General features: G+C 34.3%; 51 protein-coding genes (1 of these 51 only partly in view). 7 read left to right on the top strand and 44 right to left on the bottom strand.

Annotated elements, in window-relative coordinates; all coding sequences use genetic code 11:
- Positions 1 to 9: 9 nt before the first annotated feature.
- Positions 10 to 864: a patatin-like phospholipase family protein gene (locus BMY18_RS14360; RefSeq protein WP_330385998.1), complete on the top strand. Its 855-nt coding sequence runs from the start codon at positions 10 to 12 to the stop codon at positions 862 to 864.
- A gap of 26 nt (positions 865 to 890) precedes the next feature.
- Here BMY18_RS14360 and BMY18_RS14355 read toward each other — a convergent pair whose 3' ends face one another.
- Positions 891 to 1,637, bottom strand: a complete 747-nt coding sequence (locus tag BMY18_RS14355; RefSeq protein WP_092455246.1) for a YdcF family protein — start codon at positions 1,635 to 1,637, stop codon at positions 891 to 893.
- A 201-nt stretch (positions 1,638 to 1,838) separates the two neighbouring features.
- Positions 1,839 to 2,354: a hypothetical protein gene (locus BMY18_RS14350; RefSeq protein ID WP_092455244.1), complete on the bottom strand. Its 516-nt coding sequence runs from the start codon at positions 2,352 to 2,354 to the stop codon at positions 1,839 to 1,841.
- 183 nt (positions 2,355 to 2,537) lie between these two features.
- On the opposite strand from BMY18_RS14350, the gene BMY18_RS14345 reads away from it, so the two are divergent.
- Complete coding sequence (locus BMY18_RS14345; RefSeq protein WP_092455242.1) at positions 2,538 to 2,861, top strand: cupin domain-containing protein; 324 nt, start codon at positions 2,538 to 2,540, stop codon at positions 2,859 to 2,861.
- Between the two features lie 247 nt (positions 2,862 to 3,108).
- Here BMY18_RS14345 and BMY18_RS14340 read toward each other — a convergent pair whose 3' ends face one another.
- From BMY18_RS14340 to BMY18_RS14260, 17 genes are all read right to left on the bottom strand, one after another.
- Positions 3,109 to 3,435 carry a putative quinol monooxygenase gene (locus BMY18_RS14340; protein ID WP_092455241.1) on the bottom strand — a complete coding sequence of 109 codons (327 nt, stop codon included), beginning with the start codon at positions 3,433 to 3,435 and terminating at the stop codon, positions 3,109 to 3,111.
- Positions 3,436 to 3,476: 41 nt separating this feature from the next.
- Entirely contained in the window at positions 3,477 to 4,751 is a 1,275-nt protein-coding gene (purD, locus tag BMY18_RS14335; protein ID WP_092455239.1) for a phosphoribosylamine--glycine ligase, read from the bottom strand.
- Positions 4,751 to 5,344, bottom strand: coding sequence for a phosphoribosylglycinamide formyltransferase (purN, locus tag BMY18_RS14330; protein WP_092455237.1), 594 nt, complete (start codon positions 5,342 to 5,344; stop codon positions 4,751 to 4,753). Before purN ends, purD begins: the two co-directional genes overlap by 1 nt.
- Positions 5,338 to 6,363: a phosphoribosylformylglycinamidine cyclo-ligase gene (gene purM / locus BMY18_RS14325; RefSeq protein WP_092455235.1), complete on the bottom strand. Its 1,026-nt coding sequence runs from the start codon at positions 6,361 to 6,363 to the stop codon at positions 5,338 to 5,340. Before purM ends, purN begins: the two co-directional genes overlap by 7 nt.
- Positions 6,364 to 6,918: 555 nt before the next feature.
- The gene (gene purE / locus BMY18_RS14320) at positions 6,919 to 7,419 is read right to left on the bottom strand and encodes a 5-(carboxyamino)imidazole ribonucleotide mutase (protein WP_092455233.1); all 501 of its coding nucleotides are present in this window, start codon (positions 7,417 to 7,419) and stop codon (positions 6,919 to 6,921) included.
- A gap of 212 nt (positions 7,420 to 7,631) precedes the next feature.
- On the bottom strand, positions 7,632 to 9,719 hold the full coding sequence (locus tag BMY18_RS14315) for an aminopeptidase (RefSeq protein ID WP_092455231.1): 2,088 nt from the start codon (positions 9,717 to 9,719) through the stop codon (positions 7,632 to 7,634).
- 372 nt (positions 9,720 to 10,091) lie between these two features.
- On the bottom strand, positions 10,092 to 10,406 hold the full coding sequence (locus BMY18_RS14310) for a DUF6142 family protein (protein WP_092455229.1): 315 nt from the start codon (positions 10,404 to 10,406) through the stop codon (positions 10,092 to 10,094).
- Entirely contained in the window at positions 10,403 to 10,867 is a 465-nt protein-coding gene (locus BMY18_RS14305) for a VanZ family protein (protein ID WP_092455227.1), read from the bottom strand. The genes BMY18_RS14310 and BMY18_RS14305 overlap by 4 nt, the downstream gene beginning before the upstream one ends.
- 41 nt (positions 10,868 to 10,908) lie before the next feature.
- Positions 10,909 to 11,142 (bottom strand): hypothetical protein, encoded by a 234-nt coding sequence (locus tag BMY18_RS14300; protein ID WP_092455225.1) that lies wholly within the window; start codon positions 11,140 to 11,142, stop codon positions 10,909 to 10,911.
- A gap of 80 nt (positions 11,143 to 11,222) precedes the next feature.
- The gene (pyrE, locus tag BMY18_RS14295; RefSeq protein WP_092455223.1) at positions 11,223 to 11,897 is read right to left on the bottom strand and encodes an orotate phosphoribosyltransferase; all 675 of its coding nucleotides are present in this window, start codon (positions 11,895 to 11,897) and stop codon (positions 11,223 to 11,225) included.
- A gap of 284 nt (positions 11,898 to 12,181) precedes the next feature.
- The gene (locus tag BMY18_RS14290; RefSeq protein ID WP_092455221.1) at positions 12,182 to 13,033 is read right to left on the bottom strand and encodes an alpha/beta hydrolase; all 852 of its coding nucleotides are present in this window, start codon (positions 13,031 to 13,033) and stop codon (positions 12,182 to 12,184) included.
- Positions 13,034 to 13,248: 215 nt separating this feature from the next.
- A complete protein-coding gene (locus tag BMY18_RS14285) occupies positions 13,249 to 14,151 on the bottom strand; it encodes a dihydroorotate dehydrogenase (RefSeq protein ID WP_092455219.1) in 903 nt (300 codons plus the stop codon).
- Positions 14,151 to 14,912, bottom strand: coding sequence for a dihydroorotate dehydrogenase electron transfer subunit (locus tag BMY18_RS14280; RefSeq protein WP_092455217.1), 762 nt, complete (start codon positions 14,910 to 14,912; stop codon positions 14,151 to 14,153). Before BMY18_RS14280 ends, BMY18_RS14285 begins: the two co-directional genes overlap by 1 nt.
- 398 nt (positions 14,913 to 15,310) lie before the next feature.
- The gene (pyrF, locus tag BMY18_RS14275; RefSeq protein ID WP_092455215.1) at positions 15,311 to 16,234 is read right to left on the bottom strand and encodes an orotidine-5'-phosphate decarboxylase; all 924 of its coding nucleotides are present in this window, start codon (positions 16,232 to 16,234) and stop codon (positions 15,311 to 15,313) included.
- Between the two features lie 32 nt (positions 16,235 to 16,266).
- A complete protein-coding gene (locus tag BMY18_RS14270; RefSeq protein ID WP_092455306.1) occupies positions 16,267 to 17,550 on the bottom strand; it encodes a dihydroorotase in 1,284 nt (427 codons plus the stop codon).
- Between the two features lie 65 nt (positions 17,551 to 17,615).
- Positions 17,616 to 18,497: an Hsp33 family molecular chaperone HslO gene (hslO, locus tag BMY18_RS14265; protein ID WP_092455213.1), complete on the bottom strand. Its 882-nt coding sequence runs from the start codon at positions 18,495 to 18,497 to the stop codon at positions 17,616 to 17,618.
- A 58-nt stretch (positions 18,498 to 18,555) separates the two neighbouring features.
- The gene (locus BMY18_RS14260; protein ID WP_330385997.1) at positions 18,556 to 19,431 is read right to left on the bottom strand and encodes a class I SAM-dependent DNA methyltransferase; all 876 of its coding nucleotides are present in this window, start codon (positions 19,429 to 19,431) and stop codon (positions 18,556 to 18,558) included.
- Between the two features lie 133 nt (positions 19,432 to 19,564).
- Between BMY18_RS14260 and BMY18_RS14255 the strand changes: the two genes are divergently transcribed.
- Positions 19,565 to 20,575 (top strand): DUF6709 family protein, encoded by a 1,011-nt coding sequence (locus BMY18_RS14255; protein ID WP_092455208.1) that lies wholly within the window; start codon positions 19,565 to 19,567, stop codon positions 20,573 to 20,575.
- A 100-nt stretch (positions 20,576 to 20,675) separates the two neighbouring features.
- On the opposite strand, the gene BMY18_RS14250 is transcribed toward BMY18_RS14255, so the two are convergent.
- From BMY18_RS14250 to BMY18_RS14240, 3 genes are all read right to left on the bottom strand, one after another.
- On the bottom strand, positions 20,676 to 21,182 hold the full coding sequence (locus BMY18_RS14250; protein ID WP_092455206.1) for an SEC-C metal-binding domain-containing protein: 507 nt from the start codon (positions 21,180 to 21,182) through the stop codon (positions 20,676 to 20,678).
- Positions 21,183 to 21,397: 215 nt separating this feature from the next.
- Positions 21,398 to 22,414: an ABC transporter substrate-binding protein gene (locus BMY18_RS14245; RefSeq protein ID WP_092455203.1), complete on the bottom strand. Its 1,017-nt coding sequence runs from the start codon at positions 22,412 to 22,414 to the stop codon at positions 21,398 to 21,400.
- 181 nt (positions 22,415 to 22,595) lie between these two features.
- A complete protein-coding gene (locus tag BMY18_RS14240) occupies positions 22,596 to 24,956 on the bottom strand; it encodes a hypothetical protein (protein WP_092455201.1) in 2,361 nt (786 codons plus the stop codon).
- A gap of 387 nt (positions 24,957 to 25,343) precedes the next feature.
- Between BMY18_RS14240 and nrdD the strand changes: the two genes are divergently transcribed.
- The 3 genes from nrdD to dut all read left to right on the top strand — a co-directional run bounded on the left by nrdD (position 25,344) and on the right by dut (position 28,863).
- Positions 25,344 to 27,470: an anaerobic ribonucleoside-triphosphate reductase gene (gene nrdD, locus BMY18_RS14235; protein WP_092455199.1), complete on the top strand. Its 2,127-nt coding sequence runs from the start codon at positions 25,344 to 25,346 to the stop codon at positions 27,468 to 27,470.
- 363 nt (positions 27,471 to 27,833) lie between these two features.
- Entirely contained in the window at positions 27,834 to 28,367 is a 534-nt protein-coding gene (gene nrdG, locus BMY18_RS14230; RefSeq protein WP_092455197.1) for an anaerobic ribonucleoside-triphosphate reductase activating protein, read from the top strand.
- 52 nt (positions 28,368 to 28,419) lie between these two features.
- Complete coding sequence (gene dut, locus BMY18_RS14225; RefSeq protein ID WP_092455196.1) at positions 28,420 to 28,863, top strand: dUTP diphosphatase; 444 nt, start codon at positions 28,420 to 28,422, stop codon at positions 28,861 to 28,863.
- 134 nt (positions 28,864 to 28,997) lie between these two features.
- Here the strand turns inward: dut and BMY18_RS14220 are convergent, their stop codons facing one another.
- The 5 genes from BMY18_RS14220 to BMY18_RS14200 form a co-directional block, all read right to left on the bottom strand.
- The gene (locus BMY18_RS14220) at positions 28,998 to 30,038 is read right to left on the bottom strand and encodes an FKBP-type peptidyl-prolyl cis-trans isomerase (protein WP_092455194.1); all 1,041 of its coding nucleotides are present in this window, start codon (positions 30,036 to 30,038) and stop codon (positions 28,998 to 29,000) included.
- 257 nt (positions 30,039 to 30,295) lie between these two features.
- On the bottom strand, positions 30,296 to 30,655 hold the full coding sequence (gene rplT / locus BMY18_RS14215) for a 50S ribosomal protein L20 (protein WP_092455192.1): 360 nt from the start codon (positions 30,653 to 30,655) through the stop codon (positions 30,296 to 30,298).
- 31 nt (positions 30,656 to 30,686) lie between these two features.
- Positions 30,687 to 30,884: a 50S ribosomal protein L35 gene (rpmI, locus tag BMY18_RS14210; RefSeq protein WP_092455189.1), complete on the bottom strand. Its 198-nt coding sequence runs from the start codon at positions 30,882 to 30,884 to the stop codon at positions 30,687 to 30,689.
- Between the two features lie 34 nt (positions 30,885 to 30,918).
- Positions 30,919 to 31,413, bottom strand: coding sequence for a translation initiation factor IF-3 (infC, locus tag BMY18_RS14205; RefSeq protein WP_092455187.1), 495 nt, complete (start codon positions 31,411 to 31,413; stop codon positions 30,919 to 30,921).
- A gap of 261 nt (positions 31,414 to 31,674) precedes the next feature.
- Positions 31,675 to 33,339: a glycoside hydrolase family 25 protein gene (locus tag BMY18_RS14200; RefSeq protein WP_092455185.1), complete on the bottom strand. Its 1,665-nt coding sequence runs from the start codon at positions 33,337 to 33,339 to the stop codon at positions 31,675 to 31,677.
- A 296-nt stretch (positions 33,340 to 33,635) separates the two neighbouring features.
- Here BMY18_RS14200 and BMY18_RS14195 point away from each other — a divergent pair, with 296 nt between their 5' ends.
- Entirely contained in the window at positions 33,636 to 34,502 is an 867-nt protein-coding gene (locus tag BMY18_RS14195) for a DegV family protein (RefSeq protein ID WP_092455183.1), read from the top strand.
- A 499-nt stretch (positions 34,503 to 35,001) separates the two neighbouring features.
- Here the strand turns inward: BMY18_RS14195 and BMY18_RS14190 are convergent, their stop codons facing one another.
- The 17 genes from BMY18_RS14190 to BMY18_RS14105 form a co-directional block, all read right to left on the bottom strand.
- Positions 35,002 to 38,754: a phosphoribosylformylglycinamidine synthase gene (locus BMY18_RS14190; protein ID WP_092455181.1), complete on the bottom strand. Its 3,753-nt coding sequence runs from the start codon at positions 38,752 to 38,754 to the stop codon at positions 35,002 to 35,004.
- A gap of 97 nt (positions 38,755 to 38,851) precedes the next feature.
- Positions 38,852 to 39,787, bottom strand: coding sequence for a M14 family metallopeptidase (locus tag BMY18_RS14185; RefSeq protein ID WP_092455180.1), 936 nt, complete (start codon positions 39,785 to 39,787; stop codon positions 38,852 to 38,854).
- A 61-nt stretch (positions 39,788 to 39,848) separates the two neighbouring features.
- On the bottom strand, positions 39,849 to 40,784 hold the full coding sequence (locus BMY18_RS14180; protein WP_092455178.1) for a M14 family metallopeptidase: 936 nt from the start codon (positions 40,782 to 40,784) through the stop codon (positions 39,849 to 39,851).
- Positions 40,785 to 40,915: 131 nt separating this feature from the next.
- Positions 40,916 to 43,381 (bottom strand): ATP-dependent DNA helicase, encoded by a 2,466-nt coding sequence (locus BMY18_RS14175; protein ID WP_092455176.1) that lies wholly within the window; start codon positions 43,379 to 43,381, stop codon positions 40,916 to 40,918.
- 289 nt (positions 43,382 to 43,670) lie between these two features.
- Positions 43,671 to 44,126, bottom strand: coding sequence for a chemotaxis protein CheW (locus BMY18_RS14170; protein WP_170841417.1), 456 nt, complete (start codon positions 44,124 to 44,126; stop codon positions 43,671 to 43,673).
- A 33-nt stretch (positions 44,127 to 44,159) separates the two neighbouring features.
- Positions 44,160 to 45,176: a PocR ligand-binding domain-containing protein gene (locus tag BMY18_RS14165; protein ID WP_242941048.1), complete on the bottom strand. Its 1,017-nt coding sequence runs from the start codon at positions 45,174 to 45,176 to the stop codon at positions 44,160 to 44,162.
- A 101-nt stretch (positions 45,177 to 45,277) separates the two neighbouring features.
- Positions 45,278 to 45,733 (bottom strand): chemotaxis protein CheW, encoded by a 456-nt coding sequence (locus BMY18_RS14160; RefSeq protein WP_092455172.1) that lies wholly within the window; start codon positions 45,731 to 45,733, stop codon positions 45,278 to 45,280.
- Positions 45,734 to 46,519: 786 nt separating this feature from the next.
- Positions 46,520 to 47,266 (bottom strand): TIGR03915 family putative DNA repair protein, encoded by a 747-nt coding sequence (locus tag BMY18_RS14155; protein ID WP_092455170.1) that lies wholly within the window; start codon positions 47,264 to 47,266, stop codon positions 46,520 to 46,522.
- Between the two features lie 121 nt (positions 47,267 to 47,387).
- Positions 47,388 to 48,857 (bottom strand): putative DNA modification/repair radical SAM protein, encoded by a 1,470-nt coding sequence (locus BMY18_RS14150; protein WP_092455168.1) that lies wholly within the window; start codon positions 48,855 to 48,857, stop codon positions 47,388 to 47,390.
- Positions 48,858 to 49,056: 199 nt separating this feature from the next.
- Positions 49,057 to 49,776 carry a GTP pyrophosphokinase gene (locus BMY18_RS14145; RefSeq protein ID WP_092455166.1) on the bottom strand — a complete coding sequence of 240 codons (720 nt, stop codon included), beginning with the start codon at positions 49,774 to 49,776 and terminating at the stop codon, positions 49,057 to 49,059.
- 340 nt (positions 49,777 to 50,116) lie between these two features.
- Positions 50,117 to 51,811 (bottom strand): phosphoenolpyruvate--protein phosphotransferase, encoded by a 1,695-nt coding sequence (ptsP, locus tag BMY18_RS14140; RefSeq protein ID WP_092455164.1) that lies wholly within the window; start codon positions 51,809 to 51,811, stop codon positions 50,117 to 50,119.
- Between the two features lie 153 nt (positions 51,812 to 51,964).
- Positions 51,965 to 52,231, bottom strand: coding sequence for an HPr family phosphocarrier protein (locus BMY18_RS14135; protein WP_092455162.1), 267 nt, complete (start codon positions 52,229 to 52,231; stop codon positions 51,965 to 51,967).
- 164 nt (positions 52,232 to 52,395) lie between these two features.
- Positions 52,396 to 54,327 (bottom strand): PTS fructose transporter subunit IIABC, encoded by a 1,932-nt coding sequence (locus BMY18_RS14130; protein ID WP_092455160.1) that lies wholly within the window; start codon positions 54,325 to 54,327, stop codon positions 52,396 to 52,398.
- Positions 54,328 to 54,375: 48 nt separating this feature from the next.
- Positions 54,376 to 55,278: a 1-phosphofructokinase gene (pfkB, locus tag BMY18_RS14125; RefSeq protein WP_092455158.1), complete on the bottom strand. Its 903-nt coding sequence runs from the start codon at positions 55,276 to 55,278 to the stop codon at positions 54,376 to 54,378.
- Positions 55,275 to 56,027, bottom strand: coding sequence for a DeoR/GlpR family DNA-binding transcription regulator (locus BMY18_RS14120; RefSeq protein WP_092455156.1), 753 nt, complete (start codon positions 56,025 to 56,027; stop codon positions 55,275 to 55,277). Before BMY18_RS14120 ends, pfkB begins: the two co-directional genes overlap by 4 nt.
- 670 nt (positions 56,028 to 56,697) lie before the next feature.
- On the bottom strand, positions 56,698 to 57,462 hold the full coding sequence (locus BMY18_RS14110) for an ABC transporter permease (RefSeq protein ID WP_092455152.1): 765 nt from the start codon (positions 57,460 to 57,462) through the stop codon (positions 56,698 to 56,700).
- Positions 57,463 to 57,671 carry the end of an ABC transporter ATP-binding protein gene (locus tag BMY18_RS14105; protein WP_092455150.1) on the bottom strand. 709 nt of this gene lie beyond the right edge of the window, so only the last 209 of its 918 coding nucleotides appear in the window; its start codon lies off the right edge, out of view; it ends in the stop codon at positions 57,463 to 57,465.

The following is a 57,671-nucleotide window of genomic DNA, read 5'->3' as shown; positions in this document are numbered from 1 at the left end:
AGAGGTGTTATGATGAAAACAGGAATCGTTTTTGAGGGTGGAGCATTCCGTACTGTATTTTCATGTGGTGTTATGGATTCTTTTTTAGATGAAAATATAATGTCAGATTATATTATAGGTGTTTCGGCAGGTGCCGCATACGGTACTTCATATGCCGCCAAACAAAGAGGTCGTGACCTTAGCATTATTATGAAATATTCCCATGACAAAAGGTATATGGGCTTTCGAAATCTAATTAATCCTAAGAACCGAAGTTATTATGGTTTAGACTTTGCATATAATTCAGTACCGAATGAACTTGTTCCTTTTGACTATGAAGAATACTCACGATTTAAAGGAGAGTTTAAAGTTGTAGTAACCAATGTATTAACTGGCAATCCAGAATATTTACCACTTGACGTTAATGATAATAAATTTAAATTATTGCAAGCGACATGTGCATTACCTTTGCTATTTCCATTTATCTACATTAATGATATTCCATATCTTGATGGTGGACTAAGCGACTCCATTCCATATGAAAAAGCATTTGAAGATGGATGTGACAAAGTCGTTGTTGTTCTTACCAGACAACCTGGTTACAAAAAGATTACCAGTCGTTCTACCAAAAGGATTACATATTTGTACAGAAAGTATCCAGAGCTAGTGAAGGATCTTTTGCTTAGAGCAAAACGTTATAATGCTAGCCTTGACCGGCTGCTAGAATTAGAGAATGAGGGAAAAGTAATTGTAATTCGCCCAACTATAACTGATGGATTTGGCCGACTAGAAAAGGACTTTGAGAAAATACAGGCACTTTATGATGATGGAATCAAAAAAGGAATCGATATTTCTAATGAGGTAAAAAACTTTTTTAACCAATAGGAAATACAAAAGATGCAGTTACGGGATTAATAATTCCTCATAACTGCATCTTTTGTGATTCCTATACTTTCACGCACTATATAGTTTAAAAATAATATACTATCACATGGGCTAGCAATGCCGCTTACATTTGTAAGCCCTTGTGCTTTTGCAAGTTTAATTGACCGATAAATATGAAAGTTACTAGATACGATTCCAACGCTTGCATTCTTATCATCAATAAATGCTACACTGTACTTCATATTTTCATTTGTATTATAAGAACGATTTTCCATCATAATCTTACTACTTTCAATTCCTCTTGCTGCAAGATATTCCTTCATGGCGCTTGCCTCCGTAATATCTTCTCCTTCTCCTTGACCACCTGATACGATGATTTTAGTTTCGGGATTCAAGATAATATAATCATAAGCTGTATCTAGGCGCTCTCTAAGTGAATTAGTTACTTTAGTACCTTTTATCTGCGCCCCAAGGACAATGATATAATCGCATTTTACCTTAGGTACCGCAGTCATCTTACTTATTATCAAGCCTTCTAATACTATAAATAAAACAACACCAGTAGCAACTATTCCAGTAAACATTATGTTGATCCACAAGGGTACAACAATATCATTTATTTTTATCATTCTAAAAACAATAAATATCCCCATAAATGTGATTGCAGCAACTAACCACATAAAAACAAATGCTGCACCAAATCCAGCATAGTTTACACACACAATATAATATATCAAACATAAAATCGATATTACTAACCAGATAAAATACATTTTACAATTCCATTTCTATTACTTATTTATATTACATTTTCCACTACTTATTTATATTACATTTTCTACTACTTATTTCTATTACATTTTTTACTACTTATTTGTGTCACATTTTCTACTACTTATTTCTATCACATTTTTTTCTACTTATTTCTATCACTTAATTCTATAACATTTCTTATGACTTTTTTACAGCTTTCTTTAAATTCCTACATCTACATTCATTCCTGCAATAGCAGCATAGTGTGCTGATTTTTGATTACTTCCATACGGATTATCCTCACTATACTTTATTGTTGTATTCGTAACACCACCTGATACATAACTACGCCCACACTCTGGACAAGTTGCAGATTTCAGTGTGACTGATGCAGAAACTACTTGTCCACCACCCTTTGCTGCCTTAGTATATGCATTAGATACATGCTCCTGCTCATGCGCCATTACCTTCGCGCCAGATGAAGATGGATCAATGTGTGATGCAGACTTATATGAAACATTCTCATCAGAGCCATCCTGATATGTCCTGCTTGCACAGGTTGCACACTCTACAGCCCCAGTACGTTTCAATGCCATTAATTCAGACTGACTTGACTGTGCACCTTCTACTGAAGCTGGCGCATTTGCATTATTTGCACTTGTACTATTTGCACTTGTACCACTAAAATGATACGCTCCATGATTATAATTTGCTGAATCACCAATGCTATTAATCATATAGGAATCCCCTTCCTTTAAAATCACTACGCTCACTTGCCACTTATGTATTCTAATAATATTATATTTTAGGTATTCATTTATGTCAACAACGTGTTTTGATAAAGAAAAGTTAATTTGATTTTATTCAAATTATGCTATATATTGTATATTGAAACAATTAACCAATTAGGAGGTTTAAATATGTTTACTTATAATCAAGACGTTACTGCTACTGACTGTGAACCAGGTGTTACTAGAAAGATACTATCTTATTCCGACGAACTTATGATGGTTGAAGTCTCATTTAAAAAAGGTGCGAAAGGAAATTTCCATTCTCACGAGCATTTGCAAATATCATATGTTGCAGAAGGAAGTTTTCAATTTACAATAGATGGACAAACTAAAATAGTAACCCAAGGTGACAGTACCTATATGCCATCCAATTCCGTACATGGCGTACTTGCCTTAGAGGATTCAATCCTTGTTGATGTATTCAATCCCAAGCGGGACGATTTTTTGAAATAGATTTTGGTTGACGGACGAAAACCCCAATATATTTCCTCTTGTTCGCTATTGCCTCTACAGCCATAGGATATTGTCTTCATTCGGTTCGACACCAAAAAGCGTGGTGTCAACCGCTTGAAGACAATATCGTATGGCTGTAACGGCAAATGCGGACAGTTGAGGAAATATATTGGGGTTTTCTGGCTGTACAAGTTGCGAAAATTTATTTCAAGGGAGAATCGTCTGCGTTATTGCTGCGACGGTAGGATTATAGTGGCGTGCCTATGAATTTTTCGAATTTTACATTGAGGATGTATTTTTTCTTTAATTCTTGAAGTTCTTGGAAATGAGGAGTTTGAGAGTGGATTTGTTGTGATGTGGCATCGGTCCAACTCTCAAGGAGTAAAATGTCGTTAGCATTATCTACTGGAAAATAGTAATCATATTTTAGATTTCCTTCTTCATTTCTAGACTTTTTGATGATTTCCTTATCACAAAGCTGATTATAGAATTCGTCTCTTTTACCATCCTTAACGGTATATGTCACATTTATAAGGAACATCTCTTTCCCATTACCAGATTCTGAATCAATCATAATCTTCCTCCACTCGTATATTTAATGAGGGTTTTCTGCCCCTATGCTTCATCAATCGCTTTCCCAATGTCATTACGCATATATTTATTGTCAAAATGGATTAACTTCGTAGCTTCATAAGCATTTGCACGTGCTTCTTTCAGGTTAGCTCCTTTTGCTGTTACACCAAGTACACGGCCACCATTTGTTACAATTTTGCCTTCTTCATCAAACTTAGAGCCAGCATGGAATACATAATAGCCTTCTTTGTTCTTAAAGTTTTCAAAGCCTGTAATTTCAAAGCCTTTTTCATAGTGTTCTGGATAACCATCTGATGCTAGCACTACGCAAACAGCTGCATTATCTTCAAATTCAAGTTCGATGTCAGCTAGCTTTCCATCAATACAAGCTTCAAATACATCAACGATGTCATTTATCATTCTAGGAAGAACTACCTGTGTTTCAGGGTCACCAAATCTCGCATTATATTCAAGCACTTTAGGGCCTTCCGATGTAAGCATAAGTCCAAAGAAAATAATCCCTTTAAATGTTCTACCTTCTGATTTCATCGCATCCACTGATGCCTGATATACGTATTTGTTGCAGAACGCATCCACTTCTTCCGTATAAAATGGACTTGGTGAAAATGTTCCCATTCCGCCAGTGTTAAGTCCCTGATCTCCATCTTTTGCACGTTTGTGATCCTGTGCTGAAGTCATGATTTTGATTGTGTCGCCATCAACAAATGAAAGCACTGAAACTTCACGGCCCGTCATAAACTCTTCAACAACAAGTGTATTTCCAGCCGAACCAAACTGTTTATCAAGCATGATGGATTTAACGCCGTCCATTGCCTCTTGCTTTGTATTGCAGATAAGAACGCCTTTTCCAAGCGCAAGTCCATCCGCCTTTAGAACTGTTGGATATTTTGAAGTTTCAAGGAATTTCATTGCTTCCTCTGCAGATGTAAATGTCTCATAACCTGCTGATGGAATATTATATTTTTTCATGAGATCCTTTGAAAATGCCTTTGATCCCTCAAGGATTGCCGCATTTCTTCTAGGTCCAAATACTCTTAATCCTTCGGCCTCAAATACATCAACAATACCACCAACAAGTGGATCATCCATACCAATTATCGTTAAATCAATTGAATTATCTTTTGCAAATGCCAGTAATTTATCAAATTCCATTGCTCCAATATTTACACATTCTGCATATTCTGCAATGCCTGCATTACCTGGTGCACAATAGATTTTATCTACTCTTTTACTCTGAGCAACTTTCCAAGCAATTGCATGCTCACGTCCGCCACCACCAACGATTAATACCTTCATTAGTTGTTCTCCTTTGCAATCATATTTATGGCTTTGGGGAGAATCACCCATTCTGCCTGCTCCATAACACGCTTTTGAAGTATTTGCGCAGTATCACCATCTTCTATCATAACTGGCTGCTGTAAGATGATTTCGCCAGTATCCATTCCTTCATCCACAAAATGAACCGTAGCACCCGTAACCTTAACACCCTTTTCTAGTACTGCTTCATGAACCCTAAGTCCATAAAATCCTACTCCACAAAAAGCTGGAATAAGCGATGGATGAATATTAATAATTCTATGCGAATACTGATGAACCATAGCTTCTGGAATCTTAACCAAAAATCCAGCTAAAACAATTAAGTCTACGTTATATAGATTAATTGTTTCAAGTAGCGCCTGATTAAATGCTTCTCTTGATAGAAATTCTTTAGGTGATACACATCTTGCATCAATTCTGTTTTCTTTGGCTCTTGTAAGCGCATAAGCACCTGAATTATTGCTAATAACTACTGATATTTCTGTATTTATAATTGTATTATTATTAATTCCGTCAATGATAGCTTGAAGGTTTGTTCCACCTCCAGATGCTAATACGGCTATTTTTAGCATAGTGTAACTCCCTTTTCGCCAGCTTCAACAAACCCTAATACGAAGCCTTCTTCGCCAGCTAGTTTAACTGCTTCAAGCACTGTCTCTACATCCTTTGGATCAACAGCTAGAACCATACCGACTCCCATATTAAATGTGTTATACATCATATCTTCTGCAATATCACCATCTTTTGCAAGCATTTTGAAGATTTCAGGGATTTCATAACTATCTTTTTTGATAACCGCTTTTACGCCATCGTGAAGCATTCTAGGAATATTTTCATAGAACCCACCACCCGTAACATGACTACAGCCTTTAATACGAACGCCTGCATTTTTAATTTCTTTCAGTGTCTTAACATAGATTTTAGTAGGGGTGATCAGTGCTTCACCTAGCGTTTTCCCAAGTCTTTCGTAGTATGTATTAAGTGATTCCTCACTAATTTTAAACACACTTCTGACAAGTGAAAAACCATTACTATGAACACCAGATGATGCAATACCAATTAATATATCTCCATCTGCTATTTCTTTTCCTGTTATAAGATCTTTTTCATCTACAACACCAACCGCAAAGCCAGCAAGATCATATTCATCTTCAGGATAGAAACCTGGCATTTCTGCTGTTTCACCACCAATCAAAGCACAGCCAGACTGAATACAGCCTTCCGCTACGCCTTTTACGATTGTTGCGATTTTTTCAGGTTCATTCTTTCCACAAGCAATATAATCAAGGAAGAAAAGGGGTTCCCCACCTGCACATGCAATGTCATTTACGCACATAGCTACACAGTCAATTCCAACGGTATCATTCTTGTCCATAATAAAAGCCAATTTCAACTTCGTACCAACTCCATCTGTTCCTGAAACCAAAGTCGGTTTTTCCATATCCTTAAAAGCACCCATTGAAAAAGCACCCGAAAATCCGCCAATATTTGTTAAAACCTCAGATCTCATTGTTTTCTTAACATGTTCTTTCATTAACTCAACTGATTTGTATCCAGCCTCAATATCAACGCCAGCATTTTTATAATCCATAGTAATCTCCTTCTTTGTGCTAAATTAGTTACTTTATTGTTTGTTCTATTATTTAATTTATTTATTTATTTATTTATTTATTTATTTGTTTGTTTGTTTGTTTGTTTGTTTGTTTGTTTGTTTGTTTGTTTGTTTGTTTGTTTGTTTGTTTGTTTGTTTGTTTGTTTGTTTGTTTGTTTGTTTGTTTGTTTGTTTGTTTCGTTTCGTTTCGTTTCGTTTCGTTTCGTTTCGTTTCGTTGTTTCGTTGCTTGTTGCTTGTTGCTTGTTGCTTGTTGCTTTTCAACGCCTAACTTAATTACAATTGAATTTGAATTTCAAACGATTTAAAAGCGCCCGGTGAATATGAATTTATCATTATGCATTTACCGCAGACCGGCTGAAAGTAGCGCTAATATTTTTTCCAAGACTCAGATGAAAATCGAACGCAGTGAGACTTTTCATCATCTCTGAGGCTTGCAAAAAAATATGCTACTTGAAGGAAAGGCAAGGCAAATGCATAATGATAAATTCATATTCACCTCACCACCTAACTCTTTGTTTCAAACCCAATCCTAATTAATACTCCTTATAGCCTACTTCTTGAAGTCTTGCATCCTTCTTCTGAACGCTTTCTTTCAAAGATTTGGTATAAGCTTTCAATTTATCTAAAAGTTCTTTATCTGAAGTAGCCAAAATCTTAGCGGCGAGAATTCCTGCATTCGCTCCCCCATTAATTGCAACGGTTGCGACTGGGATTCCTGATGGCATTTGTACGATAGAATATAATGAATCTACCCCGCCAAGTGAAGTTGTATGCATTGGAATACCAATTACTGGCATTGGAAATATTGCTGCACACATGCCTGGCAAATGAGCTGCCATTCCTGCTCCTGCAATAATAACCTTAAATCCTTTTTCCTCTGCGGAATTTGCATATTCGAAAAATACATCTGGTTCTCTGTGAGCTGAAATAATAGTGATCTCGTATGAAATCCCTAATTCTTCCAAAATATCAGCTGCTTTTGCCATAATAGGCATATCTGAGTCACTACCCATAACGATTCCAACCTTTGCCATATTTTACATTCTCCTTCGTTGTTTGATTTCTTTCAAAAGTTTTTAACTTTATTTAACGTCTTATGATTATTCCATAACTCTTTATTTAATATTAATCCATAACTTTATATTTAATATTAATCCATAACTTTTTAAATTGTACTAGTTTATGCATGTGTAGTCAACCAAAATATGACCATTCATAGATAATCTATAGCCATCTATAATTAATTTTATAATTGTTCATCAAATGGCTCGTTCAATTCCATCGCACCCTCAAGGACAAATCTTCCTTCTTTAATTAGAGTAATCCTAGTTCCATCAGCCTTTACTGCCACAATCTCGCCAATCTCATCATATGGAATTGTGATATCTGTATGACAATTATAATATGCCTTTTCTGGTTCCGTTTTTCTTAAGATTGAAACTTCATTATCTCTTGAAATAATCTCTTTCCCATTTGGATTAAATACTGCTACATCTTCTGACCATGTATAACAGGTATCTCCAACTGCAAAATGCGGTCCCATTTTCTCTACTATTAGAATTGGAAGCTTATATACAATGTCGTATTTGTTAGCCATTACATACGCCAAGGTATTAGTGCCAATCGCAAATTCGCCAATCGGAAGCGTATCGTGATTATACAAAAGATTTTCTCTTATAAATGTTTTATTTTTTTCTTCACTATCAAAATTATCACAGCTATAATCTACAACCATTCCGTCCTCAAACTTGACTGTGAGATTCTTATATTTCAATTCATGTAAATATACTTCACTTACATTTAAAATGCCGCTTGTTCCTTTTAGAACTGGAGAGGTGAATACTTCTCCAAGTGGAATGTTGACATCAGCCAAACAATTTTCAAATACCGTCTGCTTCTGAGGGTTTTCAATTTTCATAAGGCTGACTTTCATATCTGTCTTATTTTTATTTTGTCCTTTGATTTCAACATGCCCTGAGCCGTCAAGTGCATCAATTATTGACTGTTGGATTACTTTGTATTTATCATAATCGAGTGTATTTATTTTTACAATTTCAGTAAATATTTCTTCAAAATTATCGCCAATCTCTGGAATCGGATACGCAATTATTGTATAGCTTCGTTCCTCACCCTTGATATATTCATTGACGATGTGACTCGCTTCACTATCATATTTTACACATAATTTCTGCTGTCTTTCATCCAATGAATACGATTCTTTCTTGTTTTCTGGTTCAAATGGATTCTCACCAAATATTTCCATAACCGCTGGACCTGCAAATGTATTCGCTGCCTCCTTGCAATTCTCATATGCAAGTCTTAATGCACCTAATTTTCGTTCAACAAAGGCACTGTCCATATATAAAGTGTTATCAAATCTATGATCATATTCCATTTGCTTATTAGGGCTAGTTGAATAGTATCCAACTTTAAAATTCATTTTTTTATTAATTGTATTTACAGCAGCTCTATATACGGTCGACTTCAGTCCGATTTTTTCAAATAGCTTGATTTCTTCTCTAACTATTCTCTCAAATCCAACGCAATATCTAATATTAACAATCTTCTTCTTTGACAAATCTTTATTTCCAAGAACAAATCCTATACGAAATCCCTCAGTAAATGTTTTTGCCATAGCTTCAATTTCTTCCTGTGGAAGTGAATTAAGATAATCTGCTGTTTTTATTTCGTTATCGGTAATATTCTCGCCATACTTGTACAAATATCTCAAATCATTTAAATCAGAATCCATAATGATATCCATTGCAAATGAAATGTTTGTATCAAGCATTTCGCGTATTCTGTATTCTACAGTAACATCGCTGTAATCACTTACAAACCAATACAGCGCCTCATATAATTCCTTATACTTCGGTTTGGTATCATCCTCAAATATGCAGTATATTTCAATGAACGCTTCTGCGATTATTGTCATATCAAACAAACGTTTTTCATATGCGTACACTATCATCGACCTTATTTCAACATATAAAAATGACAAAAGCCTGCCATACAACTCGTCCATTTTCAAAACGGCATAAGCAGGATTAGCAAAGCTTGTATTATAATTATCACCTCTTATATCTTTAAAAAGTTCTGCATTGGTTTGGGATAATTCTTCTATTGATTTATTATTTAGCTCACCACTATTTACTTGCTGTGACAAACTGTCCATACTCAAAATAAATTGTGCAGTTTTTGCAAAATACGTTATAAACTCAACGCCTATTTTGCATCTCCCACTTTGTGAACTTTCTATACCACAATCGTTAGCAATCTCTTTTATTCTATCAATTGCTAACTCATATCTTTCCTCTAAATTATCATTATACATAAAACTCCAATCTGTCCGCCCCGCGGACCTTAAAATCTGGATTTTTTTTAAATATATATCTTTATTTACATTACCTCTAAATACTCTACTCTTTTTTTGCTTTTAACCGCCAATATAACAAGAATGAAATAATCCCTTTTCAACCGTTCCCGGTGAATGTTCTTTTATCCTTATTCATTTTACCGCCGACCGGCTGAAAGCAGTGCTCATGTTCTGTCAAGACTCAGATAAAAAATGAGCGTAAGCGAGTCTTTTTATCATCCCTGAGGCTTGTAAAGAACATACTGCTTGAAGGAAAGGCAAGGTAAAACGAATAAGGATAAAAGAACATTCACCTCAACACCACCTGAGTGGCCATATTTCTTTTCGCCGTTATATTCCCATCAGTAATACAGATAACATGAATACAGAAAGAATTCCACACAACATAGAGCCAATTTTCGAAAGCAAATAAAACTTATCTTCTTCTTTGAAACTTATTAATCCTATGACGCATCCAAATATTGCTAACATTGCGCTACTAAGCCCAATACTGCCAAGTGAAACTCCAGCGTTCCCATTTGCTCTAAATGATATCGATACACCATATATGAGAAGGCACAATGATATTATGCCCAAAATTGTAGAAATGGTACCACCAAGTGTTTCATTTTTATCAGAAAATTTATACTTTCTAAATGGTCTCATGATTTGGCTTTTTTCCTTTCTTTTACTGATTTCCATACAAAAAACATCAGGTAACCTATTATCCCACCTAATGTATTAAGAATTATATCATCCACATCAAATATTCCAACCCTGGACATAAGTTGTATTAACTCAATCGACAAAGTAAGTGCAAATGTGGATATAGTAACTTGGCAAATTTTAAGCCTATTATTGGTTAAGATTGGAAGGAATATTCCAAACGGTATAAACGCTACTACGTTTCCAATTAAATTTGTAAACACGGAAGCTACTCCCAAGTGTCCAGAATAGACTATAAATCTTTGGATTTCTTTGAAAGGTGTAAGATTATATCTATAATTAGTCGCACTTGATGTTCTACCAAACATATCTGCGAAGAACAGAAAATATACCAATATACTAATATAGAGTAAAAATGCTCCTAACTTCATCCACTTACGGATTTTATCATTAATTTTCATATACCCCTCTTATTTAAGGTTCATTAAATTCGTTTAAATGGTTAAAACAAAGTATCAGATTTATGTGAAAGAAGTCTTGCACCATTTACCACCAGCATCACTCCAACCGCAATACTAAATACAATTATTATTATTCCCATTACAAGAACAAGAAGTTTTCCGCCGCTTACAATCAGCATTACTCCAGAAGCAATACCAAATACGATCATTATTATTCCCAATACAAGATTCAGTGTTCCTGATAATTTAATTTTTTTATATAATTTTTCAGTCATAATTCAGATCCAACCTTTCACATTGTTTTTAATATATTAATATTGCTTGTCTAAGACAAGATTACTACACTAATCTTCTTTTACTTTATGCCATACTTCTCATAATATTCATCAATCGCTGCTTTGATTGTATCATCAATTATCACTTTACCTTTATATGGCTTGTTATAAAGATGTTCAATCACTTCACCCATCGTTACAATCGCTGTTGTTTCTATACCATATAATTCTTTAATTTCTTCAAGTGCACTTTTTTCGCCTTTTCCTCGTTCCATACGATTAACAGAAACTACAAGACCAAGTACCTCAACATTTCCTTGTGCTTTTACGATTGGATATGTTTCTTCTATTGATTTTCCAGAAGTAGTAACATCTTCAACAATTATAATTCTGTCGCCATCATTAATTGGACTTCCCAAAAGTATTCCTGTATCGCCATGATCTTTAACTTCTTTTCGATTCGAACAATATCTAATATCCTTATTGTAAAATTCACTAATTGCCATTGCGGTTGCTACTGACAAAGGAATTCCTTTGTATGCTGGTCCAAATAACACATCAAAATCCATTCCAAATTTATCATCAATTGCTTTTGCATAATATTCACCAAGTTTTCTTAACTGCGATCCTGTTCTATAAAATCCTGTATTAATAAAAAAGGGTGTCTTACGACCGCTTTTTGTAACGAAATCTCCAAATTTCAGGACTCCACAATCTACCATAAATTCTATAAATTCTAGTTTATACTTCTGCATATTATCCTTTTCCTCCTAAATTATACGATTTTTCGATTAATCGTTTATATAAATTATTATTTAATAATTACATATATCTTTATAGCTATTATTCCTCACGAAAATCGAAAAGGACTATCTGATATTAACTTCTATACTAATATAGCATATCAGACAGTTCTTTTCAATTATTCAATAAATAATATTTCATTCCATTCTGATACTTCTGCCCTTTATTTCAAACACCATAAATGATTGATTCACCTTGTTTTTCTTCAAAATCACTGTATCTATCAACGTTACAATCAGCAAAATGTCGATTGTATAAAACAATCCATGATTTCCATAACTTCCGGTTTCCAAAATGGATCCCCAAAATGTACTGCCCCTGGTATTTTTATCATTTCAACCCGCTTACCTGCATTGCTCAAAGCCTCATATAGCATATCACTCTGGCTAATATCCACAGTTGTATCACAGGTCCCATGTATAATCAAATATGGCACTCTTGTTTTCTCTTTGTTTATATAGATAATAGGATTCGCTTGTTGAACAAGATTAGGAATTTCCAAAATATTTTTTCCGCCAAAGAACATTCCTGCCGTAGAATCCGCTGACATATTGTCTCTAGGCACCTGTGGTGTATTCATTTTACTGATATCAGTAGGTCCAAACAAATCAATCACAGCCTTAATAGGTAAATCCCCTATTTCAAGGTTTTCGTCACTAAATTCTTGCAAATCTTTAGTCATTTCTGTCATGACAGCTGTATGTGCCCCAGATGAATCACCTGCAATTACCATTTTGTCAATGTCTGCATTATATTCCTTAGAATGTTCCATCATAAACCTAATTGCAGTCTTCATATCTTTAATCTGAGCTGGAAAAGGTGCGATTTCTGAATATCGATACTCAACAATCGCAATCACATATCCCTTCTTCGAAAATTCCATTAAGTATGGCATGCTCTTTACCATTTTCTGCTTTCGCCATCCAGATCCTTGTACATACATTACTAAGGGATATAAAACGCCTTCACTATTATCAGGTGGAATGATAATATTCATATGTAATGGGTATTGATCTTTAACTGCATACTGAATATTGTGTGCTGTGCAGAATATGTTCTTTAAATCAACATTTAGAATCCTAATCATAATTATTCTCCTATTGTAAATGCATTAATCCAATCATTTCTTGCCAAAAATTAGTATATAACATTTTTTTGACCATTACAAGGTTTTGTCTTCAAATATCTTAAGACCTGCAATGCATCCTTGTATAGGTTATACCTTTGCTGCGCCCATGATTGGGGCAATAAAAAATGGGCCTCATGATCAGAGGTCCATTATATATATTTGCATTTTTACACTTATCTTACTGCCCCAATCAAATCATTAATATCATCGACGCCGTACTTCTTCATGTAAGCTTGAATTCCTTCAATAACTTCTATTGTTGCATATGGATTTGCAAAATTGGCTGTTCCAACTGATACAGCTGTCGCTCCTGCCAAAATAAATTCTATTGCATCTTCCGCTGTTGTTATTCCACCCATACCTATAATTGGTAATTTCACAGCATTTGCTACTTGATACACCATTCTTACCGCGATTGGCTTAATGGCTGGTCCCGAAAGTCCGCCTGTTTTGTTAGCAACTGCAAACTGTCTTTTATCGATATCAATCTTCATACCTGTAATCGTATTAATAAGAGAAAGTGCATCTGCTCCACCAGCTTCTGCTGCCCTTGCCATTTCTGTAATATCCGTCACATTAGGACTTAACTTCATTATAATTGGTTGCTTTGCATGTTTTTTGACTGCTGCAGTTATTTGTTCAATAGCCTTGGGGTCTTGTCCAAAAGCGATTCCACCCTCTTTTACATTTGGGCAAGATATATTGATTTCTAGCAAATCTACTGGTTGATCAGACAGTCTTTCCACAACATCTATATAATCTTCTTCTGTTTTTCCACATACATTTACAATGATTTTCGTTTTGTAAGTTTGAAGAAAAGGCATATCTCTTTCAATAAACACTTCCATTCCAGGGTTTTGCAGTCCTATCGCGTTAAGCATTCCGCCATATGTTTCTGCAATTCTTGGCGTTGGATTTCCTGCCCAAGGGATGTTTGCAACACCTTTTGTTACGATTGCACCAAGTCTATTCAAATCAACAAATTCACTGTATTCTATTCCTGATCCAAATGTTCCCGACGCTGTCATTACTGGATTTCTTAATTCAACTCCGGCCAAATTCACTTTCATATTCATTATATTTCGACCTCCTTTGAGTTAAATACAGGACCTTCTTTGCACACACGCTTATTATACACACGTGAATGATCATCAATTTCAGTCGATTGACATACGCATCCAAGACAAGCACCTACTCCACACGCCATCTTTTCTTCCATTGATATATAAGCTTCAATATTATTTTCCTGTGCATATACTTTGATCGCACGAAGCATTGGTTTGGGTCCGCATGCATAAATAACATCGCCCGTAATACTATGCTCTTTCATCGCATCTAATACATTTCCTTTTGTTCCGACGCTACCATCTTCTGTAGCAATCGTAACTTTTCCATATTGAGCAAATTCTTCATCCAAAAAAAGTTCATCTCTATATCCGAGTACAATCTCTTTCTCGCAATTTAGCTGTTTTGCTAATTCAAGCATCGGAGGAATTCCAATTCCCCCTCCCAATAATATAGCCTTTTTATCAAAAAGAGTATACCCATTTCCCAGGGGTCCCTGAATATCAATCACTTCATCACTTTTAAATGTTGAAAACTCCTTCGTTCCCTTGCCCACTACTCTATACACAATTCGAAGCTTACTTCCATCTATTTCACAAATACTAATAGGCCTTGGCAACAATCTCGAGCCATCTTTTGAAAACACAGTAATAAATTGTCCAGCCTTTGCATTCTTCGCAATATCCTCCGTCTGAATCCACATACTATAAACATCAGATGCTATTTTCTCCTGTTTAACCACAACAGTCTTTTCCTTAAACCCACTAGTCATCCTAATTCCCTCACCTTAAATTTTTTCATCTCATCCAACCACATCTTTATTTCATATCTTATATTTTTGTCTTTTATATTTTGTCTTTTGTCTTTTATCTTTTATCTTTTGTCTTTTGTCTTTTATCTTTTATCTTTTATCTTTATCTTTTGGCTTTTATCTTTTATCTTTTATCTTTTATCTCCGCCCTAGGTTTTAAAAAGTACCCAGTGAATACGGATTTATTATGATGCATTTTGCGCTGACCGGCTGAAAGCAGTGCCCATGTTTTTTCCAAGACTCAGATGAAAATCGAACGAAGTGAGCATTTTCATCATCCCTGAGGCTTGCAAAAAACATACTGCTTGAAGGAAAGGCAAGCAAAATACATCATAATAAATCCGTATTCACCTCACCACCTACTTTTTCAAAACCCCTCTTATCTCCTCCACCATATCAATGACAGCCTGCCTTGATGCATCAGCATAATTCAAAGCTCCAAATGATGCATATTTTTCTTGTTTATAAGCCGCTATAATTCCGCGTGAGCTATTCACAATAGCACCAAGCCCGTCCTCATTAAAGTAAGGTGCTAAGTCTTTTGCTGTACCACCTTGTGCACCATATCCTGGTACAAGAATGTATGTCTTTGGCATTAATTTACGAAGGATTTTACCCATTTCTGGATAAGTAGCGCCTACCACAGCTCCAACGTAGCTGTAATCATTGCCCATATGAGTTTCGCCCCACTTAGCAACTTGCTCTCCAACTAGCTCATAAAGTGGTCTACCATTCACTAACTGATCCTGAAACTCTCCACTAGAAGGATTAGAAGTCTTCACCAAGATGAAAATTCCTTTGTTCTCCTCCTTACATACATCAATAAATGGATTGATTCCGTCAGAGCCAAGATACGGATTAACTGTTGCAAAATCTTCATTAAAAACGCTGATTTTTTTAGTTCCTACTTGAACCTTGCCTAGATGAGCAATCGCATAAGCCTGAGAAGTAGAGCCAATATCGCCTCTCTTTACATCACCAATCACTACTAAATCTTTTGATTTACAGTAATCAACCGTTTTCTGGAAAGCTTTGAGTCCTTCAATTCCAAACTGCTCATACATTGCGATTTGCGGCTTGACGGCCGGAATAATATCATAAGTTGCATCAACAATACCTTTGTTGTACTGCCAAATAGCTTCTGCCGCTCCTTCTAATGTTTCTCCATACTCGGCAAATGCTGCCTTTGTAATATGTTCTGGAATATAATTCATCATAGGATCTAATCCAACGACGATAGGTGCATCCACTTTTTTGATTTTATCAACTAATTTATTAATCATATTTTACCCAAATCCTTTCCAATTTTCATTTTCTACTTTGCTTCTGCTGAATATATTACCTCGCCTGCTACGATTGTAGCCATAACTTTACCTTTAACTTTCTTGCCGTTAAATGGTGTATTCTTTCCTAATGATACGAATGTGCTGCTATCAATTATATATTCTATATCTGGATTAATAATTGTTATATCTGCAATCTTACCTGGTAACAGTGTTCCTTTATCAAGTCCAATGATTTTAGCTGGATTGTAACTCATCTTCTCCGCTATCTGCATTGGTGTAATATAGCCTGTATCCACAAGTGCTGTAATTGTAAGTGATACTGCAGTTTCAAGACCTGTAATTCCAAATGGTGCTTCATCTAAAGGTACGTTTTTTTCCGATACGTGATGTGGCGCATGATCTGTTGCGATTACATCCATAATATCATTCTTCAGACCTAATCTCAAAGCTTCCATATCTTTTCTACTTCTAAGTGGGGGATTCATCTTAAAATTTGCATCATCGCTTGTAATATCGTCTTCTGACATTGCAAAATGATGCGGACACACTTCTGCGGTTACTGGAAGTCCCTCTTTCTTTGCAAGTGCTACCATCTTAACACTGTCCTGCGTTGAGCAATGGCACAAATGCAATTGTGCTCCAGTATTTTTTGCTATCAGAATATCTCTTGCAACAATAGAATCTTCAACAATATTCATAATCCCATATACGCCAAGTTCTTTTGCTTTATCTCCTGCATTCAAAACGCCTCTAGCAGCAAGGTCCTTGTCTTCACAATGTGCAAATACAGGAACACCAACTTCTGCCGCAAGTCTCATAGCTTGTCTACATACTCTGGCATTCATTACTGATTTACCATCTTCGCTAATTGCAACTGCTCCATTTTTAAACAGTTTTTCAATATCTGTCAAAAATTCACCTTCTTGTCCTGCTGTAATAGCAGCGATTGGAAGAACGTTCACCTTCGTTACTTCTTTTGCTTTATCAATCACAAATTTCAAAGTGTCTAAGTTATCTACTACTGGTCTTGTGTTCGGCATTGCACACACTGTTGTAAATCCGCCCTTTGCTGCTGCTCGAGCACCGGTACGAATTGTTTCTTTGTGCTCAAATCCTGGTTCTCTAAAATGAACATGCAAATCAATCAATCCTGGCATAACGAAACAACCAGTGGCATCAATTATATTATCTACTTCAACGATCAGATTTTGTTCAACCTCTTTAATTATTCCATCCTCAATTAACACATCATAAATACCATCTTTTTTAGTTGCTGGATCTAAAACTCTGCCATTTTTAATTAAAGTCTTCATTTGCATACCTCTATCTTCCATAATACTTATTATATTTTAACATAAATTCACTATATTTTCTATGATTAGTTTGTCGCATATTCTAGCATATCTTTCAGTACATCAACACCAAATAAGTAATTCTTGCCACAGAAATGGCAGTTCACCTCTATAGGCTTACCCTCGTCAATGATTTCTTGTAGTTCTTTCTTACCTATACTAACAATCGCTTTTGAAACACGATGTTGTGTACAATTACAGTGAAATTGCGTTGGAATTTTACTGAGGATTTTCAAATCAAATTCTCCCAGTATTTCTTCTAGAATCATCTCTGGTGTCATTCCTCGTTCCAGCATTGATGTCACAGACTTTATTTCATTGATTTTCTTTTCCAACTTATCAATTATTTCTTCTTCTGCATCTGGTAACAACTGAATAATAAATCCACCAGCCTGTAGCACTGTATTCTCTTTTGACATCAAAACGCCCAATGCAACAGATGATGGGACCTGTTCACTGGTTGCATAGTAATATGTCAGATCTTCAGCTATTTCGCTAGTAATAAGAATTGTCTGACCCAAGTATGGTTCTTTTAATCCAATATCTTTGATTACGCTTAAAACGCCAATTCCCAACGCTGCTGCAACATCTAACTTACCATCTTTATTAGCAGGAATAATAACTTCTGGATTCTTAACATAGCCTTTTACATTTGCTTTCGCGTCAGCCGTTACTGTAAGTCCTCCGATTGGTCCGTCGCCTTCTATTTGAAGTGTAAGTACATCACTGTCGTTTTTCATCATGCTTCCCATCATAGAACCCGCTGTTAATAATCTGCCCAAAGCCGCTGTTGCCACTGGACTAGTATTATGAATCGCTCTAGCTTCTTCTACCAAATCTTTCGTCGTTGCTGCAAATGCTCTTATCTGATTATTTGCTGCTGTTGCTCTAATAATATAATCACTCATGTATTTTCCTCTTTCCTTAATTTAGGTTGTCAATTCCTTTGATAGTTATTTTTACCTTTTAATTATTTATTTTTTCCTTAACCACAAAATATATTCTTTCACTATTATCCGTAGGTGGATTTTGAGTAAATGCATCATATATATTCAATATCTCTAACCCAGCCGTGGCTAATGATTGCTTAACTTCCTCTATAGTGTAACCTCGCTGAACATGGGTTTCTTCGTATTTTCTAAAAAGTCCATTTTCTTCCTCAATAAATATTGTCATTTCATATTCATTGAGTGACTCATCTTCATAATAGTAGTTGTCCCAAATAAATGCTGCGTTTTCACGATTTTCAGCGATTGTATTTTCACCTAAAACATCTCTAAAAAAATGTTGTGTCTTCATATCAAATATAAAAACACCATTCTCCTCCAGTGCTTTTTTTACACATTTAAAAACTTCTAAAAGTTCATCTTCTTCTATAATATAGTTCATAGAATCACATACACTTACAACTGCCGAAACTGGAGCCGGAACTGCAAAATCTCGCATATCTTGTAGCGTATATATTATGGAATCTGAATTTTCTAATTCTTCTGACTCATCACATTCTTCTAATTCTTCACATTTTTCTGACTCATCACATTCTTCTGACTCATCACAGTCTTCTGACTCATAAATGTTTCTATATTTTTTACTACTTGCGATCATCAACATTTCTTGTGAATTGTCTATGCCAATCATGTTGAAGCCAGCATTACTTAATATTTCAGTAAATGTTCCGGTTCCGCATCCCAAATCAACGATTGAACAATTCCTATCCTCAGCATTAACGCCATTATCTTTTAATAGTCTAATCACATATTGAGCCCATTGCTCATATGGAATGTTATCCATAAATATATCGTAAACTTCTGCAAATCCAGTATAAGCCTCCATAATTACCATACCTTTCTTATGTTATACTAACAAGTTTTTTTACCAAAAGCAAGCTTGATTATTTATAGTCAATACACTATACTATAATTATTATTTTTAAATTCAGTATCTTACTAAAGTAGTAATAGGAACGAGGAAAACCATGAACTCAAGTAAATTAAAGCAAAGCATTCAAGGAGTCAATTTATTTCGAATGATATTTCCAATATTATTTTTATTCCTTTTACTCATTGTCACTTTACAATTCCCACTAGTTAATTGCCTGTTTCCAACGAACATAGATTCATCAAAATCGCCAACTGAATTATACAATTCCAAATCTATTTATGTTAAAACAAATACTGGGAAACTATATTATACAGGTTATGATTATCTAAAGGGGTCTTCGGTAAAAGGACACTACTTCTATTCACTAGAAAATGGAAAATGTACTATTTATTTATTTTCTAAAATTTATTTTAAAGATGGCGTACCAAGCACTCTCGACAATGTTGAAATCAAAGCAATGTTAATTCATAATCGTTCTAATCTTGAGCAGTTGCTAACACTAATGGCAAAAGATATGAATTGGACATATGACGGACTTGCTTCTTGCACAGACACTGTAATCATAAGCCAAATGAATTATGCAGTTATCCCCTCTGTATTAATTGGAATTTTCATCTTTTTTGCCTTTTCATTTTCACTTGCACATATTTTCATTTTGTTATTCAATATATTTATGCCTCAATATGCATATACATTTGTTGTACTGGGACATCATGGCGCTCGTAAGAAAATCATTATAGACGCCGCTAACGAATTGGAATACAAAATATATTTCAAAGCAGAAAATATGTATTTAACAAAACATTACTTTATCTATGCCAGTAAATTCAATATTGCAATTATTCCACTCGCCAATATGGCATGGGCCTACAAATACAGTCGCCTTCACAGATATTTTATTTTTGGTCATATGAATTACACGATAAAAATCTACACAAAAAACAAATTTCAATATATATTTAGCGGAAAAACAAAAGAATCTGCTGATAATTTTTTAGCTTATCTCAAAGAACAAAACGAAAACATGCTCATTGGCTATATTCATGAAAACCGATTGAATTCAAAAGATATTATGCATTCTATATTATCATTTTTATTCAAATAATTATCACTAAAAATGTACCCTACCAGATTGAGATTTTCTATCCTCAAGCTTGTAGGGTACATTTTTTGTATAATATACTTACTATATAGAATACGAAGTCCTATACGTTAGCGCCACAACATTTTTTATATTTCTTACCACTACCGCATGGACAGGGATCATTTCTACTAACTTTACTTTCTTTAACAACTGTGCTAGAACGCTTCTGTTCTTTGTAAAGCTGTTTTCTTTTTTCTTCAGAAAGTAATGAGTCCCATTGTTTAAGTTCATATAACCAATCCGCTTTTGCTCCTACCATATTGTAGTAAAGCTTTTCTTTATCAAAATCAAGGCTAACTTTCGTATCTTCTTCCAACGTTTCAATTGGATTTGCTACTTTCAAGCTTTCATTGATTCCATCAAGGAAACCGGCCATAATCACTGGTTCGACTTTAAACTTTTTAGCTAATTCTTTTACTGTTCCTGTAACAGGCGTATCCACTGTCTCAAGGATTTTCTCATAAATACCTTGTTCAAGGTTAAAATAACCTCCCCAAAATTCAGACGCTTGCTTCTCATTCATTTCTGTTTCGTATGCTAAATTTCTCCATGTTTCAAGTAATGTCATATTTTTTACCTCTCTGTTTTTCATTTTATCTAATTAACCAAAAACAGATGTTATATTGCTATAACATCTGTTAATTGCATATTGATCATTACTGTAATTCTTTAAAAACTGCTAAATAAAGATCCAGTATATTTATAATTATAATTCCCTGTACTAAAAAAGGATGTTGGTCACCAATATATTATATCACAAACAAGCGTAAAAACAACCCGAATTTATTTGTAGAAATCATCTGCTGGCATTACTCCGCCAATTGACGCTGGATTCTGATCAAAAATTACCTTCAAATATGTTGATACCTTAGTTTTCATTTCACTACCATCAATAAATGTTATATTGCAGTATGGTATTGCTCTTTTTGCAACTGTAGCCTTAAATATGTCAAAATCCTCTACTAGCTGAGCTGCACTATCTACATTTGCATTTACATACAATACCGACTCTTTGTACTCTTTAATAAATTGTTGTACTGCCTGCGGATTCTTGTCTGCAAAATCCGAATTCACAGCAACAACGCCTGTCACAACTGTGCTATTCTTTCCTGCATATTTTTCCCACTGTTCTGTCACATCTAATGCTATCTTAATGTTCTGATTCTGCATCATTACAGTTGTCGCATATGGTTGTGGTAACATTGCAATTGCATTTGGCGAAGTTGCAAGCATTGCCGCAACTTCAGTCGCTTCCGACTTAAATTCAATTGTTACATCTTTTTCTGGATTAAGTCCAGCTGATTTAAGCAAATAATCCAACGTATACTCTGGCGTTGTTCCCTTTCCTGTTGTATATATAGTCTTACCCTTTAAGTCCTGTATTGATTTAATTGAATCTCCTGTTTGAAGAATATAGAGCACACCTAATGTATTAATACCAATTATTTTCACTTTCCCGGCACTCTTGTTGTAAAGATTCGCTGCAAGATTACACGGAATTGCGGCAATCTGCACATCTCCTTTAATTAAATCTGTTGTAAATTCATCTGCAGTTCCTGCAATTGTAAATTCATAATCATTAAGTGCCGTTCCCGCTTTCGCATTCTTCATGATTTGAACCATACCAATTGCTGTTGGCCCTTTTAGTGCTGCAACATTAATGGCGATTTTATTTGTTGTAGCCGATTCATCTTCCGTCGATGCGTTATTAGTACTATTTGAATTGCTGTCATTTTGGCAGCCTGTAATAAATGACATACAAAGTACTAACATTAATATTACTGATACTATCTTTTTCATGATTTTTTTCTTCTCCTCAATATTCAATATGCAAATTAAAATTACACATATATTTACATCTCAACTATTTTTTACATTGTTATTATGTTTATATATATTAACACTAATTTGGTTGCTTTATCAAGTACCCAAAATAATAAGGCCAAAAAACGGATATCATTTTTGGGCCTTATTATTTTGACTAAAATTCTATATTATTATCCGAAATTGCTTTGTAGTATGTAATCAGTGGAATAAATCCTTGTGCAAATGCTTTTGTACCACCACCAGCACTAATTATTGCATCCTCAAATATCTCCTTTTTACCACCCACATTTCCAACTTGTAGCTTTACCGAATTATTAAAGGTCTTAATTCCTGGATTTAAATATTTTGTTTCACCTGTAAGCTCATATGCAATCGCAAGTGCTTCAAGCAACAGGGTATTATTTCCAAGACGGTTCAGACTTGGAAGTTCTTTATAATAGAATAGACCATTATCCAAAAGGCAATTTTCTATCAAATCATCCACAGCACGAATTATCATCTGTTTTATTTCATCATTTGGAAATGCTCTATGATAACGCATTAGGCTTCCCACGGCTACTGATATCATAAATCCTACTCGAATTGTAGTATTATCTGTATAGGGTGCTAACCAGTGGCCATAATCTTGTTCCCATATTTTAAAATTCTCTACTATCCAATCACATTTTTTAACCCATTTTTTATCATGCGTTTCAACATATAGCGCAGTTAGTGTCCTAAGCGCCCATCCAGTTTCCCTAGCATTTGCCTCACCTGTATGTGCAAACATTGGCGTATCTAATAGTTTTAATACATTTTCACCAATACCAATTGCTGTTTCAAATCCTCTTTCATCTCCCGACAAATGATAGTAATCAAAAAGGCCCTCCACCCACTCATGTGAGCAAACCATTATTCCATTTTTGACATGTCCGTTTGTATGTTCCCACTGGCCACCTATACGAAGTGGATCATCACTAAAATGACATACATCAACATCCATCCAATGACTGCAGGCAACAAATGTATAATCAAGGAATCTTCTTATCCCTGTTCTAGCATACATAAGTGCACAAGCATGTGGGAAATCATATTCATTATTAGTCCATACCTGTTCACCATTACCACGTCCTTGGGTTGTATATCCCGGATCTGGTGCATCTCCCCAGTTTAACATTCCAAAGCTCCTAGAATGAGTGTCACCCTTATTAATCAATGCGATTTCCACTTCTTGATTTAATTTCTCTGGAAATACATCAAGCATAACATCAGCCTCTTTAAAAACCTTCGGTGAAATAAATGGCCTATCCGGCATTTGATAAATGAGACTTCTATTGTCTATTTCTTTCAGTGGTTCATTCGCACTATGGAAATGCAGTAAGAATCTTTGCTCTCTTGACATTCCTGACTGCATAACAACATTTCCTATGTTTTCTGGAACCAGCATAAGTGCAATTCCATCCTTATCCGCTTTTACTGCTTTGGGATAATTTTGATGGGCCTGAAATATAGTTGCACAAACACCACCATTTGAATCCGTTCTATCTGTAAAAAAAGTACCATAAACAACTTCTGCAAAATGTTCATTTGCCTCTTTTAACAAATATTGATCATCTATATACCTGTTAACTTCTTGTCCATTCATTCCAATTGAAAACTCTGTCTTATAATTTGAGTTTCCGACACATGTTCTGACATCACAAACAGGCGCTTTTTGTTGAATACTATCTAATTCGCCAACTCCTCTTGTGTAAAAGATTGGTCCTTCAGCATTAGAATTATCAGTAATCTTATCTCCACATCCAGTAGAATCCAGTGAAGTTTCCATATCTAAATTCACTAACTGATTACTAATTTTTGAATTTATATTATCTTTTATATAAAACACTAACGAGGCTACTTTTAATGGTTCATATGTTGTATTAATAATTCTATAGGATACTTCTACCCATGGTTTCTTAGCGTAAGCAGTAATCTTAAGTTCAAATTCAACGTTGTTATTCTTACTTCTATTGACCCCCTTTGCAGTAAAAGCACTACATATCGGGCCTGATTCGACTATGCTCCACTTTCCAATTGCCATTTCATAAAGAGATCCCTTGCCATCTATTAAATATGGGCCCTCAAACTGTTCTGCTAGATATATCTTGTTTCCATCACTCAATTGTTCAAATATATTACTACTATTATGTTTTAATTGAAATGAGAGTCCATCACAGTCTACGTTAAATCCGTCTTCTATTTCGCAAACCTTCATTCCCTCGTAAATCGACACCTCTGATGAATCAAAATCGCAGTTTAATGTTGTTTTTGCATTTGCTGGTAAATTCGCCATGAATCTCAAAAACATATATCGAACTGAACCATCGTCATAATATGACGTGACTTTTCCTTGCATAGGTACTGGCTTACCATTTTGCAACACAGTAACTTTTGACAAGTTTTTAAGTTCTCCTTTTTTTACTGGAATTGCAACAAAACAATGCTCTTCATCTCTTGAATATCGATATAATTTATCAAAATAAATCTCTACCATAACATTTGTCCTCCCAAATTGTTCTTTTTGCTAAGTTCTTTATAATTGTTATGCACTTCATCTTAATTACTATAATAAATCGTTTAATCTGTGATTTCCACTGAATAGCATTACATCTGTTATAATTTTACAGTTTTTATATTTTTATTGTATAATTGTAACTTTTTTCATGGATTTTATTTAAATTATAACATAAAATATTGATATTATTTTGCTTATTGTGATTTTGTCGCACAAATCAACATTTTGCCATAAACCACTACATGTTGTGTTTTTTTTATGTACTTTTTTCTATATTTTGTAGACAGTGGTTTTTTTAAGTGATATAATTTGTTTTATTAGAAGATATAAAATTCTAATATATGGATGGGGAAAGGAAATTTCATGATGAAAGTAATTAAAAGAAACGGAAGAGAAGTTACCTATGATCGTAACAAAATAATGCTAGCAATTCAAAAGGCCAATGCTGAAGTAGGCGCAAAAGAAAAAATAACTGACGAAAAAATCGAATCGATTGTAAACGCAATTGAAGGTAGAGATATTCCTACAATGTATGTCGAAGAAATACAGGATATCATTGAACAAATGTTAATGCTAGAGAAAAAATTTGTACTTGCAAAAACCTACATTATTTATCGTTATACAAGGGAACTTGTACGTCGAGCAAATACTACTGACGAATCTATATTGTCTCTTATTCGAAACGAGAACAAAGAATTAAACGAAGAAAATTCAAACAAAAACACAACATTGGCTTCAACCCAAAGGGATTATATTGCTGGCGTTGTTTCAAAAGATTTAACAAAAAGAATACTTCTACCTGAAAAAATTGCAAAAGCACACGATGAAGGTGCGATCCATTTTCACGACGCAGATTATTTTTTACAATCAATTTTCAACTGCTGTCTCGTAAATATTGGTGATATGCTTGAGAACGGTACTGTAATGAATGGAAAACTAATCGAAAGTCCGAAAAGTTTCCAAGTTGCATGTACAATAGTTACACAGATTATTGCTGCAGTTGCTAGCAGTCAATACGGTGGTCAATCCGTAGATATTAAACATCTTGGAAAATACCTTCGTAAAAGCAGACTGAAATACGAAAAACACTATAGAGGAAAATATGGCGCTCAATTAAGCGAAGAATTAATTGAAAATTTCATTGCAGACCGTCTATACGACGAATTAAAAGCAGGCGTGCAAACAATTCAATATCAGATTAATACTTTAATGACAACAAACGGTCAATCACCATTTGTTACATTATTCTTAAATCTTGATAAGAATGATCCATATATCGACGAAAATGCAATGATTATTGAAGAAATACTTAGACAACGTATTGAAGGAATCAAGAATGAAAAAGGGATATATGTAACTCCTGCTTTCCCAAAATTAATATTTGTACTTGATGAGCATAACTGCCTTAAGGGTGGCAAATATGATTATCTTACAGAAATAGCTATCCGTTGCTCCGCAAAAAGGATGTATCCTGATTATATTTCAGCTAAAAAGATGCGTGATAATTATGAAGGCAATGTATTCAGCTGTATGGGATGTAGAAGTTTCTTAGCTCCATGGAAAGATGAAAATGACGAATACAAATGGGAAGGTCGTTTTAATCAAGGTGTTGTCTCATTAAATCTTCCTCAAATCGGTATTATTGCCAATGGCGACGAAGAGAAATTCTGGGAAATACTAGAAGAAAGACTCGCACTTTGCTATGAAGCATTAATGTGCCGCCATAGAGCACTTGAAGGCACTTTATCAGACGTAAGTCCAATCCATTGGCAGTATGGTGCAATTGCAAGATTGAAGAAAGGCGAGACGATTGATAAACTACTTCACAATGGTTACTCCACTCTTTCTCTTGGATACATTGGTTTGTTCGAACTTACCAAAGCAATGAAAGGTGTCAGCCATACAGAAGCTGTCGGAACTGAATTTGCATTAAAAGTTATGAATCGTTTGCGTGAAGCAACTGATACATGGAAAAAGAATACAGGACTTGGATTTGGACTTTATGGTACTCCAGCTGAAAGTTTATGCTATCGATTTGCAGAAATTGACAAAGAACGTTTCGGAGTTATTAAAGATATTACAGACAAAGGATACTACACAAACTCATACCATGTTGATGTAAGAGAAAAAATAGATGCATTTTCAAAGTTTACATTTGAAAGTCAATTCCAACCAATTTCCTCAGGTGGTGCAATCTCTTATGTTGAAATTCCTAATATGAGAAATAACATTCCAGCACTTCGAGAAGTTGTCAAATTCATATATGATAACATTCAGTATGCTGAATTTAATACAAAATCGGATTATTGCCAGGTTTGTGGTTTTGATGGTGAAATCATCATTAATGAAGATCTAGAATGGGAATGTCCACAATGTCATAACAAAGATCATTCAAAAATGAATGTTACAAGACGTACTTGTGGTTATCTTGGTGAGAATTTCTGGAATGTCGGCAAGACAAAAGAGATTAATTCTAGAATTCTTCATCTGTAAAGAGAAAATTTCTGATGTAATTTCTTGATTTAAAAAGAAGGTCATGCGTAAGCATTGCCTTCTTTTTTCTTTTAAAAGCGTTTGATTAAGAAAGGACTAGCTTAGCATATAAATGGGAAACGATACCATATAGACAAAAACATAACCAGTTATCTCAGAAATATTGCAGTAGATACTCATTTTAAAAATTAAAAGTTATTTACTATTGATTTACATTGTTATATGATATTAACTATACTAATTCACATTTACTAATACTAATTCGAATTTACTAATACTAATTCACATTTACTAATACTAATTCACATTTACTAATATTAGTTCACTTTAATTATACTACTTCAAGAAAAGAGATTATTGATTATGAATTATGCTGATATCAAACAATTTGACGTTGCAAACGGTCTTGGAATACGTGTTTCGATTTTTGTAAGCGGCTGTACGCATCATTGCAAAAGTTGTTTTAACGAAGTCGCATGGGATTTCAACTATGGAACTCCATTTACACAAAAAGATATTGATAGGATTATTGATTATCTTAGGCCTTCTTATGTAAGCGGACTGGCAATACTAGGTGGTGAGCCTTTTGAACGTTGCAATCAACAGGGACTTCTACCCCTTCTTCGCAAAGTAAAAGAGATCTATCCCGAGAAAGATATCTGGTGTTTTACAGGGTATACTTTCGATAATGACATACGAAGCAGAATGTGTAACGAATGGCCTGAAACAAATGAAATGCTCTCCTATATTGATGTTTTGGTGGATGGCAAATTTGTTGAGGAATTAAAAGATTTAAACTTAAGATTTAAAGGTTCTTCTAATCAAAGAACTATCTTAGTAAAGGAATCACTTGGCAGCAACAACATCATTTTATGGGATTCATCAATATCAAAATAACCTATATGATATTTTAATTACAAAATAGATAAACAAGAAAGGTACTATATTTATGACACAATCAGTAAAAATTAAGAAACTAAATTCAAACGCAATTATTCCAACTTATGGAACAGAATTTTCAGCTGGAGCCGATTTATATGCTTGTATTGAAGAAACAACAACCATTTCTGCTGGCGAAACAGCATTTATCAAGACAGGACTTGCAATGGAGGTTCCGGTTGGGTTTGCAGGATTTATATATGCTAGAAGTGGACTTGCATGCAAAAAAGGCCTTGCTCCTGCTAATAAAGTTGGAGTCATTGATGCAGACTACCGCGGCGAAGTAGTCGTGGCACTTCACAATCACTCAAAGAACGCAATTGCTGTTGAACATGGAGAAAGAATTGCACAACTAGTAATCGCTCCCTTCTTAACGGCTCAATTTGAAGAAGCTGATGAACTTGAAGATACAATTAGAGGAACTGGTGGATTTGGTTCTACTGGCACCAAATAAATCCATTGTAATTTACCACATAAAATAAACGTAAGCAATTTTTTATCATTGCTTACGTTTATTTTTTATGTAGTAATTATGGATTTTATAAATCAAATTTAATTTGTTGGATTAACCTTATATCAGATATTTAATTATTTATTTATATTTTCTATTACCAAATTTACCGCTTTTTGAATCAACATATTTTTAACAATTAAATCTTTACCATATTTTTTTACAAAGGCATCTGCATCTGAGTAACCATTGTCAGAAGAAAATGTTGCTATATTTCCTTTATAGTAATATTCATCAACTGATAAATTTTCTTTTTCTATGATTTCTTGTAAAACCAAACTCTGTACAAGAGCCTTCTTTGCATATTCCTCAAGTGATACACCATATCGACTCTGGCAATATTCCTCAACTGTCATTTTATACATCGTAGAATAGAAAGATATTGATTTATCTAACTCACTTATTTTGGCATCCAGAAGATCTTGTGGATATGAAATGATTTCTGCATTGTTTTGTATTGCTAATAAAGCTGTTTCTTTCGTCTTATCATTTATCTCTTTATCAATTTCTTTTTGCATAGAAGCTTGTAACGCTGCTTTGTAATCTGCAACTGTGTTACTCGAGAAGTTTTTCTGTACATATGCATCAGTAATCTGTGGGACAACTGGTGCCTCTACTTTAATCACTGTTATATTATATACAATTCTCTTGCCTGCATATTCTGGCTCATCTGTAAATGGATCTGGTACTGTCAAAACAACGACTTTCACATCTCCAGTTTTGATTCCGTAAAGGGCTTCCACGAAACCGGGAACTTTAAATGTATCTTTTCCTAGGACAAGACTATACGAATCACTACTAAATCCATCAATAGTCTCTCCTGCAATTGTTCCTGTAAATGATAGTGTGATTTGATCCGTTGCCTGAGATACTCTATCTGTCGATGAATACGTTGTAACTGAGTCAAGATCACTCTGAACTTTCTTATCAACATAACTTTTTATTATTGCATCTTGATCTACTGATACTGCTATACCCTTGTATTCTCCAAGCTTAACGTAATCGCTTGCAGTACAATCAAACTTTACATCTAATTTCTTATTACATCCCGTAACGATTGTTATCGATGAAATAATTGCTATTGCAACACAAGTACTCTTCAAAATCCCTTTTTTCATAAAATAAAACCTACCTTCTTTTATTACTTAACTCAACACTACTTTAAACGTATTTTATAACATTTTATGTACATTTATAAGTAAAAGTCTACTTTACATTTATATCACATTTTAATGAAAAATAATAGCAAAACATTGCCTTTATATACCTTTTTCACAAATAAATCACATTTAAAAAATACCCTCGCATCAACGAGGGCATTCTCTATATAAGTTAAATTGATATTGCTCAAATACTTGTCCTAATTTTCTGCCAATTAAGCAGCTATCTTTGTTTTTGCTAATTTAGCGAGTTTTGCAAAACCCTCAGCATCGTTAATAGCCATTTCAGATAATACTTTTCTATTCAAATCTACTTGAGCTAATTTTAAGCCGTACATAAATTTGCTGTATGAAAGTCCATTTATTCTTGCTGCTGCATTAATTCTAGCAATCCACAATCTTCTGAACTGTCTCTTTCTTTCTTTTCTACCAGCATAAGATGATGTAAGTGCTCTCATTACTGACTGCTTAGCTACTCTATATTGTTTTGATCTAGCTCCTCTATAACCTTTAGCTAGCTTTAAAACTCTATTATGTTTTTTCTTTGCGTTTAATCCGCCTTTAATTCTTGCCATGTTAATATTTCCTCCTTTTCGGTTCTATAAATTATAAATATGGTAAAATCTTTTTCATTACTTTAAGATTAGTTGAATCTGTTAATGTTGAACGTCTAAGATTTCTTTTTCTCTTAGTTGTCTTCTTTGTTAAAATATGGCTTTTGAATGCCTTCATTCTCTTTAATTGACCTGATGCAGTTTTCTTGAAGCGCTTTGCAGCTGCTTTCTTAGTTTTCATTTTTGGCATAATAGTTCCTCCTTAAATAATTACAAATAATATTTTATTTTTTTTCACTTAAAAACATCATCATACTTCTACCTTCAAGTTTAGGCGCTTTATCAATTACTGCGATATCGCTTAACTTTTCAGCAAAATCTGTAAGAATATGTCTGCTTTGATCCATGTGAGCCATTTCTCTGCCTCTAAAACGTAATGTAACCTTTACTTTATTTCCTTTTTCAAGAAACTTTCTAGCTGCATTCATCTTAGTGTTAAGATCATTCTCTTCAATATTTGGTGATAAACGTACTTCCTTGAGATCAATTACTTTTTGCTTTTTCTTTGCTTCTTTGTCTTTTCTAGCAAGTTCATACTTGTACTTACCATAATCTACGATTTTACAAACCGGCGGAGCAGCAGCGGGTACAATTTTAACCAAATCAACATTCGCATCTTTTGCAAGTTGCATAGCTTCGGCAGGTGTCATAACACCAAGTTGTTCACCGTTTTCTCCAATAACACGAACTTCTTTGTCTCTAATTTGTTCGTTAATCATTAATTCACTAATAGTAGTGCACCTCCAAATTGATATAAATTAAAAAAATGTGGATAGTCAGACTATCCACATTCAAGTACTAATATATATAACATAACACATATATTTTCTTAAATATAAACCCGAGTCGCTAATGCGCTGAGGTGAGAGTGGATACTCTGCTTTATTTCATAACTATGTTAGTTTATCATTAAATTCTGTATCTGTCAATCAAAAATTTTACTTATTTTAAATAACTTAAAATTTCAAAATTTTAGAAGTCTATTGCTCACTGCTAACCGTCTGGCCATTAACATTCGTAATCGTAACTTTTACGGAAAAGGTCGTTGAAAGGCCTAAACCATCTTCAGCGGTATATGTAACCTTATATATTCCATTAACTAACACATCAGGAATTTTACTTGCTATGTCAGTCTTTGCTGTTATAGCTTTACCCTCATATGTAAGTGCCGTTGCATTATCTGCTACAAGTTTCAAAAGAGCATTCTTGTTAGCTTCCGCACTTGATGCGTTATTATATGAATAGGAAAAATTAGATGAAGCAAGTGTCAATGTTGGTATGTTTCGTACAGTAAATATTGCCGTTACATCTTTTTGCTCACCCGCTGGATCCTTGTATCTATAATGTATAGTATATTTGCCTGGATTGTTTATTGCATAACTAGGATCACTGCTAACATCATCCCCATCCTTATCAATAACCGCTATTGAAATATCTTTTGTAACATTATACCCTATTGAATTGGTTGCCGAAACGCCATTCATAAGATCAACTGACACTCCTACATTAGTTGTAATTGTAGTACTCGGCACTGTTAGTGTCACAGGAGACTTGTCCACTTTATAATTGCCATATGTAAAGAAAGCAATATTTGTATCTACATAGCCATCAATTCCATCAATAGAATTCGTTGCACCATATTGCCACATCTGATATGAATACTTAAAGCTAGGAAGATCTTGCCCATACTGATACGTTTCGGGTGTATAATAATATTGATTAAATGGTCTTGCATACCAAGTTTTATATTTTGCAGTTAATTCTTGACCATTAACTGCATATTCCCAATCACTCTTATTAAAGTATACCATAGGAGCATAACCACTATTTGCAACTGTATCACAAAACACGCTGCATATGCTTGTTAATGCCTCTTTGCTCACTCCATAATTATTTACACGATAATCACTTGCTGATTCCCAATCAAATGAAACAGGGTAAGTTATCTTGTATTTTTTTATATAATCAACTACCATCGAAGCTTCTTCGCGCGCTTCTTGTTCTGTTACCGCCTGCGAGAAAAAATAAATCCCTACCTGTATCCCATTAGCAAGAGCTCCTTGGATATTATTTTCAAAGCAACTATCTACATATAGCTCTCCCGCAGCACCTGTACTTCTTCCGCCCATTTTTATCATTGCGAAATCGATACCCTCAGCTTTTACCTTTACCCAATCAATTTTCCCTTGCCATTTTGATACATCAATCCCATATACTAATTTTGAAATTTCATTAGATGGAAAATCAATGTGCTCATCTAAACTAGCAACTTCATCTGTTTTTACAGGCTCAGGTGTTGATAAATCCTCTGTAGCAATTTTAAGTTTTTCAATCGGAATCACCGTTGTTATTACAGCCTCTTCCGCTTCTGGCTCTGCTTCAGTTTCAAGCACTACTTCTTCAAGAAATGGTTCATCCGTAGTAAATGAACTTTCAATTGCCATTCCTGTACTTAGATTTTTTTGTTTATTGCTCGCTTGAGTTGTTTCTTCATTCGCCTTATTTTTCTGTGCTGCAAACGTATTATATGCAAACATTATCATTACAAAACATAATATCAGCGAACTAATTCCAATTATACTTAATTTTATGTGTCTATTATTATCTTTTATATTTTTAATTTTATCTAATATTTTTTTTCGCAATTCATATCTTCTTCCCAAACTTATTTTATATTTTATATACTACACTATAAAAACCACAGCTTCAACTATTTTAAGGATATTTGTCGATATTTGTTGATATTTGTTGATAAAAGCGGCTAAATATTTTATATATGTTTAAACTCCTTATAATCAAACATGATTCTTACTAAGCAGATTCATTAAACTTACACTATTAATAGGAAACTCCCAAAATACAAAGATTGCTAATTTTAAGTAAAAATGATATTATTACATAAATTGTTTTATAATATAAAATGTATTTAGGAGGTTTTTAAATGAAAGATTTTGTAATTTCCACAGATACTACTAGCGACTTACCCGAAAGCTTTATTTTGAAGAATGATATCGATATCCATCCGCTTTATTATGCTTTTGGTGATGAAATATATGGTAAAAATAATATTTTATCTGAAAAAGAATTCTACGCTCGTATGCGAAATGGTGCTTTACCAACAACTATGGCAACGAATCCTGAAGACTCAGAAGAGCTGTTTCAAAAACGCGTTGACCAAGGTTTAGATGTATTACATATTGCTTTTTCTTCAGCTCTGAGCAGTAGTTATAATAATAGTGCACTCGCTGCAAATGAGGTCATGGAAAAGAACCCAGGTTCTAAAATTATAGTAATCGATTCTCTTAGTGCTTCAATGGGCGAAGGACTTGTTGTCTACAGAGCGATTCAGCTTAAAAACGAAGGCAAATCAATTGATGAAGTTGCAGCCTACATCAACTCTCATTTACAAAATTTTTGTCATCAATTTACAGTTGATGACCTTAATCACTTACATAGAGGTGGTCGTGTATCAAAAGCTGCTGCAGTATTGGGTACATTAGCAAGTATCAAACCAATGCTTCACGTAAGCTCAGAAGGAAAGCTAATTCCAGTTGGTAAAGTACGTGGACGTAAGAAATCTCTTATTGCTCTTGTAGATAAAATGGAAGAAACGATTGGCTCTTATCGAAATGAAACAGATGTAGCATTTTTAAGCCATGGAGATTGTATTGAAGATGCTCAATTCGTTGCTGACTTAGTAAAAGAACGTATTGGTATCAATGTAATAATTAACCCTGTATGCCCTACTATTGGTTCACATTCTGGTCCGGGAACGGTAGCATTGTTCTACATGGGAGAACAAAGATAAGATTTGCTTGGGGGAAAAATCCCCCTATGATAAAGTTTCCTTGCTCAGATGCCTTCGGCATGATTCGCAGGAAACTTTATCATAGGGGGATTTTTCTGATTGTCGCAAATTGCGGAAAAAGATGTGGCCACTCGCGAAGAGGGGGAGGCTCAGGTGCCTGCGGCATGCTTCGCGAATTGGCGGGACAGATGTGGCCGACAATCTTAATCTTGGTCCATATTTTTCTGTAATTAGTACACTATCCCCATCTACAATAATATTATATTACATATCCAAATAACACCCTACCATATTTTTGCTTTTTGCTTTTTTGCCTTTTACTTTTTACTTTTTACTTTTTACTTTTTACTTTTCGCTTTTCGCTTTTTAGCCCTGATCCCCCAAATCGGCAATACGCAAAAAACGAGACCATATATGAAGTTTGCTGCGAATCATGCCGAAGGCATCTGAGCAAGCAAACTTCATATATGGTCTCGTTTTTGTCCGTTCGAATCCGTTTCTACTGAAAGTACTTCACTCCGGATTCGAAAATCTTAAGATCTTGCTCTCCATAGATATTGATTGCAACGCTGTCACCGCGGCGTTCTGAATGTGTCATCTTGCCAAAACATCTTCCATCTGGGCTTGTGATTCCTTCGATTGCCATATATGAACCATTCACATTCCATTCATCATCCATGGAAATATTACCATCAAAGTCACAATACTGTGTAGCTACTTGTCCATTTGCAAATAACTTGTCGATACAATCTTGTGGTGCTACAAAACGACCTTCACCATGGGATGCTGGATTACAATATACGCCACCAAGTTCAGCTCCTTGTAGCCAAGGGGATTTGTTAGAAACAACTTTCGTGTAAACCATCTTAGATATATGTCTGTTAATGGTATTGAACGTAAGTGTAGGTGCATTTGCATCCTGTCCTATAATATCTCCGCTAGGTACAAGTCCAAGCTTAATCAACGCCTGGAAACCATTACAGATACCAAGTGCAAGTCCATCTCTTTTATTTAGAAGTTTTTCAACAGCTTCCTTTAACTTTTCATTTCTAAATGCTGTAGCAAAAAACTTCGCCGAACCATCTGGTTCATCTCCAGCGCTAAATCCACCAGGAAACATAATGATTTGTGATTGATTAATCGCATTTTCAAATTCTGCAACGGATTCTCTGATACCTTGCGCATCTAAGTTTTTGAATACTTTAACAATAACATTTGCACCAGCTCTTTCAAATGCTTTTGTACTGTCATATTCGCAGTTCGTACCTGGAAATACTGGAATAAATACTGTAGGTTTTGCGACTTTATTCTTGCTGATATGAATGCTTTTTGCTTTGTAAATCTTTGTTTCGATTACATCTACTACTTTATCTACCTTCGTTGGAAATACTTTTTCTAGTTTTTCTGACCATACGCTTAATGCTTCTTCTACTGTAATAGAAACATCTTTGTATGTGAATGTTTTTGTTTCATTTACATCACCAGCAAGTGTATAAGGAACTTTGATTTCAGATAACTTATTCGCTGGAACTTCTGCAACGATGCATCCGTATTCAGGAGCGAAAAGATCATCTTCTTTTATATCGCTGGTAATTGTAAATCCAAGCTTATTACCAAATGCCATCTTACATAGGGCAGGAACTAATCCTTTTCCATCAAGTACATATGCAGAAATAATTGCCTTGCTCTGGATAAGCGCATGAATTTCTGAATATAATGTTTTGATTTGCTCAAATACTGGCATGTCAAATTCATCTTTTTCTATTGCAAACTTTACTAACATACTTCCTACATGTTTCAGTTCTGGAGTAATAATATCCTGTTCTTTTGCAATATCTACTGCAAAAGAAACAAGTGTTGGTGGTACATCGATGTCGTTAAATGTTCCTGACATACTATCTTTTCCGCCAATTGATGGAAGTCCAAATCCAAGTTGCGCCTCATATGCACCAAGTAATGCTACAAATGGCTGGCTCCAACGTGAAGGATCTTCTGACATTCTTCTAAAATATTCCTGGAATGTAAATCTAATCTTACTGAAATCACCACCAGCTGCAACGATTTTAGCAACCGAATCTACAATTGCAAACATTGCGCCATGGTATGGGCTCCATTTTGAAACATATGGATCAAATCCGTAACTCATCATTGTTACAGTATCACATTTTCCAGTAAGGACTGGTAATTTCGCAACCATGGTCTGAACCTCTGTAAGCTGATATTTTCCACCATAAGGCATAAATACAGACGCAGCTCCAATTGAGCCGTCAAATCGTTCTACAAGGCCCTTCTGTGAGCACTCATTTAAGTCAGAAAGAGTTGATAACCATTTACTTCTAACATCAGTAACTTCTTCTTTTATCAGATAGCTTTTATCTTTCTCAGGAATATCAACTAATACAGATGTTTCTTGGTGTGCACCGTTCGTATCAAGAAAGGCTCTTGAAATATTAACAATTTCGTTGCCTCTCCACTCAAGAATCAATCTTGGCTCCCTCGTAACGATAGCTACTTCAACAGCTTCAAGATTCTCTTCTTTTGAATATTCAAGAAATTGTGCCACGTCCTTAGGATCCACTACGACTGCCATACGTTCCTGCGATTCAGAAATAGCAATTTCTGTTCCATCAAGACCCGCATATTTTTTGGGTACTTTATCAAGTGAAATTCTGAGGCCATCTGCTAATTCACCAATTGCTACGGATACACCGCCGGCACCAAAATCATTACATTTCTTAATTAATTTGCTCACTTCTTCTCTTCTAAAGAGTCTTTGAATCTTACGTTCAGTTGGAGCATTTCCTTTTTGAACTTCTGCTCCACAGTTTTCTATTGATTCTTCTGTATGAACCTTAGAAGAACCTGTAGCACCGCCACAACCATCACGTCCAGTTCTTCCACCAAGTAAGATAATGATATCTCCTGGATCAGAAGTTTCTCTAATGACAGCGCGTCTAGGCGCCGCTCCCATTACAGCACCAATTTCCATTCTCTTAGCAACATAATCTGGGTGATAAATTTCTTTGACATAACCAGTTGCAAGACCAATCTGGTTACCATATGAACTGTATCCACTAGCAGCACCACGAACAAGCTTCTTTTGAGGAAGCTTACCATGTAATGTCTCACTGAGTGATCTTGTAGGATCTGCAGCACCTGTTACTCGCATTGCTTGATATACGTAAGTACGTCCTGACAATGGATCACGGATTGCGCCACCAAGGCACGTTGCAGCACCACCAAACGGTTCTATTTCTGTAGGATGATTGTGCGTTTCATTTTTAAAGTTTACAAGCCATTCCTCTGTAATACCGTCAACTTCGACTGGAACAACAATACTACAAGCATTAATCTCATCAGATTCTTCCTGATCTTCAAGCTTGCCTTCTTTTTTAAGTTTTCTCATTGCCATAAGTGCAAGGTCCATGAGACATACGAATTTATCTTTTCTACCTTTGAAAATTTCTTCTCTGTCAGTTAAATACTTGTTATATGTTGCAACAATTGGTTCACTATAGTAACCATCTTTAAACTTAACGTCTTTTAATTCTGTTGAAAATGTTGTATGACGACAGTGATCTGACCAATAGGTATCAAGAACTCTGATTTCTGTCATTGATGGATCTCTTTTTTCTTCATTGCTGAAATAATTCTGAATGTGAAGGAAATCTTTGAATGTCATGGCAAGTCCTAATGAACGATATAATTCTTGTAACTTCTCTTCTGCCATATCCTTAAAGCCATCAAAAATAATAACATCAGCGGGGTCCTCAAAATTAACCACTAATGTCGCTGGAATGTTCTTAGCTGCTTGCCTTGAATCAACTGGATTAATGCAATGCGCTTTGATCTTGTCTTTTTCATCTTCGTTGAGTGTACCTGAAACAACATAGGTGACTGCTGATTTAATAACAGGTGCCTCATTTTCGTTAAGGAATTTCACACATTGCTCCGCTGAATCAGCTCTTTGATCAAACTGTCCCGGTAGAAACTCAACTGAAAATACGAAATCTTCTGGTTTTGCGTCAAATGTCATCTCAAATACATTATCTACAGGAGGTTCTGAAAATACCATTGTTAATGCTTTCTTATATGTTTCATCTGAAAGATTCTCTATATCATATCTAATAAGTTCTCTTACTTGCGTTACATTCTTAATTCCAAGATAACTTTCTATTTCATCCTTTAATTCCTTTGCTTTAACAGCAAAAGGTTCTTTTTTCTCAACAAATACTCGCTTTACGAAACTCATATTTACCTCCAACGTATGTTTGATTTAAATTATTGTAACTATAAACTTTTTACATATTACCACATTTACTAGTATAAGCACAATTAATAAATCAAGTTTATTCGTGCATTCGCCTTATTATCTTATAAATTACGGCATTTTCCATAACAAGTGGCGATGTATGAGAAAAAAATACAATGCCATCCGTTGGAGAATATATCTGACTCTTTACGTCGCCCTCATAAGGATCTACTATCTCAGCTAACAATTCTCCACGTGATACTGGATCACCTGGTTCTTTAAATCTTCTATAAAAGCCTGCACTATCCGTCTTAATTGGCATCAAATCTATCTCTTTAATTACACTAGCAATATATCCACTATGATTAGTATACTTTAGGATTCCCATTCTTGTTAAAAATCTAAGAACTGAGGACACTGCTTGCCTTGCAGATTTTTCATCTACTAAATCTGTACTATTCGTATAGATGGAAAATGCATTTGTTCCATTCATCTGCCAATTATAATTAAGTGTAGCTGTATCCATCGGTTTTGGCTCTCTTATAACAACATATGGTAAACCGAACAAATTCGCTAAACTCGGACTTTGATATCCAGTTTCCATCATTCTTACATGTGGAATAAAATCCCCTGGCATATAAAAACTCGCGAATTGGATTCCATAACTGTAGCCTTTTACGTTTTCGAAAAGTGCAGCTGCAATTTGCTTGGTTGTATCTCCATCTGCTTGTCCAGGAAATACTCTATTAATATCAATATTATCGATTGCCCAAAATCTTTTCTGAACATTCATTGAATAATGATTAACGGATGGTACCACTAATATCTGCTTACCATGACTAATCGCTCCATGTTGCTCTAAGTCCTTAAGCGCTTTGATGATTTGAGAACAGATATATAACTGTTGCATCTCATTACCACGCATCGCACCTACTATGCATGCAGCTTTTTCTCCAGTGCCAAACTTGTAGCCTTCAATTTCAAATTTTTCTCTATATACTCCTTTAAGAGAAAATATAACTTCCTTTGTCATAGCACTCCTCACTAATTCCATTCGATTCTAGTTGATTGAATTTGAATTATGTTTTTATCTATTATCTCGCATCATGTATTATTCTCGCTAATAAAGCTCCCTTATATACAACGGGATTCTCACGTAATGTAAAAATTATCCCATCAAAAGGTGACTCTATCATTTGAAGAATTGTACCTGAAATTGGCTCTAGCAAATCTCCAATATGTTCTCCTTTTTTTACAATTCCGAGATTTTCTATTGCTGCTACAAAAATACCTGATTCACTAGCATGGAAAAAGCTTACTTCGCCTTCCGTTGAAATAATAGGTTCTTTTACAAATGGCTTATTATCTTCCCATATTCCCATTTCAATTAACAGATTAAATATTCCTTCAATCAATTGCTTACAATAACTATTTGTAATCCTCATGCCAACGCCCATCTCAATTACTAGAGTCGGAACGCTCATATTATTAAGGCTATAAGCAAGTGTCGCTTCAAGTACTGTAATTGAAGAATATATCCATATGAAATCCGCATTAAGCATTTTTGCATATGGCAGAAGTTTTTCTGCGCACTCTTCATTCAATCTTACTTGTGGGGCTTCTTTAATAAATGTATTGCTTGAATGAATGTCTAAGCATAAATCACTTCCAATGATATCATTTATAACTCCGGCAGCCACATACTCTGCCATTGCTCCATTATTATCTCCCGGGAATACCCTATTCATATCCAAATCAAACATTGGAATCCCTCTATAACCAGTATCTATCCCAAGGGGATTTAAGGCTGGATACACATCAACAATCCCTTTTAACTTTTCTGGATGCTCGTTGATTCTTCTGATAACTTCATAACACACATACTGCCCATCTAATTCATCGCCATGTGTACCTGTAACTAATGAAAGTCTCTTTTCTTTCCCAGTATAATCCTTAGGTGCAAGTCTATTTTTATGGATTATTATCTTTTCATACACTGGCATATCAACTGATACTACTTGTTCTATCATAAGATATTTTTCCTTTAAAATTTATTTTTACTAATCCCTTATATAATTTTCATTTAGATCAATTATAAAATATTATAAAACAATTATATATCATTTGCACTGTTTTTTTACTTAAATACTTAAATTCAAACTTAAATTAAGTTCCAGAACTCCTTAGACACCTCAGTAATTGTATTCTTATTCACCGAAAAAAAAGAATCCCACTCTCTTGGAAAGATTTTTAGATAATCTCTATTTAAAAATCTTTCATCCAGTAGCATAATGATTCCTTTATCATCATCCGTACGAATAACTCGTCCAGCTGCTTGTAAAACTTTATTCATTCCAGGATACACATAGGCATAATCGTATCCATTCTTCTCATTTTCGTCAAAATATTTTCTTAATATCTGGCGCTCATTACATATCATAGGTAACCCCGTACCAACTATGATTGAACCAACCAAACAATCGTTTTTTAAATCGATACCTTCTGAAAATATTCCTCCTATTACACAGAACCCAATAATGCTTTTTGCAATGACACTCGTCTGAGTGAAATTAGTCTGAGTAAGGTTAGTTTGAGTGAAATTAGTTTCGGTGAAATTCAGCAAAAATTCTTCTCTATCCTTTTCATTCATTGAAGAATTCTGTTTTATTATCTTAAAATCACCTTTATCATATTCGGTGTACCCCAAAGAGATCATTTCATTATATACAGCTTCCATAAAACTATAGGAAGGGAAAAATACCATGTAATTACCTTGATGAGCATCTATGATTTGCTTGATGTATTCACATATTTTTTGATATTCTGAAATATTTCTTCTTGTGTATTTACTGCTAACATCATTTGCAATCATTAATCTTCTTTTATTCACATCAAATGGTGACTCTGCATATATTGCATAATCTTCTAAATTCCCAGTCAACATTTCTTTGAAATATTGAATCGGAAGTAATGTAGCAGAAAAAAATATTGTACTAATACCTTGTTGGATGCAGCTACTAATATTAGTAGATGGGTCAACGCAAAACAAATGCAGTAGGAATCTTCCATCTTCCGAATATTCCGTATATATAATATACTTATCATCTAATATTTCGTACATATTAAGGAAATGCCTAACCTTCAAGTAGAATTCAGAAAGCTTATCCTTATGTTCAAACTTCCTATGTTCTTCGTTGAATTTTTGCATCTGAAAAAACACGCGCTCTAATCCCATTATAAAATGACTTGTTGAATCAAGTATTTGATAATTCTCGCATTCTCTTTTTAATTCTAGTAATGCCTTATTAGACATTTCAAGAGCACTTTCTAACCTCTTATCTATTCCTTTTACTAATTTTTTAACTTCTAAGAATTCCTCTTTGCAAAGCTGGGCACTATACATACTCCTTGCTCTTTCTACAAGATTGTGAGCCTCATCTACGAGGAAGATAAATTCGCCCTTATTACCATCAAAGAAATATCTTTTCAAATGTACATTAGGATCAAACAAATAATTATAGTCACAAATAATTCCATCACACCAATAAGTCACATCTAAAGACATCTCGAAGGGGCATACATTATGTTTTACAGCATATTCTACGATTTTATCTCTATCAATACTGTATTCGTGGGAAACAATGTCAAATACTGCATCATTTACCCTATTAAAATGTCCGTTCGCGCAGCTACATGCAACAGGATTACATTCTCGTTCCTCAAGAATACATATTTTATCTTTCGCAGTGAGTGTCACTGTACGAAACATAAGATTATTTTTTCTTAAAAGATTAAACGTGTCTTCTACCACTGTTCTTGTTATTGTTTTAGCGGTTAAATAAAATATTTTATCCGCCAGTTCTTCTCCAACCGCCTTAACTGCTGGATAAACTGTAGATATTGTCTTCCCGACTCCAGTCGGTGCTTGAATAAACAAATTCTTATTACGTGCAATTGTCCTATACACGTCTGCTGCTAACTCTTTTTGTCCTTTTCTATATTCAAATGGAAATTCTAATTCTTTAATTGATTGCTGCCTGATTTTTTTTGTTTCGAATAAAAAATCGGTCCACTTTTCGAACTGCTCTAACAAATCTTCAAACCACTTTGAGAGCATGTCAAATGAATATTGTTCATTAAATATTTTCGTAAGTTCATTTTCGACATTGCAATAGGTTACTTGAACATTAATCGATTCTAGCTCATGTGTAACTGCAAATATATATGCATAACACAACGCTTGCGCCTTATGAACATATATTGGCTCGGATATTTTGCTAATATCTGCTTGGGTACTTTTTATCTCATCTATTGTTACATCGGTAATCGGAATCTTATTACCCTCTTCATCTTCTTCGAAATCGCAGATAATACCATCTGCTCTACCTTCTAGCGTTATCACATAAGCTTCTTTATGTTCTACTAAAACATCAAGTTTTAATGGAACCTCTGCCTTATATGAAGGTCCCATGCTTTTCTGAATCTTCTTGTGTATTCTTGTTCCCTCTTGCATAGCCTTCATATCTGACATTCCGCTCGTACGATTGTCAATATCCCCACCACAGCATATAAATTCAACAAGATTTCTCACTGATATTCTAATGTTATTATTCTTAATTAAATACATATTATCTTCCAAACATTCTTAGCTTATTTTTGAACCATAGAAATATGTTTTACAAAATATTTTCTGCAAAATCATGCTCTATAAATATAATACCCTAAAATGAATTTCTTGACCATAGCTATATTATATACATTCTAGACAAAAATAGATGTGATGCTATTTTATAAACCTGTACTTATCAATAATTAGAGGAATATAAAATAGCGACTTGAATTTCCCGAAATGCAAGAAATTTAAATCGCCATTTTATTGGTTTTCACATAATTTAAAATAATTAATTTTATTCTTCTTAATGTTCCATTCTTATTTTTTGCTGAAAAACTTCGTTTTTCAACTTTGATGCATCTAATAATACAATTAAACGTTTTTCTACTTTTCCGATTCCTTTTAGACTATTATTTCCAATTTGAGATATTACTGAATTTAATTGTTCTATTGAACTATCATCAAAATTAATTATCTCGGATACATCATCTACAATTAAGGCAAGCATTATATCTTCTAATTCAACAATAAGTAATCTACTGTCCAAGGATACATTCGTTTGTTCAAATCCAAATCTTTTACTCAAATTAATTACTGTAATCACTTTACCTCTTAAATTAATTACGCCTTCTACATATGACGGCATATTGGGTATTTGTGAAATTTGTTTTGGAATACGTATGATTTCTTGCGCATATGAAATCTCAATACCATACTCTTCCTTATTTAGCATAAATACTATATATGATATAGCACTCACTTTTACGCCACCTCCTTCTTACTTATATACAACTTACTTTTCGTGTGCCATCGAATTAAGTTCATTCGTTAATGCTAGAATCTCCTCAACACTTGCTGTCGTTTCTTGTATCGCAGCTGACTGTTGTTCTGTATTTTCCATTGTCGAATCAGATATTTTCAAAGTCTTTTGCACCGATTTTTGAATATTATCGGTTAATTTCACTATTTCCATTGCGGTTTCTTTTGAACTCTGTGAAAGCGATCTTATTTCAGTGGCTACCACTGCGAAACCTCTTCCTGCTTCTCCAGCTCTTGCTGCTTCAATTGCTGCATTAAGACCAAGCATTTTTGTTTCTTCTGCAATGCTCTTAATTGATTCTAATATAACATTAATTTGTTCTGAAATTGTTTTAACATTAATAATTTCTGCATTAAGCGTAATCTGATTCTCATTTACATTAACGGATGATGCTGCAAGTTCTTCCATAACAGCTGAAATCTGCGTGAAGTTTTCTACCAAGTCGGTGCTCATACTTTTCAGTTTATACTTTTGATATCCTATCTGAGAAAGTGCATTTGCTACAATAAATAGAACCTCAGCTGCTGCCTCTATATTTTTTTGTGTTATCATCTTAATTTGAGCTGCTGCTTCAACAAACTGCTCCTCGTCAACTCCAATTTCTTTTGCTGTTTTCCTTAAGCTTTGTTCTTCTGACTTTGATGTAAGTATTTGTCCACCAAGAATTGTACCAATTTGTATTCCATCAACAATAATAGGAGCTGCAAAATCAATAAGTCCTGCATGACATGTATATACATATGGTCTTCCTGTTCTTGCAGCTTCTTGACCACCCTTTTTGTGAGACTCTGCGCACCTATCATCCCCAATCTTAGTTGAATGAACAAAATCCACACAAAATCTTGTATACGAGCTTGGCTTTGTTACAGGCTCACCGTCTACATCTACTGTTACACTTGCGAGATTCATACTTTCTGCGAAATTGTCTTGAAATCTCTGAAGCAATTCTAAATCCAAAACATCTTTTAATTCAATTTTTTTATTTTCCATCATTTTTCTCCTCAAGTGATTTCAAACCACTTTTTTTTATTTTAGATAAACATTAATATTTAATGCTATTTTCTTTAGTTTCACTAAATAGATTCAACGAACTATTTCTCCAGTCCTATGCTTTGTTGAAAAACTTCAGTTTTCAACTTTGATGCATCTAATAATATAATTAAACGTTCTTCTATTTTACCGATTCCTTTTAAGCTATTGTTTCCAATCTGAGCTATTAATGAACTTAATTTTTCTATTGAACTATCTTCAAAGCTAATAATCTCTGACACATCCTCTACGACTAATGCAAGCATTGTATTATCTAATTCGACAATAAGCAATCTACTGTCCGTAGTCAGTTTCGTTTCTTCAAACCCAAACCTTTTACTTAAATTAATTACCGTAAGCACTTTACCTCTTAAATTAATTACACCCTCTACATATGACGGCATATTAGGTATCTGTGAAATTTGTTTTGGAATACGTATGATTTCTTGGGCATATAAAATCTCAATTCCATACTCTTCCTTATTTAGCATAAATACTATATATGATATTGAACTCACTTTGTATGTCACCTCCTTCTTTCCGTTGTTAACTGCTCTTGATTTTATAACTATCGATTTCTTCTTGTTTTCAGCATTGAACAAAATGAATTCTGATTTGAAATAATTTAGCATTTTTATCTTAACGTGATATATTAATGGCTTTCATAAGAAACATATGATGTGTTGATCACTGATTTTTCGAATTTCTGTATAATAGTAATTGGTTTTCCATATCCTAAGGTGAAATATGAACAACCTTGTCTATCTCGCCATTCCTCAGTTTCACTTTAGCACCTATTAAGTGAGAAGTTATATTTAATAAAAACGAGGTTCTATTATGAACAATAGCATTTGAGATAAGTATAATCAATAGTTTAAACTCAAACGGTAGTATTTTAGCCCTAAACGGGAAATTTTAGATATATACTAAAGTTTAGGAAGTTAAAAGATTAGATTTAGACATCAAAAAAATCACCTACTGGTTACTAAGTAAGTGATTTAGTAAATGATTTATATGTTATACCATTTTACTTTTTTTTAGATAATTATTTGCTATCCAATATAATTCTTAGTGCATCAAGCTGAACTGCTTTCTTTTTATGATGATTATAATCCGAATTCTAAATACATTTTATTCCACTATATAAGCGCTTACTATTTCATAATAATATTAACTAATAGTAAACATAATTTTCCTTTAGAATATCGTACCAACATGGGAAGCAAAAATCATATAAATATGTGACTAATTAACATATCCTGCTTAAGGATATTTATTTTATATGAAGAAACGAAAAAAAACTTTTACATATATTTTCTATATCTTAATGGCATTAATTGCTGCTGTAACTTTTTATTCTTTCTTTCTTCAATTGCTATCGTGTCAAAGAATCTATTCCAGAGTAGCTGATACTTTTCTTCATTCTCTGACTTATTGGAAAATCGATTTAAATCTTGTTCCGATATATTATTAGTCAATATGAATCCATATCCATCCCTATGAACAGCTGCAATATTTCTTGTCGTATCGAGAATAACCCAGTTCTCATTATGAAGTCTATCGGCAAAATGTTGAGCAACTATCGATACAACATTCACTAACGGATTAATCTTAGCTGATAAGATTCCATTCTCTAATTCACAAAATCTAACAAAGCCAAGATACCTGTGAGCCTCATTGCCCACCTTTCTTGCCAACTCAAAGACTTTCATTACCGATTCATCCTGTAGATAATGAATAATATCTTTGCCTATACGAAAAGCTTTTAAAAGGAATTCGTAAATATACTGTGCTTTATCTGGATTATCTGACAATGATGCCCTGTATATATATAAATAAACTTCTTGTGATATCTTATTATGAATCGAGGCAGCAACTTTTGCAGCTAATTCAGAATCCGTTTTCACTTCGATATATTCAGTGAATAACGTCATTGTCTTCATGCCTTTGACTTCGATTGACGTCTTACTTGTCCCAATTTCCCAAGCCTTATATATCGCTGTAAATATCCCATCAACTGAATCTTCGCATACGCATGTTATCTTATCCATACTGGATTCTCCTTTTTTAAATTGTAGAAATACGCTTATATTCAATTATAAATCACACCTAATTTGTAAGCGTCATAAATTTCTGATTACATCTGACCTGCAAGCGCCTAATATATTCTGCTTACATCTGACCTGCCAGTGCTTTTATCCCTTCCATATGATCGGGCAAAATATTGTATCCAACATCATCAAAAATCGATAGCTGTTTATAGCTATTATGATTTTCTATTTCAAATGTTTTTCTTTTATCTATACCTATTAAATTACTTGTAATATAATTTTCTTCAATCTTCGTGTCATACATCATCTTACCTACGCATGTTATAAAGTATAGTGCTCGTTTCAATACAACACCCATCTTTTTGATATCTTCAAAACTTAGATTTGAACTCCTTCTAGCTTTGACAATTCTCTTAGCAGAATTGACGCCAATACCTGGTACTCTAAGTAGTGTATAGTAATCTGCTCTGTTAATCTCTACTGGGAATTGTTCCAAATGTCTGATAGCCCAATCGCACTTAGGATCTAATAAAACATTGAAATTAGGCTTATCTTCAGATAATAATTCATTGGACTTAAATCCATAGAACCTAAGCAACCAGTCCGCCTGATACAATCTATGCTCTCTTAAAAGTGGAACGCCTCCCAACTGCGCTGGTAAAGTGGAATCCTTATTCACATTAATAAATGCTGAATAAAATACCCTTTTCAAATCATATTGATTATAAAGTGCCTCTGCTACTGTAACAATCTGATAATCGCTTTCTGCAGTTGCTCCAATTATCATCTGCGTACTCTGGCCAGCTGGCACAAACTTGGGCTTATTCTGAGTTGCTAGCGCATAATCCATGCTGGATATATTCGTGATTATCTGCTTATTTGAAGACTCTTCAAAATTCAGTTCTGCATTGGATAAAATTAAATTCTTACTGGCATTATAGCTTTTATTGCTTCCAATCACATTCTGATTTTTGTTATCAATAATTCCGTTTTGAATCTGCCTCATAGGAGTCAAAATATTTTTCCTGGTCTTATGAGGCGCCAATGATTTTAGCCCGTCTGCTGTTGGAAGCTCTAGATTCACACTCATTCTATCTGCGTACCATCCGGCAGCCTCTATCAAATCTGGTGAAGCTCCAGGAATACCTTTTAAATGAATATAACCCCCAAAGTGATACTTTTCTCTAAGCAACATTACCGTCTCACATAATAGTTTCATCGTATAATCTGGACTCTTCACAATTCCAGAGCTCAAGAACAGACCTTCAATATAATTCCTTCTATAAAATTCCATTGTGAGCGAGCAAACTTCTTCCGGAGTAAATGTAGCTCTTACGACATCATTCGAAGATCTATTCACGCAGTACTTACAATCAAACACACACTCATTCGTAAATAATATCTTCAATAGTGAAATACATCGTCCATCGGCCGAAAAGCTATGGCAGATTCCACATGCTTGTGCATTTCCCATTCCCTGCCCATTGTTCTTTTTATCAACACCACTAGAAGTGCAGGCGACGTCGTATTTTGCAGCATCAGACAATATTGTTAACTTCTCCATTGTCGTCATTTCATTTTGAATTATCATATCAATACCTACTATTCTTTACATGAAATTATTAATAAAAACTCCATTACTTGTTTCATCACTCAATTCGATGATTTTAAATGCTCGACTTTGAATGCATGATTTCGAATGTATGTTCTTTGATATTATTTTACCACTGTTTTCGTGCAAGAACAAGTGTTTGTTTCAAAAAAAACAAAACCCTATTTTCATAACGAAATTAGGGTTTCTCATTAATCTCTATGTAATTATAACTATATATTGTCTCCTCATACACTTCTTCAACAATATCTTCTTCATAAATCTCTTGATCCTCTTTGTAGGTTTGAATCTCTTCATTAATGGATAGCATCTTTTTATCGAGAAAGCTTACAATATCTGCGCATTCCTTAAGTTCTCTACGGATATGCTCCGGTGAATTCCCATCAAACTTATAATACATCTTATGCTCTAAGCTTGCCCAAAAATCCATTGCGATTGTTCGAATCTGTATCTCTACCTTGGTATTAACCACTCTATTCGATAAAAATATTGGTATTGTAATTATCATATGATAACTCATGTACCCATTCGGCTTTGGATTACAGATGTAATCTTTTACTTTTAGAACTTCCACATCACTTTGCCTCGAGATTAACGCAGCAATATTATAAATATCGGAAGTAAATGAACAGATAATTCGAATACCTGCCACATCATTAATACACTTCAAAACATTTTCAATTGTTACTTGCAAACCTTTGTGTTTAAGTTTTTTAGAAATGCTTTCTGGTGTTTTTAATCGTGAAGTAATATGCTCAATCGGATTATATTGGTGATTCAATTTAAATTCATTATTTAATATCTCTAACTTCGTATTAATTTCCTTCAATGCAGAATCATAAATCAATAACGTTTTACTCCACAAATCTTCTTCATAATAAATCATTGGTAATTCCATATATTAACACCTATATTTTCTTAATAATTAGAAACCTTTATTGAACTAATCTCTTTCTTAATTATAGTTCTTTTCCGAGACATAATCAATTAATTTAGTATTAAATATATTATAAATATTAATGGATATATCGAAACATTTATATTACTTGATTTTTTTCTAACCACTTTATGGTTACAAATTATCATTAATTAGTTCAGTTTATTTCTTAACAACTTAACAATCTTTTTTAATTCCATATCATACTGCTTTAATATGAAAATATTAATAATTAACGCAAAAATAAAGGATTGAAAAATACTCAATCCTTTATTATACAAATCGTTATATTTTTATTGAATCACTTGTTAAGTAATTCAGCAATCTCTTTCGCAGTTTCCAATTTCATAACTTCTTGTGCTAGTTTATCAGCTGCTTCCTTACTTACTTCTGATATCACTTTTCTTGTTGCAAGTATTGAAGATGGACTAACACTGAATTCATCTAACCCAAATGATATAAGAAGTGGAATCAGGGCTTTGTCGGCTGCTGATTCGCCACACATTCCAACTGGAATTGAGGCCTTTTTACCACACTCTATTACATGTTTTATAGATCTTAGAACTGCTGGATTATATGCAGAATATAGATATGCTACTTTCGCATTTCCTCGGTCCACTGCCATTGTATACTGTGTAAGGTCATTGGTCCCAATACTGAAGAAATCGACTTCTTTGGCAAGAATATCAGCGATGGATACAGCCGCTGGTGTCTCAATCATAACCCCAATTTTAATATCTTTGTTATAAGAAATACTTTCTCCGTCAAGTTCAAGCATATATTCTTTCACTAATTTCTTAACACTTCTAATTTCATCTACACAAGTTACCATCGGTACCATTATTCGAATGTCACCGAACGCACTGGCTCTAAGAAGTGCTCTAAGTTGTGGTTTAAATACATCTTCTCTTTGAAGACAAACTCTAATTGCTCTATAGCCTAGAAATGGATTATCTTCTTTTCCAAGATCAAGATATGGAATTTCCTTATCGCCACCTACATCAAGTGTTCTGATAATTACGGTCCCACCCTTTAATGCTATAACCGCCTTCTTATAAGCTTCGAACTGTTCTTTCTCGCTAGGCATTGTAGATTTATCCATAAACAAAAATTCTGTTCTAAATAATCCAACACCTTCCCCATCACACGCTGTTACTGTAACAGCGTCTTCAGGTTTTCCGATATTTCCAAATAACTCAACTTCTAGCCCATCGGCAGTCACTGTTTTTTTGCCAACATATGTTGAAAGTGCTTTCTTATATTCAATATAGGCGTGCTGTTTTTCAGAATATTGCAGTTTTATACTATCTGTTAGATTATCAATCACACATCCGTCAAAACCATCTACAACAAGTTCCTCACCATCTTTACATAATGAAGTAATATTTGCTACACTAAGCACTGCAGGTATCTCTAAAGCTCGAGCTAATATAGCCGAATGAGATGTTTTTCCACCAACTTCTGTAATAATTCCAACTACATTTTCTTTAATTATTCCAGCTGTCATTGAAGGCGTTAAATCTTTTGCAATTAATATTGTACCAGGCGCAACCGCACTAATATCTGCGACTTCAACCCCAAGCAAAATTTCAAGTAATCTTGTCTTAATATCACCGATATCACTTGCACGTTGCTTCATCATCTCATCTTCAATCCCTAAAAACATCTGTATAAATGTGTCACAGACTGTTGATACTGCTTCTTCAGAGCATTTATCAGACTTAATTGATTTCTCAATTTCCGAGCATACCATTGGATCTGATATCATCAGTATCTGTCCTTCAAGTATTTCTGACTCCTTTTGACCGATCTGATTTTTTATACGTTCTGCCATTGCCATCGTCTTGTCTGTAAAATCAGTAACCGCTTGTTCAAATCTGATAAGTTCTTGTTCAATACTTTTAGGAGTGTATGATGTATAAGAAAGACTTTTCTCTTTAATTATTACGACTTTTCCTATCCCAATTCCATCTGATGCAGCTATTCCCTTATACATAATTCCTCCTTCAAAAACATTCATTATCTAATTTCATAAGTTTTGCTATAGGCAAAAGCTTGCAGTGTAAAAAGCCTTTTCCTGCCTTCACATGTTCACAAGTTTTGCCGAAGGCAAAAGCTTGCAATGTGAAAAGCCTTGGCTTTTCACAATTTATGCTTCGCCAAATCCGCTTGCAACAAGTTCTGTGAATTTATCTAGTGCCGCTTGCTCGTCTGTACCATCACATTGTACTTCTATTTCAGCGCCAAATTTGATACAAGCAGCCATAACATTCATGATACTTTTGGCATTCACTACTTCACCATCTTTAATAATCGAAACTTCTGAATCAAATCCTTTTAATGCATTTGTTAAAATACCAGCTGGTCTCATATGAAGCCCCTGTGCATTGTTGATTGTAAATTTACTTGATACCATAATTCTTACCTCCTTTTTCATACAAATGATTGTATTCATTTATATAGATAATTTACGTGTGAAAGACCTTTTCCTTCACACGTATCATTATCTTTTTATATTTTTTTTATACTTGTAATTCTAATTATACTACAATTCTATTAAAAATCAAAATTTATATTTATTTACATATTTTTAATTGGTTTCTTTAATGTTGTTAAGATGATAGCTCCAACTACAGAACCAACTAATAAAGCAACTACATATCCTAATGTGTTTCCGACTACTCCGAATACAAATACACCACCATGAGGAGCTCTAAGTGTACAGTTCATAATAACCGAGATTGCTCCAGCTACTGCTGAACCAATAATACATGATGGAATAACTCTGATCGGATCAGCTGCTGCAAATGGAATTGCACCTTCTGAGATAAAACACAATCCCATAATATAATTAACAAAACCAGCTTCTCTTTGTTGTTTTGTCCATTTATTTCTAAAGAATGTTGTTGACAATGCGATTACCAATGGTGGAACCATACCACCAACCATAACTGCTGCCATTATAGGCGAAGCTACTGAGCCTCCTGCTGCATCAAAAAGTGTAGCTGTTCCGAATACATAAGCTGCTTTATTGATTGGTCCACCCATATCAACTGACATCATTCCTGCTACTACGATACCTAATAAGATCATATTTCCACTACCCAATGTGTTAAGGCCATTTGTCATAGCTGTGTTAATATTACCCACATAAGGATTAATAAACAACATTACAATACCAACAAGGAATATACCTGCTACCGGATAAATAAGGACTGGTTTGATACCTTCAAGACTTTTTGGCATTTTACTAAATAACTTTTTAAGTCCTAATACAATGAAACCACCTACGAAACCTGCAATCAATGCTCCAAGAAAACCTGGTGAAACGCCTTCTTTTACTACTACTAATGCTCCACCTGAAAATGATATTGATGCGCCTAACTTAGCAAGCATACCACCTACGAAACCAACTGCAAGTCCAGGTCTATCAGCAATACTCATTGCAATGTAACCTGCAAGAACTGGTAACATGAAGCTAAATGCAGTACCACCAATTGTCATAAACAATGCTGCTATTGGTGTTCCAGACCCAAAAGACGAAGCTTTATTTGGATCGAAAACATCCAACAAGAATGCAAGTGCGATTAGAATACCACCACCAATTACAAATGGAAGCATATTTGAAACACCATTCATTAAATGTTTGTATATCTGACGGCCCACGCCTTCGCCTTGACCAGATTCTTCTTCTGCGCCACCTTCATGGTGGTAAACAGGAACATTTCCGCTAATTACTTTTTCAATTAATTCCTGTGGTTTACTAATTCCATCAGAAACTTTCACTTTCAAAACTTTCTTACCATCAAATCTTGCCATTTCTACATTTTTATCTGCAGCAATAATAATACCATCTGCTTTTGCAATTTCTTCTTTCGTAAGAACATTCTGAGCGCCACCGGATCCATTTGTCTCAGCTTTTAGCGCATATCCTAATTCCTTACCTTTTAATTCAAGTGCTTCTGCTGCCATAAATGTATGTGCGATCCCTGTTGGGCAAGCTGTTACTGCAAGAATTCTAAATCCTGTATTTTCCATCTTTTGTCCTCCAAATTTTTCTGTTTCTTTTTGATCAACAATTTTCATGAACTCTTCAGGATTCTTAGCTGCTAGTAATTTTGCTCTAAATGTTGGATCCATAAGAATTTTATTAAGGTTTGCTAATACTTCAAGATGTATGTCGCTACCGCCTTCTGGCGCTGCAATCATAAATATCAAATTAGTTGGAGCTTGATCCATTGAATTACAATCAACTCCACCCGGTACTGTAATTGCTACAAGTCCTGGTTTTTTTACGGCCTTGTTCTTTGCGTGTGGAATAGCCAATCCTTCTCCGATGGCTGTTGTACACTGCGCTTCTCTTTCAAAAATCCCTCTTTTATATTCTTCTTTGTCACTGATATTTCCTAATTTTGCTTGTAAATCAATTAATATATCATAAGCTTCGTCTCTTGAAGCTGGGGATACATTTAATAATATACCCTCTTTTTTAAGTAAATCCGTAATTCTCATACTAAATTCCTCCTATACATTTTAGATGTTTTTTGCTTTTGTATCACATTATATTTCAGCCAATAATTCCTGTACAAATTCTCCAGACGCGAGTCCTTTTGAAAATGCGGTTGCACTTCCAGCTGCAGTTCCAAGTCTAAGTGCCATCCCATAATCACTCCATCTTAGATATCCTGCTATAAAGCCTGCAACCATAGAATCTCCTGCACCAACTGAATTTAACACCTTTCCTTTTGGTACCCCAATCTTGTAAAACTTTCCTCTTTCATCAATTAGTATGGCGCCTTCTCCAGCCATAGATATCAATACATTTTGTGCACCTTTTTTTTGAAGCTCTTTTGCATAATATGTTATTTCCTCATCCGTCTTTAATGTTACTCCAAACATTTCGCCTAATTCATGATTATTGGGTTTGATTAAAAATGGATGAAACTTCAAAACATTCATCAACAAGTCTTTCGTCGCATCTACAACAACTTTAACTTGCTTGCTCTCCACTCGAGCCATTATATTTTCATAGATATCATCTGGCATCGTAGTCGGAATACTTCCAGCTAATACTAATATATCGCCATCACTGATCTTATTAATTTTTTCAAATAATTCTTCTAAGGCGGTTGGTGTTATCGTAGGACCTTGACCATTAATCTCAGTTTCCTTACCTGACTTTATCTTTACATTTATCCTTGTCATTCCTTCTTCAAGTCGGATAAAATCGGCTGTAACGCCTTGTTCCTTAACGCCTTTTTCCATTGTGCTTCCTGTAAATCCTGCTACGAAGCCAAGCGCTATGCTATCAATGTCCAAATTTCTTAATACTGTTGAAACATTAATTCCTTTTCCTCCGTAGTACATTTGTTCATATGTTGTTCTATTCACTTCACCAATTGTCAAGTCATCTACTTGAACCACATAATCAATAGCTGGATTAAATGTCACTGTATATATCACTTATTCAACACCTCCTTAACTACTGTTGCTTTTCTGAACTTTTCATCCGGCAAATAATCTGTTATGATGCATGCCTTATCAATGTCCGAAAATGTAACAGATGTAACTTTTCCAAATTTCGTGTGATCTGTTAATATATAGGAAATATAACTTCTGTTAATCGCTTCTCGTTTCAAAAGCGCTTCCTCTAAATCTGGTGTTGTATACCCTTTATCAATGCTTATTCCATTTGTCCCAACAAAGCACTTTGTAAAGTTAAACTTCTTCAAGTTACTAATTGCATCGGCGCCAACAATAGCCTCCGTAGCTAACTTAAGTTCTCCTCCAATTACATATGCCTTACAACCTTTTTGGATCAGCTTCTTCGCATGTACAATACCATTTGTTACAAAGATTGCCTTAGTATTACTTATATAGTCAATCAACTTCTCAGTTGTTGTTCCTGCATCGATGAATATAAAATCATCATTATTAATAAGTGATGCTGCATACTTTCCAACTGAAGTTTTCTCTTCTATATTCAAAGTTGATTTTGTCTCCACATTCGCTTCAAATATTGTAAAATACTCATCAATTACAATTGCTCCACCATGAACTTTACTAAGTTTCCCAAGTTTGTCAAGAATCGTTAAGTCACGTCTAATTGTTGATTCTGAAGCATCAAGTTCATTTGTAAGCTCCGTAATAGATACCGTTTTCTTATCCTTAAGTATATTCAATATTAAGTTTTGTCTTTCAAGTGTCAACATGGCATATCTCCTTTTTTTTATAATACAATCATTTTCGGTCAATGTCAATCATTTTCTTTCATTTTCTTTCATAAATCATTATATATTTTATATTTTTAGTATTTTTTGTCATTATTATTCAAGCGCCTTCAAAACGGCACTTGACAATTACTATCAATATTGAGATATTTCCATTGTAGTATTGCCAAAAACGACCAAAAAGCTTCAAACATTTGATATTTCCCAAATGCTTGAAGCTTTTCTCACTTATACCAAAACCTTATTTCTTATGTACTAATTTCTTTTGTGCCTATACTTTTGTGCTTTTGTGCTTTTGTACTTTTGTACTTTTGTGCTTTTGTGCTTATGTACTTTTGTGCTTTTGTACTTTTGCCCTTCGCCCTTTCGCCTTTCTCCCCTTCGGTTTTAATTTCAGTCTCAACCCATGTCGAAATGTAGCCGGTGAATATTAATTTATAATGATGCATTTACCGCAGACCGGCTGAAAGCAGCGCCTATGTTTTTTCCTAGACTCAGATGAAAAATCGAACGAAGTGAGACTTTTCATCATCTCTGAGGCTAGCAAAAAAACAGGCTGCTTGAAGGAAAGGCAAGGTAAATACATCATTATAAATTAATATTCACTCAACCCCTCCCCTCAACCCTCCATGCACTAAAATCAAAACCAAACCTATATCTTCTTCTTATTAAATATAATCACTGCCGCCCAAATCAACCCCACAATTGCAACTATTGTAACAGACAACGATTTTATCACATCTGAAAAATCATACCCTTGTTCCAACATAGAGACGTTTCCAGACGCTAACAACACTGGGTTGTATGGCACAATTGCTGGGACAATATTGATTGTAAATAAAAGGATTAAAATCAACGCAGTAATTAATAAACAAGAATAACTGCTCTCCACTAAAGTGGAAGCAAATATGATCACTGCAAGTAAAAACAATCCAAATATCCATAAACATCCAACTGATGGAACAATGTTATATACATTATCATTTGGAAATAGATATACTGTGTATCCATAAGTTGTCAAAAGTGACAACACAAGGCTTACTGTCCAAAGAATTGAACCCACTGTGTATTTTGCAAATATTACAGTCTTACGAGGCAACCCTTTTGTCAATACATTAATCAAGGTACCTTTTGTGTATTCCCTTGTTAAAGTCCCACCAAATATAAGAACTAAAATCAGCAAACCCATCTGTCCATCATTTTTGAAGAATTGTATATATGAATCTTTAGCTGTCGGTACCGGTATCGTAAATGGAATACCCTGCAGATCCATTGACTTTATCAATTCTGGTGTTAGTTTCGCAATTACTGGCCCCATCATACCAAATATTAAAAATACTGCAAATAAGATTAATAGTTTGTACGTACGCGTGTTTTCCATAAACTCTTTTTTAACAAATGCCATATATCCTCTCATTTACTTAACCACCTCCATAAAAATACTTTCCAGGGTTGGCTCAAGTATTTCATATTTTAATATATATAACTGCTCTCCCGCAAGTTTATGAATGATACTGTTACCTGTTTTTTTCACATCATGTACTTTAATTGTAAGTGAGTTTTTTTCAACGATTATTTCTTTAATGTCTTCCATTTTTTCTAAACTGGAGTATGCCAGTTTCCTAT

It is taken from the genome of [Clostridium] fimetarium (assembly GCF_900111235.1).
Taxonomy (GTDB): domain Bacteria; phylum Bacillota; class Clostridia; order Lachnospirales; family Lachnospiraceae; genus Clostridium_N; species Clostridium_N fimetarium.
Note: the sequence above shows the minus strand (reverse complement) of the source record. Positions and strands in the feature narration are given on the sequence as shown.

Excerpts from the sequence above, each read along its gene's own strand:
- BMY18_RS14360 (WP_330385998.1), top strand. The coding sequence starts at position 10 with ATGATGAAAACAGGAATCGTTTTTGAGGGTGGAGCATTCCGTACTGTA.
- BMY18_RS14185 (WP_092455180.1), bottom strand. The coding sequence starts at position 39,787 with ATGACAAAGGAAGTTATATTTTCTCTTAAAGGAGTATATAGAGAAAAA.
- infC (WP_092455187.1), bottom strand. The coding sequence starts at position 31,413 with ATGATTAACGAACAAATTAGAGACAAAGAAGTTCGTGTTATTGGAGAA.
- BMY18_RS14130 (WP_092455160.1), bottom strand. The coding sequence starts at position 54,327 with ATGAGAATTACGGATTTACTTAAAAAAGAGGGTATATTATTAAATGTA.
- BMY18_RS14310 (WP_092455229.1), bottom strand. The coding sequence starts at position 10,406 with ATGAGACCATTTAGAAAGTATAAATTTTCTGATAAAAATGAAACACTT.
- purD (WP_092455239.1), bottom strand. The coding sequence starts at position 4,751 with ATGAAGGTATTAATCGTTGGTGGTGGCGGACGTGAGCATGCAATTGCT.
- BMY18_RS14110 (WP_092455152.1), bottom strand. The coding sequence starts at position 57,462 with ATGAGAGGATATATGGCATTTGTTAAAAAAGAGTTTATGGAAAACACG.
- hslO (WP_092455213.1), bottom strand. The coding sequence starts at position 18,497 with ATGAGTGATTATATTATTAGAGCAACAGCAGCAAATAATCAGATAAGA.
- BMY18_RS14315 (WP_092455231.1), bottom strand. The coding sequence starts at position 9,719 with ATGTATAATGATAATTTAGAGGAAAGATATGAGTTAGCAATTGATAGA.
- BMY18_RS14270 (WP_092455306.1), bottom strand. The coding sequence starts at position 17,550 with ATGAAGACTTTAATTAAAAATGGCAGAGTTTTAGATCCAGCAACTAAA.
- BMY18_RS14155 (WP_092455170.1), bottom strand. The coding sequence starts at position 47,266 with ATGGATAAGATAACATGCGTATGCGAAGATTCAGTTGATGGGATATTT.
- nrdG (WP_092455197.1), top strand. The coding sequence starts at position 27,834 with ATGAATTATGCTGATATCAAACAATTTGACGTTGCAAACGGTCTTGGA.
- BMY18_RS14250 (WP_092455206.1), bottom strand. The coding sequence starts at position 21,182 with ATGACATTACTTGAAACATGGAGAAATTTAGCATACGAAACAGAAATG.
- BMY18_RS14135 (WP_092455162.1), bottom strand. The coding sequence starts at position 52,231 with ATGGTATCAAGTAAATTTACAATCAACAATGCACAGGGGCTTCATATG.
- BMY18_RS14350 (WP_092455244.1), bottom strand. The coding sequence starts at position 2,354 with ATGATTAATAGCATTGGTGATTCAGCAAATTATAATCATGGAGCGTAT.
- pyrF (WP_092455215.1), bottom strand. The coding sequence starts at position 16,234 with ATGATTAATAAATTAGTTGATAAAATCAAAAAAGTGGATGCACCTATC.
- rpmI (WP_092455189.1), bottom strand. The coding sequence starts at position 30,884 with ATGCCAAAAATGAAAACTAAGAAAGCAGCTGCAAAGCGCTTCAAGAAA.
- BMY18_RS14305 (WP_092455227.1), bottom strand. The coding sequence starts at position 10,867 with ATGAAAATTAATGATAAAATCCGTAAGTGGATGAAGTTAGGAGCATTT.
- BMY18_RS14280 (WP_092455217.1), bottom strand. The coding sequence starts at position 14,912 with ATGACTAGTGGGTTTAAGGAAAAGACTGTTGTGGTTAAACAGGAGAAA.
- rplT (WP_092455192.1), bottom strand. The coding sequence starts at position 30,655 with ATGGCAAGAATTAAAGGCGGATTAAACGCAAAGAAAAAACATAATAGA.
- pyrE (WP_092455223.1), bottom strand. The coding sequence starts at position 11,897 with ATGCAGAAGTATAAACTAGAATTTATAGAATTTATGGTAGATTGTGGA.
- BMY18_RS14290 (WP_092455221.1), bottom strand. The coding sequence starts at position 13,033 with ATGATTAGGATTCTAAATGTTGATTTAAAGAACATATTCTGCACAGCA.
- BMY18_RS14285 (WP_092455219.1), bottom strand. The coding sequence starts at position 14,151 with ATGAATATGAAAGTGAATTTGGCCGGAGTTGAATTAAGAAATCCAGTA.
- BMY18_RS14180 (WP_092455178.1), bottom strand. The coding sequence starts at position 40,784 with ATGATAGAACAAGTAGTATCAGTTGATATGCCAGTGTATGAAAAGATA.
- BMY18_RS14255 (WP_092455208.1), top strand. The coding sequence starts at position 19,565 with ATGAACTCAAGTAAATTAAAGCAAAGCATTCAAGGAGTCAATTTATTT.
- BMY18_RS14240 (WP_092455201.1), bottom strand. The coding sequence starts at position 24,956 with ATGGTAGAGATTTATTTTGATAAATTATATCGATATTCAAGAGATGAA.
- BMY18_RS14220 (WP_092455194.1), bottom strand. The coding sequence starts at position 30,038 with ATGAAAAAAGGGATTTTGAAGAGTACTTGTGTTGCAATAGCAATTATT.
- BMY18_RS14355 (WP_092455246.1), bottom strand. The coding sequence starts at position 1,637 with ATGTATTTTATCTGGTTAGTAATATCGATTTTATGTTTGATATATTAT.
- BMY18_RS14195 (WP_092455183.1), top strand. The coding sequence starts at position 33,636 with ATGAAAGATTTTGTAATTTCCACAGATACTACTAGCGACTTACCCGAA.
- dut (WP_092455196.1), top strand. The coding sequence starts at position 28,420 with ATGACACAATCAGTAAAAATTAAGAAACTAAATTCAAACGCAATTATT.
- nrdD (WP_092455199.1), top strand. The coding sequence starts at position 25,344 with ATGAAAGTAATTAAAAGAAACGGAAGAGAAGTTACCTATGATCGTAAC.
- BMY18_RS14175 (WP_092455176.1), bottom strand. The coding sequence starts at position 43,381 with ATGTATTTAATTAAGAATAATAACATTAGAATATCAGTGAGAAATCTT.
- BMY18_RS14245 (WP_092455203.1), bottom strand. The coding sequence starts at position 22,414 with ATGAAAAAGATAGTATCAGTAATATTAATGTTAGTACTTTGTATGTCA.
- BMY18_RS14300 (WP_092455225.1), bottom strand. The coding sequence starts at position 11,142 with ATGACTGAAAAATTATATAAAAAAATTAAATTATCAGGAACACTGAAT.
- BMY18_RS14340 (WP_092455241.1), bottom strand. The coding sequence starts at position 3,435 with ATGATTGATTCAGAATCTGGTAATGGGAAAGAGATGTTCCTTATAAAT.
- BMY18_RS14260 (WP_330385997.1), bottom strand. The coding sequence starts at position 19,431 with ATGGTAATTATGGAGGCTTATACTGGATTTGCAGAAGTTTACGATATA.
- purM (WP_092455235.1), bottom strand. The coding sequence starts at position 6,363 with ATGGATTATAAAAATGCTGGCGTTGATATTGAGGCTGGATACAAATCA.
- ptsP (WP_092455164.1), bottom strand. The coding sequence starts at position 51,811 with ATGTATAAGGGAATAGCTGCATCAGATGGAATTGGGATAGGAAAAGTC.
- purE (WP_092455233.1), bottom strand. The coding sequence starts at position 7,419 with ATGGCAAAGGTTGGAATCGTTATGGGTAGTGACTCAGATATGCCTATT.
- BMY18_RS14345 (WP_092455242.1), top strand. The coding sequence starts at position 2,538 with ATGTTTACTTATAATCAAGACGTTACTGCTACTGACTGTGAACCAGGT.
- BMY18_RS14165 (WP_242941048.1), bottom strand. The coding sequence starts at position 45,176 with ATGGAAAATAAAAAAATTGAATTAAAAGATGTTTTGGATTTAGAATTG.
- BMY18_RS14120 (WP_092455156.1), bottom strand. The coding sequence starts at position 56,027 with ATGTTGACACTTGAAAGACAAAACTTAATATTGAATATACTTAAGGAT.
- BMY18_RS14150 (WP_092455168.1), bottom strand. The coding sequence starts at position 48,857 with ATGATAATTCAAAATGAAATGACGACAATGGAGAAGTTAACAATATTG.
- BMY18_RS14190 (WP_092455181.1), bottom strand. The coding sequence starts at position 38,754 with ATGAGTTTCGTAAAGCGAGTATTTGTTGAGAAAAAAGAACCTTTTGCT.
- purN (WP_092455237.1), bottom strand. The coding sequence starts at position 5,344 with ATGCTAAAAATAGCCGTATTAGCATCTGGAGGTGGAACAAACCTTCAA.
- BMY18_RS14145 (WP_092455166.1), bottom strand. The coding sequence starts at position 49,776 with ATGGAATTACCAATGATTTATTATGAAGAAGATTTGTGGAGTAAAACG.